The sequence below is a fragment of the Alicyclobacillus fodiniaquatilis genome, assembly GCF_042678105.1.
GTDB lineage: Bacteria > Bacillota > Bacilli > Alicyclobacillales > Alicyclobacillaceae > Alicyclobacillus > Alicyclobacillus fodiniaquatilis.
Map to the genome: position 1 here is coordinate 1 of NZ_JBHUCX010000001.1, position 56564 is coordinate 56564.

Consider the following 56564-nt stretch of genomic DNA (forward strand, 5'->3'; position numbering starts at 1 on the left):
AGTTTGAAATCTGCATCGTATTGTTTTGTCATCGTAGACACCTCGAATCAATTTACTTATTTTCACATTCTTGATTCGTTGTGTCCACACTTTTAACCTAACACGAACTTTCTGAGCTGTTCTTTTGAAACCTTAGTCACTCTTATGTCCTCCCAATCTCATACTCCCTTTTGGGGATTGGGAGTTTACACAAAATATTTTACACACTCATTGATTTCCCGATGTTTACCCACATTTGATTGCCCCCTCACCTTATTATACCAGTAGACAGGTTATAGGGATTTTTCTGAGCCTCAACAACAACACGTTTTTCAATTACCGCCACCGATAGTTTAAGGAGCGGATTGCTTACGAAAGATATATCCGTCTAAAAATCCTCGTTCGTCCGAATAGGAAACATACTCTACCAGGTCAAGTAAGGAACTTCGGTTCAAAAATTCAGCTTCACCGTAGCAAAGTTGTGAAGGGAATTGCGGTGATTTAAGTAGATGTCGATAGTTGAACGAGGTCATCAATATAATCCCATTAGAACGAACAAGGTTAGACACTGCCAGAAAGGTTTTTATTGAAGGCTTAAAGTGAACAAATATGGCGTTATCAAATTGACCCAATGTAGTGATACGCTCGGTATCATCTGCATTAATTTCATGTGTATTCAGTCTTAATCCCTGAGTTGATGCAAAGTCCCGCAAGCGTCGTAGCCCTTCGTTCGCAAAATCAATACCCGTGACATCATACCCGTGTTTGCTTAGAAAGATGGCATTCCTACCGTCACCACAAGCAACATCAAGCACAGAACCTGGACGGAAACATTCGATATTTTTGACCAGATATTCTTCTGGACTGAATAGTTTATTTTGCCTGCTCCGAAACTGCTCGTTCCAATAATCTTTGTCCATAGTCTGACCCCTCGGTGTTTAACCTGCCCTTAGCCCCGTAAGCCTCACTGCATATAAGCCCCCGTACTGAGAAGAGACCCCCCTCAATTGTTGCCAATGATAAAGAGTGCGTCAACCGTTGTGTCCAAGTGTTTAGCTAACTTGAAGGCAAGCGACAATGATGGGTCGTATTTATTGTTTTCGATTGCATGGATGGTTTGTCTTGTTACACCACATAATTTGGAAAGTTCGTCTTGTGATAGTCTTTTCGCTTTTCTCAACTCACGGATTCTGTTCTCCATCCCATCAATCACCGTATTTCTTCTTGTTAATGATGAGGGAAATAAGGAAAACGAGTGACACTACAAATAAATAGACAAACGGGTAAGGACTTCCCGCCTGACCTATGACCATGCGATATATCGTCCAAATCACATTAAGCAATAAGATTCCAAACAAGACGATAAAAGCGTTTGCCATCGCCTTGATTTTAATATGAGTTTTCCTCTCATCTCCTTTGCTCGCCAAAGAAACCAATAGAAAAACCACTAAAGCAATAAGTGATATTACGAGTAATACATACACAACGGAGATGATTAAGAAAATCGGACTTGCATGATTCGTTTGCACTTTCATCACACTCCCAAATGTAAAAAACTCTTTACATTAGAATATGACTTCACATCCAGTTTTGTAAAGAACATTTTACGTTTTGGGGATATGTGTTTCTAAGCGATACCCCATACTCCTGCCCATCAGTGACTAAAGAAAGCAACATCCGCGTTACATCTCTGGATTCCATATCCACCGCATGAACCCCCTTCCTTCCCTTTCCCCTTAACCCACGTTAATTCAACTCCGACAACATCAAATAAAGTTTTCGCGTCCCTACTATGTCATCGCAAAATTAAGTTCTATCCACCATTTTCTCCCACATCCTGCCCCGCCTAGCTTCTCACCCATTCCTAATTTTTGGGGGTAAATTGAGTTGGAAACTGAATCACACATTTTTTCAACTATTTTATTCCAAAATTACGGATTTTCAGCAAAATTAAGTTGGAAACGGGAAAGGAAAGGGATGGAAGGGGGAAGAGCAGGGGAAAGGCAGGGATAAGGGCTTAGGGACAATCTTTTTCACGCATTTCATTCACGCTTTTCTCCTCCTCAATTTATCCTTCACTCTCTAATAATCCCTTTCATTTCAAGCCTTTTTAGCCCTTTTACTCCGTCCTTTCCTCACGCAATCACCCCCGTTTTTTCTTCACTCTTTTTCCTCAACCCTTTCCCCCCGCATCAAAAAAACATGGGCGAATTCAGGCGTTTAACCCGTTTTCACCCATGCTCTAGTTACCAACTTAATTTGGCTAGTTTCCAACTCTTTTTTGCTAGTGTAAAACTTAATTTTGCTGTGACAGCAAGAACTTAATTGTCACAGGTAACAACTTGATTGTAAGTCTACACCCCACACGCTACCCGCGCAATCCCTACTCCACCGTCACACTCTTCGCCAAGTTGCGTGGTTTATCCACGTCATTCCCCCGCGCAACCGCCGCATAGTAGGAGAGCAACTGCATCGGAATCACCGCGACAAGCGGTGCCAAAGCAGGCAGTGTCTTGGGCAGATAAATCACTTCATCTACCGACTTCTCCAAATCTTCATTGCCGACCCAAGTCATGCCCAGCACGAATGCGCCTCGCGCCTTCACCTCGACGATGTTGCTGACCGTCTTCTCGTACAACTGTGGCTGCGTCGCCAAAGCAATCACAGGCACGCCCTCTGTGATGAGCGCCAAAGTGCCATGCTTCAATTCCCCCGCAGCGTACGCTTCCGCATGGATATACGAGATTTCCTTCAGCTTTAGCGCGCCTTCGAGTGACAACGAGTAATCGAGGCCGCGACCGATAAAGAACGCATCTGTCGCCTCCACATAGCGGGCCGCGAAGTTTTCCAACTGCGGCGCTGTATCCAGCACCTGCTCGGCAATGGCCGGCAATCCGTCCAGCGCCTCAATCAGTTCGCGCACTTCCGCGTCTGCCAAGTGGCCGCGCACATGGGCAAAGTGGATGGCCAAAAGGTACAACGCAGCCAATTGGGTCGTATACGCCTTCGTCGATGCAACGGCAATCTCCGGCCCAGCCCAGGTGACGATGACATCGTCCGCCTCGCGCGCTGCAGAACTGCCGACCACGTTCGTGATCGCCAATACCCGAAGTCCTTGCTGCTTCACTTCACGCAATGCAGCCAGAGTATCTGCCGTCTCCCCGGATTGGCTGATGACAATGACCAACGTGTTTTCGCTGAAAATCGGGCTGCGATACCTGTATTCCGACGCGATTTCCACATCCACTGGAATGCGCGCATATTGCTCGATCACGGCTTTCCCGACCAATCCTGCATGCCATGACGTGCCACAGGCGACAATGTGGATTCGATCCACTTTCTTCGTGTAAGCTTCATCCATATGAATGTCGTCGAGCGTCACACGACTCAAATCATCTGCCACACGGCCGCGCAGGGTATCACGGACGGCCTTTGGCTGCTCGTGAATCTCTTTGAGCATGAAGTGCGGGTAACCGCCACGCTCTGCCGAAACTGCATCCCAAGTGACCTTGTAAACCTCTTTGTGAATCGGTTCGCCGTCAAATGTGAAGCACTCGACACCCGAATTCGTCAGAACGGCCATTTCGCCGTCTTCCATGATGTAGATGTCCCGCGTATATTCAAGAATGGCTGGAATGTCCGATGCGACAAAATTTTCGTTCTCCCCAAGACCGATGATCATCGGACTGGATTTGCGCATGGCCACGATTTGCTCGGGATGATCCTTCGCCAAGACGACCAGCGCGTAGGCGCCTCGGATCCGTTTGCCGACCGCAATCATCGTCTGAAACAAATCGCCATTGTACAGTTCCTCAATCAGATGTGCGACCACTTCTGTATCTGTTTCCGAGCGAAACTGGTGGCCTGCCGCCATCAATTCCTCGCGCAGCGATAAATAATTCTCCACGATGCCATTGTGCACAATGGCGAACCTACCGCTGCAGTCTTGGTGCGGATGCGCATTTTCGTCTGATGGTTTTCCATGCGTTGCCCAACGGGTATGGCCAATTGCCGCTTCGCCACCCAATTCGGTGGTTTCCAGCTTGGTCTCCAAGTTGGCCAAACGTCCAACCGACTTGACGACTTTGATGTTACCGCCGTCTATCGCCGCGATCCCCGCGGAATCATAGCCGCGATATTCAAGCTTCGCAAGACCGCCGACCACGACATCTTTCACATTCCGAGCACCGATATAACCGACAATCCCACACATAGATGAAAAAGTCCTCCTCGTCATCTGCTAACCCCTGTTCCACCAGTTGCCTCAGTGGGTTTCGGGCTTCGCTTGCGGCGCGATGGCACACCGGGAGGCACCCGCCGAATGGTTCGCCAACCTCCTCCGCGTCAACTGCCAAGTCACATTGACAGCCCAGGCGCTTTACGCTTGCGCATGTGTCAAGATTCACACGGCATGCGATATTCTATTGCGCTTCGAGCAATTTGCCACTCCTCGAAGCGGACATCCCCCCTCTCAAAACCGGCGACTTATCGGTCTATCGTTACACACCAAGCTCCGCTTCGACGACTTTGACAATATCTCCAACCACTTTATGCAAGACCGTTTCCTCTGGCCCTTCAACCATCACGCGCACCAGCGACTCTGTGCCAGATTCACGAACCAGTACCCGTCCGCTATCCCCCAAGACATCTTCGCCTTGTTTTAGCGCTGCTTGAATGGCTGTGTTCTCCCGCCAAGCATGTTTGTCACGCACACGCACGTTCTCCAAAATCTGCGGATAACGGACCATTACGTTGCGCAACAAGGTGAGCGGCTCGCCAGATTTAACGATGACATCGACCAATTGCAATGCGGTCAAAATGCCGTCCCCCGTCGTGGTATGGTTCAAAAAGATGATATGGCCGGATTGTTCACCGCCAAGAATTGCCTTGTCTGCCCGCATGCGCTCCATGACATATCTGTCGCCGACAGCGGTGCGCAGCAAATCGATGCCTTCTTGTTCCATGGCTTTGACAAAACCAAGATTGCTCATCACCGTGGCCACCAACTTGTTATCCGTCAGCTTGTTGTCCTGCTTCAATGCCTTCGCGCAAATGGCCATGATGAAATCCCCATCGATAACCTGTCCCGTGGCATCCACCGCGATCAACCGGTCCGCGTCACCGTCAAACGCCAATCCGAGATCCGCGTCGTGCTGCAACACCGTGCGCTGCACCACATGCGGATGTGTGGATCCACAGCCCACATTGATATTGACCCCGTCGGGATCGGCATGAATGACCGTCACCTTCGCGCCCAGACGCTCGAATACCGCGGGCGCAATATCCGAAGCTGCCCCGTTGGCACAATCCAGCACCACGTGCAGTCCTTCCATCCGATGCTCAACGGTCGATAACAGAAAGCGAATGTAGGTTTCTACAGCAGGTTCGTCATAAATACGTCCCACCTTGTCCCCCGTTGGCCTTGGCAAACTCTCTTCCCCTTTTGCCAGGATATGTTCGATCCGCTCTTCCACGTCATCCATCAACTTGAACCCGTCGCCGCCGAAAAATTTGATGCCGTTATCTTCTACAGGGTTGTGCGACGCCGAAATCATGACGCCCGCATCCGCACGCAAATGCTTCGTCAAATAGGCCACGCCAGGCGTGCTGATAACCCCTAGGCGCAACACATCTACGCCCATGGACAGGATGCCGCTGATGAGCGCCGCCTCCAGCATATCGCCGGAAATGCGCGTGTCCTTGCCAACAGCAATCCGCGCGCCTGGTGATCGACTGGTGAGCACATAGGCGCCTACGCGTCCAAGACGAAAAGCCAACTCTGGTGTCAAATCTGCGTTTGCCACGCCGCGCACACCATCTGTGCCAAACAAACTACCCACAAAATATGCCCCTCTCTCAAGACCCGACTATTCTGCCATAGAATCCGCAAATCAACAACCATGTCACAAAGTTGCGCGCCTGCAGATTCTTGTATTTTCTTTATCATCTAACAATCGTTGCAGCTTTAAGCGATGCGCCCCATATCCTATGCGCCTTGGACTTGCACCGCAACGGTCTGCGGGGAAATGTTGGCCGCTTCAACCCATTTTGGCGCCTGTACAGTCACTCTTGCCTTGGTCATGCCCGATTTTAGCGTGCTCGCATCCACATAAGCCTGTACATCCTTGGCTGTCAAATCTTGCATGATGGTGGCCGGCCCCGACAGGGTGACATTGACCTTCGGACTGTTTTTGAGCGTCACATTCAATCCTTTAGGCACATTCTGCACCGACACAGACACCTGCTTAAACGTTTTGGTGACCATCGGCTCCACGGTGACCGTCGCTTGGACGGTGTCCGGTACCACTTTCGTGATGCCCTCCAACAGCGGTACAGTCACATTAAACGTTTTGCTCGCCGTCAATCCTGTAACGTCCACTGGCACATTCAAACCGTTCGGCGGCAGTTGATCCTTCGCAAGTCCTGTTTCACTGACCTGCGTTTCACTCAAGGTCACATTCGATACAGCATACCCAGGCGCTGGCGACCCCGTCACTTCCGGTTGCAGTTTCAGCGTATCCTCTGTTGCTTCCACTGGCACTTCGACACTGATGCTCGAAGGAGACAATTCGACATTGTCCACCGCTCTGCCATCCGCATCCACCGGCGTCAACTTGACGATTTTCGTGTCTGCGCTTTTCAGCCCTCCGACATCGACGGTCGCTGCTACCTGCGCCACCTTTTTCACTGCCGAACGCGCACCGCTGACAATCGCCGACTGCGTGTTCATTTTCAGCGACCCAAGCGCGTAGCCGTCAGCCGGTTTACCCTTGATTTGAATGTTGATGGGCTTTTCGACATCCACTTCTTTCTCAAGCACGACATTGACCGTTTCAGGGTCAATTTTGATATCCTGAATATCATCCGGCATGTTCAACGCGAAGATGCGCAAGGTGTGTTGCCCCGGGCTTAAGCCTTGTGCGTTGACGACCAGTTGAACTTTTGACATCGCGGAAAACAGCATAGGTACATTGTTCAAACTGGTGGTTACATTGACCGTCGCCGTCGACTGGTTCATCGTCGAAACCACCATATTCGAACCGACCTCGACGTGGATGGGCATAGAAGGATAGTGCTCTGTGATTCCCTTTTGCTCCTGCGTTGTATCCGGCGTGTGCACGACCAACCACAAAATGCACGCCAAAACCAGTGCAAGAATACGCAGAACGTTGTTATTGCGCAAAAATCGATCCATCATTTACGGCTCCGCCTTTCTGTTCCGAAACGCCAAGGCATTGGGGCGTTTCGGAACAAGCAGCGTAGTCAACAACTCCTTGAGTCCCCGTTCATCCAAGCTGCGGTGCAGCACACCATCAACCCCAACCGAAATGTGGCCCGTCTCTTCGGACACGACCACCGCCACGCCGTCGGATTGTTCGCTGATGCCCAACGCCGCGCGATGCCGCGTGCCCAATTGCTTGTCCAAAGTGCGATTCTCCGTCAGTGGCAGGAAACAGCCAGCCGCCACCAGCTGTTTGTTCCGCACTATGATTGCGCCATCGTGTAACGGTGTATTCGGAATAAACAAGTTGATAAACAGCTCGGAACTGACGATCCCCTCTATCATTGTGCCTGTCTCAATGTATTCTGAAAGTCCTGTTTTGCGTTCGATGACAATCAGCGCACCTATCTTCGTCTTCGCCAACACCTGCGTTGCCTTAACGATCTCATTCACTGTCTGCTGGATCTCTTCTTGGTCTTGCTGCCCTAAAGAAAACGTCCAAAAGCCGCCCCGGCCGAGTTGCTCAAGCGCGCGGCGCAACTCGGGCTGGAACACCACTGGAATGGCAAACAGACCAATTTGAATGATCCTGCTCAAGAGCCAACTAGATGCGGACAGGTGCAATAAGCTGCTGATCATCGTCACGATAACGACAATAATGACACCTTTAAGAAGTTGCACGGCACGCGTTCCACGCACCAGCAACAACAAGAAATACAAAACTACAGCAACAAACAAGATGTCAATGACATCTCGAAAACTAAAACTGCGGAAAACAGCCAACCATGCGTCCATGTATATTCACCCAACCGGCGTATGCTAATCAGAAGTCACCTTTCATTGTTTCGCACAACCATGGCCACGTCAAGTGCCCTAACATCAAGCACGGCGCTTTTGCCTGCTGATTTTGCGACGCTGACGGCTGAGCATCGGTTTTTGTAGCACTTTTGCAAAGCCGAGGTACAGCGCTCGATGCCCATCGTCTGTTGGATGAATCGGATTTCGCACAATGCGAATGTCGCGGAATTGGCCGTTTCTATAATGTTCCACAAAGGTCGCTTCATTGCCTCGGAACAGGGTTTCCACCTCGACGATACGCAATTTGTTGCGTATCGCCACGCGGCGAATCATATCGTTGAATTGGAGTGTGATCTGCTCGGCGAGATCGAAATTGGGAAATGGGTTGTAGAGGGTTGCGATGGCAAACGTGTTATATGGCCGATTGGCTCGGCCGACAATTTCCTCGACCTCTGACTGCACCCGCTCGCACACCTGCGCGATCCGCTCCGGCTTTCCTTGGATCAAGAACGGCGCACTCTTCAGTAAATCGTTGCCGCCAATCATCAAGGTCACCAACTCTGCTTCATCAAAGATGCACGCAGGCACATCGGCGAGCGATTTATTCAGTTGGCGTGATGTCCAGCCAGGCTTGGCTTGCACATGGAGGCTCACGCGCTGATTGCGGGCGAAATGCTGGCGCAACATTTGCGGGTAACTTCGCTGGGGATCAGTCGCCCCGTAACCGAATGTAATGGAGTCTCCAAGCGCTAGCATGAGCATCCATAAATCCCTCCCAGGCGTATATATCGTCTCTGGTTAGGCTATGGGCTTATCATCAAATCTGACACTACTGACGTCTAAGAAATGGATTCCCTAGCTAAGCACCTTGGCGTCCAGCACCGCATGGGCAAACACTTTCTCTGGGATGTCGTCGAACAGCGAGCTAACCGAATCGCTGTGGTGAATGCGATTGAGCGCTTCCGCGAAAAGCGGCGCAACCGAGGTGGTCACAAATTTTGCTGAAGCTTGCGCATGCTCGTTGATGACCGTATCTGTGCCAATCACCAACTCGATGGGACTGTCCTCAATGCGCGCCACGCCCTTTGCATCCAAAAGCACGTGTGACAACGCGGCAAATATGCGGTTTGCCCCTTTCTCCCGCACCATTCTCGCGATATCTGCGAGCGTGCCGCCCGACGTGCTGAAGTCATCGACAATCAAAGCGTTTTTGCCCGCCACATCGCCGATTAACTCCAACACACTCGCCCGTTCGTCGTGGCCTGTTCGAATCTTGTCGCCAATGGCCACAGACACACCGAGCTGCGAAGCATATTTGCGGGCTTGTTTGGCAAAGCCGGGATCAGGAGAAACCACGACGAAGTTCTCGATGGCAAATCGTTTAAATGCGGCGCACAAAATGGGGGAGGCAATCAGGTGGTCTACAGGGCGTTTAAAAAATCCTTGTATCTGCGGGCTATGTAAATCCATCGTCACGACTCTGTCCGCGCCAGCCAATTCGATGGCCTCCGCACAGACGCGCGCTCGGATGGAAACGCGCGGTTCGTCCTTCTTATCGCCTTTCGCATAGCCGAAGTAAGGAATCACCGCAGTGACTGAATTCGCGCTCGCTCTTTTGAACGCGTCGAGCCAAAAGAGGATTTCGACAAATTCATCATTCGGTTTCAGCCCTATCGGTTGGACGAGAAACACTTCTTTATCCCGCACCGTTTCCTGGATGCGCACAAACAGATTTCCGTCAGAAAACTGAATCACTTCCGATTGGCCCAGTTGGACGCCCAGATAATCACATATCCGCGTCGCGAACGTCTTCCCTGACTGCCCGGCAAAGATCTTGATATCCCCGGCCATAATCCACCTCCGATGAATTTGTTCCCGTTTTCAAAATGTTTCGCATGATGAGGGCATGTCCAAGTGTCGCAGAAGCGCATCCGCCCACACAAGCGCAAATGACCCGGACATGCTCATCATAACACAACCGCCTGCGCAAAAATCCACGTCGGGATGAACGAAACAAACATTGTGATCCATTCATCCCGACCGCAGACGCCATTCGCTGTCAGCGCGTCACATGACCGTTTTGCCGAACAAGGACTGCAGCAATTCAACAGCCATAACGGCTGTTTGGTTCTGCTTGTCGAGAATCGGATTCACTTCGACAACATCCACGGAAACAACGGCGCCAGATGCTGCGAGCATCTCCATGGCCAGATGGCCCTCGCGATACGTGACGCCGCCATTGACCGGTGTGCCGACACCTGGCGCAAAAGTGGGGTCTAGTGCATCCAAGTCCAGGCTCAAATGCACGCCATCCGTCCCATCGGTGGCAATTTGAATGGCCTCGGCCATCACGGCGGCCATGCCCCGTTTGTCGATCTCGGCCATCGTGTACGCCTTCACGCCCGCTTGCTTCATCAACTTGGCCTCATCCTCGTCAATCGAACGAATGCCGACAAGCACGACGTTACCCGACTTGATTTTCGGTTGGAACCCGCCGATGTTCACAAGGTCTGGATGTCCATAGCCAAGGCTGACCGCAAGCGGCATGCCATGAATGTTCCCCGTAGGCGTCGTTTCCTCTGTATTCATGTCACCATGCGCGTCAAACCAGATGACACCATAGGTTTGATCCTGGTTGGCCATGGCTGCGACACTGCCGATGGCAATGCTGTGATCTCCGCCGAGAATGATGGGCAAGTGGCCATCTTTCACCACTTTGTTGACCATCCCGAATAAATCTGTACAAACTTTTGTCACTTCTGGCAAATAGCGAAGGGATTTGTGATCAGCCGCTTTCGTCATCTCCGGAGTTGGCACATTGATATTCCCCAAATCGCGCACGTGATAACCAAGTCCCTCTAACCGCCCACTCAAGCCTGCGTAACGAATCGCGCTGGGTCCCATATCGACACCGCGACGACCCTGACCCAAGTCGGAAGGAACACCGATGATATGCAGTTCTTTCACAGATATTCGCCTCCCTTTTCAGTTGCAGCGCGGGCGGGTGCCACCTATGCCTAGTGATGAATCCCCGGCACCCCCCATGCCATGATATGTGGTGTGACTGTTGCTTCAACCAATGCCGCAATGAATAAGATGCCCCAGATGATCGGCAAACTACGCGCCGTGCGCAACAATGAAAAACGAAGGGGATGTTGCTCGCGGAAATGAAGCGGATCATCGCGCTTCTGTTCACCTCTTATGGTGTTCTTTCTCCCGTACGCCAACCGGACGGCCCGCAGTGTCGCCATCCCATTGGCGATGCCCAGCGCGGCGGCCCAAAAAATGGCCGTCAACTCAAAAATCCCATGTGGCAATATGCCGTATACAATAGTCTTCCACGCTGGAATCCCGTCTTGTTGTTGCGCCAGCGAAATGACAAACCCGCTTAGCAGGCCGTTCAACCACATACTGAACACGGGGAAAATACCGACGACAATGCCGAATAAAGCCATTTCCAGCGTAGTGGTCGCGTTGTTGAGGAAAATGACCCAGAACGTGTGCAACCAACTTGTATCACCTTGCGTGGATTGAATGCTTTCGACCAGTTGCTTCAATGAAGGTGTCAACTGTGCGCGAAAGCGCGACGGATTCTGCCACCCGAACAAAAACCCAATGACCAATAAAAATATGGACAGACCGAAATAAATCGGCATCTCAGGACGCGGCTTTGTGATTGATTTTGTCAAATGGATCCACCTCGACTGATATCAGCGTGTTTTTGTCAAATTCCGTATACATTTTGCCTGTACGCAAACACTTTCTACAGAAAAAAGGAGGTCTTCAACGCATGTACCGAGTGAAACGCACGCTATTCTTTTCCGTATTGACCACAATGTTGACAGCCGTCATGTTTTTTGTAACCCCTGTGTTTGCACAGACAAAAACGTCATCCACGCCACAGGCGATTTACAAGGTCGACACAGACAAAAAGTTAATTGCACTGACTTTTGATATTTCCTGGGGGAACAAAGTGCCGGAACCAGCGCTGGCCGTGCTGAAAAAGGAAAACGTAAAAAAGGCGACATTCTTTTTAAGCGGCCCATGGACACTCCGTCACCCGCAAATTGCCAAGCAAATCAAGAATATGGGTTATGAGATAGGCAACCATGGCAACTTGCACAAGGATTTCTCCGACTACTCAGACAGCTGGATTCGCGAACAGGTGTCCCTGTCAGAGAAAGCAATCCAACAAGTGACTGGCGTCAAAACCACCTTGATTCGCACACCGAATGGGGACTTTAACACACGCGTCATCCATTGCTTGAACAACATGGGCTACAAGGTGATTCAATGGAATACCGATTCCCTGGACTGGAAAAACCCGGGTACACAAAACATTGTGAACCGCGTGGTCAAACGCGCTGTCCCCGGTGACATCGTATTGATGCATGCCAGCGACTCTTCTAAGCAAATTGTTGAAGCATTGCCGCAAATCATCAGCCAATTGCGCGCGCAAGGCTATAAGTTCGTCACTGTATCCGAACTGATTTCCGGCGCCGAAGTTTCCTCGACGGTGCGCTAAGACAACAGTGCCGCGGCCAAAACCGCGGCATTGGGGTTTCCGATTTTATGATACCGTACCGAAACCAACCAGACAAACCAGCATTCTGGTTGGCATATAAAATCACAGGCGTCACATACTGACCATAGTCATTGAAGAGAACGGAGGGACGACCGTGATCATCAAACGCGCCATCATTCCAATATTGGCTGTTTCCGTGTTGATCGTCACTGGATGCGGGATGACCAACGCCAGCGCTGATGTGAGTGGATCAAGTGGCAGCGGCGATTATGGCCAAACGAAACAAATGGTGTTGGATATTTTGAATTCAAAAGAGGGCAAACAAGCGTTGTCCGATATTTTAAAAGACCCGTCTTTTAAAAACGAACTGCTGGTTTCACAGCAAGAAGTGCAACAAGCGCTGACGAAATCCATTGAATCGAAAAAAACGCAGCAATTTTTGACAGACAGCGCCAAGGATCCAAAATTCGCCGCAGCTTTGGCAAAGGCCGCGCAACCAGAACTGAAAACGACTGTCCAACAATTGATGAAAGAACCAGAGTTCCAAAAGGATATGCTCGTTTTACTCAAATCAGACGATTTCAACAAGAACCTTCAGACGTTGATGCAAGGTCCTGAATTTCGCACAGATCTCCAAAAGGTGATTATGCAGTCCTTGAGTTCACCGACATTCCAAGTCAAATTCCAAAGCGAATTGGAAAAAGCGGCGCAAAAAGCCATGGAATCAGGCTCTAGCGGCGGTGGCGGTAGCAGCGAAAAGGGCAGCAGCAGTTCAAGTTCCCAACAAGAAGGCAAGGGATGAATCGGGGCGCCCCGTATGTCGTGTTACCAACTACGGGGCTTATTCCTGTTTAGAGAACCACTTCCAACAGGTTCAACCGCGCACTGGAAACCGCCTCATCCAAAGCCACAGAGAATTGTTCCGCACTATTCACCACGCGGTGATCCACACCAAAGCTTTTGGCGAACAGCGCAAAATCCGGATTCGTAAAGGTGACGTCTGTCACAGCCAGATTGGCGTCTTGTTGATGTTTTTCAATCAAACTCAGACAGCGGTCATTAAAGATGACGACGGTGAAAACAAGCCCCAAGCGCTTGGCCGTTTCGAGTTCCTGAGCATTCATTAGAAACCCTGCATCACCTGTGACCACAACGACCGGATCGTGCGGCTTGGCCAATCGGCTGGCCAGTGCGCCAGGCAGCGAACCACCCATGGAGGCGAATCCGTTAAATATGATGGTTCGGCCAGGTGCCTTTGGCTGATACCAGCGAGAGACCCATACTTTGTGCAAGCCGACGTCCGAAATCACAACTGCATTTTGCGGCAGTTGTTTGCTTAAGGCCCACATCACCTGCCGCGGCAGCGCTTCGTGTGGCGTTGGAATCGATGTCAGCGCCTGCAGTCTGCGCGCGCGAATCGCATCATGGTTCGTTGGATCCGGCCGCCTTTCGACCAACTGTTCGAGCGCGGTCAACGTCTCCTTGATATCTCCCACTAAATCTAACACCACTGGAAAATGCGCATCCGTTTCGGCGGGGACAGAGTGAATATTGAGCACGCGACGCGTTTGATCCCGATTCCAATTGACGGGATCGTACTCCACCAAATCAAAGCCGATGGCAATGATGAGGTCTGCCTCATGTAGCGGGCGCAATCCGACAGGATAAGGTGTGCCGCCGACCGTAAATAAGTTCCGTGGATGGTCGAAAGGAAGCAGACCTTTCGCCATAAACGTATTGACAAGCGGCAGATTGGCCGTCGTCACCAGTTTTTCGACTTCATCCCATGCCTCTGTGCGGATGATGCCATTGCCAGCGAGGATGATGGGCCGTTTTGCTTCCGTGATCAACCGCGCGGCCTCACCTAGTGCATCTTCCAGCGGCCGTGCTTTTGCCTCCTGGCGAAAGACAGACAGCGGTTGAACGTCAGCAGGCACCTCGTCTCGCGCGACATCTTCCGGCAATTGCAGATGCACTGCGCCGGGACTGCCAGAGACGGCTTGTTCAAACGCCTTGCGCACGATTTCTGGAATGGTGCGCGCAGATAAGATCTGTTGATCGTACTTGGTAATGCTTTTAAACAACTGAACGGTGTCCACATTCTGATGTGATTCCTTGTGCAATCGCGTGCGGGCTGCCTGTCCGGTGATGGCGATGACAGGCGAGCGGTCCAAATGGGCATTGGCCACACCGGTGATGAGATTCGTTGCGCCAGGTCCGAGCGTCGCCAAACAAACGCCCGGTTTTCCCGTCACGCGCGCGTATACGTCCGCCATAAAAGCTGCACCTTGCTCATGTCTGGTCAACACAAATTGAATGGGCGAGCGCGACAGAGAATCCATCAAATCTATGTTTTCCTCGCCTGGAATGCCGAATATATATTCGACGCCCTCTGATTCAAGACAACGCACAAGCAGATCACTAGCTTTCATATTTGCATTCCTCCTTTTAAACTTAAACCGACATGCCGATATGATCTACACCGACAATATTGCGAAAATAAGCGTCAAGTGAGGCGGCGGCGAATGGCGCGCAAAGGCACTACTGGGATGGGACCTGTCGCCAAACGGGCATCTGTGTCGCAAAGGAAAGAGGGGAGGCCGAGCATGCCCGACTTCCCCTCTTTTTATCACGACTGCTGCAATTGTTTTTTGCGCAACTCCAGTTTGCGGGCGACTTTGGCTGCCAATTCTGCGTACACCTTGCCGTGAAGCGTATCTGCCTCAAACAGCGACTTTGGGTGCTTATCCAGATTGGCAATCGGAATTTCTGCCAAGACGTCCGTATTCAACTGGTCAGCGACCTTCTGGCCGCCGCCACGCCCAAATAAATAGGCGCGTTCATCACAGCCCTCACACTGATAGTAGGCCATATTTTCAATGACGCCGACAACTTCGTGGTTGGTGCGCTGTCCCATGATGCCTGCACGCACCGCTACCGCCGACGCCGCTGATTGCGGCGTGGTGACAATCAACTGCTTGCTCCCAGGCAACAAGCCATGCACGTCCAGCGCGACATCGCCTGTGCCAGGCGGCAAGTCGAGCAGCACTACATCCACGTCGCCCCAATGCACTTGATTGAAAAAATTGCGCAGCATCTTGCCGAGCATGGGTCCCCGCCACACGACAGGGGTGTCCTTCGGCACGAAGAATTGCATCGATATCAGGCGCACGCCCTGAACTTCGAGCGGAATAATCAGTTCATCAATCACTGTCGGCTTCTGCTCTTCCACACCAAAGATGGTCGGGATGCTAAAGCCGTAGATATCCGCGTCGATGATGGCAACGCGAACACCTTGCCGGGCGAGTGCGACCGCGAGATTGGATGTCACTGTCGACTTGCCGACGCCGCCCTTCCCAGAGGCGACCGCCAAGAACTCGATATCCCTGTCTCCGCGCAGTATCGCCGGAACCTCCTGTTGCTGCTTTGTGCCGTCCGTCGGCGCATGCCCACGCACTTTGGCGGCAAACGCGGCGCGCTGCGCATCATCCATGTGCCCAATCCTGACTTGTGCATCTGTGATGCCCGGCAACGACAGCAGACGTTCTGTCACGTCTTTCTCGATCACTGTGCGAAGCGGGCACCCTCGTATCGTCAAGAGCACTTCGACCGAAATAGAATTCTCCTCTATCTCAATCTCTTGAACCATGTCCAATTCAACGATGCTTCTATGAACCTCGGGATCTTCAACGTCCCGTAACACTTCAAGAACTTGTTCCTTGGTGACCAGGCTAATCGCCTCCTGCATGACCCATTCTCATCTCTAGTGTACATCATGCAGCCATCGAATCCAAATCCGAAAAAATCGATTTGATTAGTTGATTTTGGTCTCTTCACCTGCTTCGACCACTTCGTACTTCGGCGATTGGCCTTCAAGCCAATGGAGTTCAAACTTCACAGGCGGGTTGCGCGGGCCGACAAACCATAACGATTCCTCTGGCGCCAACAGATAAGGTGGATGGTTTAACGCTTCAGCATCAGACGGCCAGGTGGCTGGCTGTTGCTGACCAATATATAAAATAGGCAACGACTCGTCACTCCACGATTCGAGGGATACGTGCGCCAAGATCGTTGACGATTGGTTCGTGAGGCGATAGATTGGCTTGCCATACCATGTATTGTGCGTAAAGACCAGATGCAAGCGCCGGCTTTGTCCCACATTTTCGTGACGAACCTGCATCTTCAAAGGCTCCGCGCGAACAGACCAAGACCACGCCATCATGCTCCCTAAGAGAAAGAGCCCAATGGGTATGCCGACCAACAACCTGCACGCTGTTCGCTTCACCATGTTTCGCCCCTAACTCGTCGTTGCGTTGCAATCTATGTCAACACCGTCTTTGGCTTCTGCGTGTCGGACTGCCCTTCAAAATAGCGATTCAACGCCACATACATCGTCAAGGCGACCTTGTCCTGGTAACTTTCCTTTTGTAGCCAGTGTGCCTCCTCTGGGTTGGTGATAAACCCGATTTCCGCCAAGACAGCGGGGCCTTCTATCCGTTTGAGCAAATAGAGCGTCTGATTCGACTGAATGGAGCGCTTGGTCGATAATAGTGTCTGTTGAAAAGCCTGTTGCATCAAAGTCGCAAGCTGTTTGCCGTCATCATTGGTTCGCAGATACAACACTTGTGCGCCATGCCACGCTGGCGAAGGGGCAGCATTGCAATGAACAGATACAAACGCATCAATGGGTTGCTTTGTCACGACATCAAGTCTGCCCTTTAAATCCCCCATATGTCGCCGTTTGCGCATGCGGTCGTCCTCTGTGGCGAGATCCTTGTCTGTCGATCTCGTCATCACCACGGTCGCACCTGCTTCATGCAGATAATTGGTCAGTTTATGGGCGACGGCGAGCGTAATTTTCTTCTCTTGGACACTGCTCACACCGCGTGCGCCAGAGTCGCTTCCGCCATGTCCAGCGTCAACCACGATGGTTTTCCCTGCCAGACCGGGTGTTTGCAACACTGAACCAGCCTGCGAAGATGATGTCTGCACACAAGCAGCCATCACATTGGATTGCGGACCAACGAAGAAGCCCAACATCAGCAATGCAGAGAACATGCCAGTCATCTTCGGTAACACTTTCAACCATGTCGTCATTCCAAACTTCCCCCATTAACGATGCTCGCGCTGTTCACCGAAATCCGCGTCCATGTCCGGCACACCTTGCCTGGCACCAAAATTGACTCGTTCTCTATTCTGTGAACTACAACTTCATGCACGGAAATGTCTTATGTCCAGTATCTCCGATCCATAAAAGTTTATGTCATCTTCCTCTCCCACATGAAGTGTCGCCACACTACTTGTACTGTCAAAAATAGCACCTAAAATAGCAACATCATTGTCGTAAACCACCACATAAATAAAAACGAGCATCCCAGACGTGCCGGGATGCTCGTTTCTTCTCGTATGTTGTAATTTAACGCTTAGAGAACTGCGGCGCACGGCGAGCAGCTTTGAGACCGTATTTCTTACGTTCCTTCATGCGCGCGTCACGTGTCAACAAGCCAGCCTTTTTCAGCGTCTTGCGAAGCTCAGGGTCCACCTTGAGCAACGCGCGCGCAATCCCGTGACGAATTGCACCAGCTTGACCAGAAATGCCACCGCCGTATACATTCGCGTGCACATCGTACTGACCCAGCGTTTCAGTCAACAGCATCGGCTGTTTCACAATCAATTTCAGTGTTTCAAGGCCAAAATAATCATCCATTTGACGCTTGTTCACAGAGATGCTGCCATCCCCAGGAACCAAGCGCACACGAGCGACAGACGTTTTGCGCCGCCCAGTTGCCATGTACTGTAAACGAGCCAAGTTCTGTCCCTCCTATTATCCCTTGTTTGCCGGATCTAACGGCACTGGTTGTTGAGCTGCATGCGGATGTTCCGGACCAGCGTAGACCTTAAACTTTTTCAGTTGTTGACGGCCTAGCGTGTTATGCGGCAACATACCCCGTACAGCGTAGTACAAAACACGCTCTGGGTGCTTGTTCAGCATATCAGCAGCGCTCACTTCTTTAAGACCACCAGGATAACCGGAGTGACGGCGATACATCTTCGTCGATAACTTGTTACCTGTAAATTCCACTTTATCCGCATTGACAACAACGACAAAGTCGCCAGTGTCAACGTGCGGCGTAAATTCTGGTTTATGCTTGCCTCGCAGAATGGACGCAATATGTGTAGCCAAACGACCTACGCGCCAGCCCGTAGCATCGATGACATACCATTTACGTTCAACGCTGCCCGGCTTAGCCATATACGTCGTACGCATTAGTAGGTTCCCTCCGAATCAGTGATTTGACCTTTGACAGTAACGGGGAGTCAGCGGGTCAAATATACCTGCATAAGTCTATAACAAATGAAGTCACAGATCAAGTACTTTTCCACCATATTCAGGCGGATATTCGACATTCCACAAACACAATCCCTGCGGTGGCGCTGTTCTGCCAGCACTGGCACGTGAACGCACGCTCAACATGTCGGGTACCGCCGTGTCTAAAAATTTGCCAAGCCCTACATCCACCACGGTTCCGACCATGATTCTCACCATATACTGCAAGAAACCGTTGCCCTCACAATAAAACAATATCTCATCGTCCGTCTCTTCGATGTCAAAGCGATAAAGTGTGCGAATCTTGTTCTCTTGGGGAGCGGCTGCAGCGCAGAAACTGGTAAAATCATGCTCACCGACTAAATGATTTGCCGCTCGGCGCATCGCAGTGAGATCTAAGGCAGTGGGGACATTCCAAGTAAAACGATAGCGAAAGACATCTGGAATTTTCGACTTGTGCACCGAATAGCGATAGGATTTGCGCACCACGGAGAAACGGGCGTGAAAGCCACTGTCCACTTCTGTTGCCTGCACAGGGATGATATCCGCTGGCAAGCGTCTGGACAGCACATGCACATATCTGTCTGCCGTCGGCCCAAATGCCTGATCAAAATGAATAACTTGCGCCCGCGCATGGACACCTGCGTCTGTGCGGCCCGAGCCATGCACTTCCACAGGCACACCCAGCATGCCGCTGATGGTGTCTTCCAGCACGCCTTGCACCGTGCGCAAACCACTTTGACGCGCAAAGCCGTGGAAGCCGCTCCCGTCGTACGCGACGACGAGACGAATCCGCCCTCCACGGCCTGTATCACGCTCTACGCTCATTGCACCAGTTCAATCATTACCATCGGCGCTGCGTCACCACGACGCGCACCCAGTTTCACAATGCGTGTATAACCACCATTGCGTTCTTGGAAGCGCGGTGCGATGTCAGAAAACAACTTTTGGATTGCATCCTGGCTGTCTTCGCCTTCCAATTGCTCACGGCGAACATATTGTGCAACTTTGCGACGTGCATGCAAATCGCCACGTTTCGCCAATGTGATCATCTTGTCGGCAATAGACCGCAATTCCTTCGCCTTTGCTTCCGTCGTTTGAATGCGCTCGTACAATACGAGATCTGTGACCAAACTCCGAAAGAGCGCCTTCCGGTTTGAAGACGTACGATTCAGTTTCCGATAAGCCACTTTGTTCCCTCCTTCGCAGATGACATGAGGGGGACTTTAGTCCTCTTCACGAAGTCCCAGGCCCATTCCCTCTAACTTCTCAATAACTTCCTCTAAGGACTTGCGTCCGAGATTCCGTACTTTCATCATATCTTCTTCAGAACGCGAGCACAGTTCGGCAACCGTATTGATGCCTGCGCGCTTCAAACAATTGTAAGAACGAACCGAGAGATCCAATTCTTCAATTGGCATATCCATCACGCGGTCATTCTGTGCGCTTTCCTTCTCGACCATCATATCGGTATCTTTACCGCGATCAGTCAGCCCTACGAAGAGCATCAGATGATCCGTGAGTATCTTCGCCCCGACGCTGACTGCTTCGTCCGGTGCAACACTGCCGTCCGTCCAAATCTCCAGGGTCAGCTTGTCGTAGTCAGTCACTTGCCCCACACGCGTGTTTTCAACTGCAAAGTTGACGCGGGTGATCGGCGAGTAGAGTGAGTCGATTGGAATTAACCCAATTTCCTGTTCGTCCGGTTTATTGCGGTGCGCTGGCACATAACCGCGCCCTTGACCGGCGCGCAGTTCAATGTAAACACGCGCGCCTTCCGTCAATGTCGCGATGTGCAGGTCCGGATTCATGATGTCTACATCCGAATCGGCTCGAATGTCGGCGGCTGTAATGTCTCCCGGATGATCCGCGTCGATAATCAAGATTTTCTCTTCGTCGGAGTGAATTTTGAGCGAGAGCCGTTTGAGATTGAGAATGATTTCCGTAACGTCTTCGACCACGCCTGGAATTGTCGCAAATTCATGCAAAACGCCCTCAATCTTTACAGAACGAACTGCTGCGCCCGGAATGGAGGACAGCAAAATCCGCCGTAAAGAATTACCGAACGTCGTACCGTATCCACGTTCCAGAGGTTCGCAGACAAACTTCCCATAGTCCTCTGCCTGTTCCACAATCTCAATCCGCGGCTTCTCTATTTCAATCATTCATAATCCTCCTTCTCGACGCTCGGAACCGGTCGGTACATCCGTGCCCGTCACGCGCCCGGATTACCGCGAGTAGTGCTCAATAATCATCTGTTCTGCGATTGGTGTATCGATCTCTTCGCGCGCTGGTTTCCGCAAAACCTTGCCGTTCAACGCTTCGACATCCAGTTGCAGCCAAGCTGGTACCGTACGCCCTGTCAGCGCCTCTACCAATTCCTTCACGCGAGCAATTTCCCGGCTCTTCTCACGAACAGCCACAACATCGCCCTCGCTCACCAGGTAGGACGGAATGTTCACGCGACCACCATTCACATTGAAGTGCCCGTGGCGAATCAGTTGACGTGCCTCTGCACGTGAACCGGCGAGACCCAAACGAAACACCACATTGTCCAGACGACTCTCAAGCAACTCAAGCAGATTTTCGCCTGTTACACCGCGTCGACGCGCCGCTTCCTCGTAATATCGACCAAATTGATTTTCTAAGACGCCATAGTACCGACGCGCCTTTTGCTTCTCCCGCAACTGCTGACCGTACTCAGACGCGCGTTTGCGACCTTGTCCATGCTGACCAGGCGCATACGGGCGCTTGTCAACTGAACATTTCTCCGTCAGGCAACGTTCGCCTTTCAAGTACAGCTTAAGGCCTTCACGGCGGCACAAACGGCACACTGGCCCTGTATATCTTGCCATTCTAGTCTTGACACCTCCGATTTCATGTATACCTACGATGCATAAAACGAGTAAATTTTGCGCAATCTACCCTGTTTGTCGCAAAATGTATCCTTAGACACGACGACGCTTCGGAGGACGACAGCCATTGTGCGGAATTGGGGTTACATCACGAATGCCGCTGACCTCCAAGCCAGCAGCTTGCAATGCGCGAATTGCTGCTTCACGTCCGGCCCCAGGGCCTTTCACAGCAACTTCCACTGATTTCATGCCATGTTCCATCGCGGTGCGCGCAGCCGTTTCAGCAGCCATTTGAGCCGCATACGGCGTACTTTTACGAGAACCTTTAAACCCGACGTTACCAGCGCTCGACCAAGAGATGACTGCGCCAGTTGGGTCTGTGATGCTGACAATCGTATTGTTAAAGGTTGAGCGAATGTGCGCCACACCTGTTTCGACGTTTTTTCGATCGCGACGGCGTGGACGAGCAGTCGCCCCACGGCGTTGCTTCACTTTTGCCAAACGTTACACCTCCCGATTATTTCTTTTTACCAGCGACTGTACGACGTGGTCCTTTACGCGTACGAGCATTGGTTTTCGTGCGTTGACCGCGAACTGGCAAACCGCGACGATGACGAACGCCACGATAACATCCGATTTCTACCAGTCGTTTGATGTTCAGAGCGATTTCTCGACGCAAATCGCCTTCTACTTTGAGATTCTTGTCAATGGCATCACGCAAACGAATGACTTCTTCCTCTGTCAATTCGTTCACTCGACGATTCGGGTCAATCCCAGTCAAAGCAAGAATTTTGTTTGACGTCGTGCGACCGATGCCATAGATATAAGTCAAGCCGACTTCCACACGCTTATCACGCGGCAAATCGACGCCGGCAATACGAGCCATGTTGTCTGTCCACCTCCACATGTTTGTCAAAAATCTATAGAAACACGATTACAGTCCCATTGAAGGGATCAGCCGCGCTGTAGTCGTGGACGTAACATAACGAATCGTCAGGCCACGCCTTAACCCTGGCGTTGCTTGTGTTTCGGGTTTTCACAGATGACCATCACATTACCTTTGCGACGAATCACTTTGCACTTTTCGCACATTGGCTTGACAGAAGGCCGTACTTTCATCTAGAACCCTCCTCACTTGCGGTATCATACCGCATATTGCAGTCGAATACCAGTCTACCTTGCAAATCACCAATTTCCTTGATCCGCCATTTCGACTGGTTCATTGAAATCCCATGGCTCACAATTGAACCTATCGTAAAGTCGGGATCAATCGTCATTTGTAACGGTAGGTAATGCGGCCACGCGTCAAATCGTATGGAGACAACTCCACCGTAACGCGATCCCCCGGCAAAATTTTGATATAATGCATCCGGATTTTACCTGATACATGCGCCAAAATTTTATGACCGTTTTCCAGCTCCACGCGAAACATCGCGTTTGGCAACGGCTCAATTACCTTACCTTCAACCTCAATCACATCATCCTTCGCCACGAAACGCGCCTCCTTCTGCGCTCTCTTGTGCTATCGCCAAGCGCTCTTCCACAAACTTCCGGACCGCATATCGCAACTGTGCATTGTTGAACCGACCATCGCTCACCAACTTGCGAGCAAATTCCTCTGCGACATAAGATAAGTCGCGAACATGCATCACGTTCTTTTTCTTCGGTCGATCCGCTCGTCGAACCGACCCATCCGCAATCAAAAGGAACCGTTCATCTACATGTCCAACAACCACCGCGATGAGACCTGCATCACGACCTTGGACGACCTCTATGAGACTACCTATAGGTGGTAATTCTCTAGATCCGCTCATTGTCGCTGCACTCACCTCGCATACGCGGCCAGCACAGCCTGAACATCTTCGAATACCTGTTCAATCGGCTGAAGACCGTCGATTTGTCGCAATACGCCACGCTCCCGATAATATTCAATGAGGGGGGCGGTGTGCTTGTATTGTTCCAGACGCGTCTTCACCGCTTCTTCCGAATCATCTGAGCGTTGATACAGTTCCCCACCACATTTGTCACAGACACCTTCTTCTTTAGGAGGCTGGAAAATGACGTGGTACGTTGTACCGCATTGACGGCAGATCCTACGCCCCGTCAACCGCGCCAACAGTACATCCTCGGAAACATGAATGTAAAGAACGGCATCAATTGGCTTGCCTATCTCAGTCAGCATACCGTCGAGCGCGTCCGCCTGCTCAAGGGTACGTGGGAATCCATCCAGCAAGAATCCGCGCTGTGCATCCTCGTCCACGAGGCGCTCTTGCACCACCTTGATGGTGATCTCGTCTGGCACCAGTCGTCCACTGTTCAAGTAGGACTGAACCTGCTGCCCAAGCTCACCTCCAGACGCCACGGCGCGCCGGAACATGTCTCCAGTCGAAATGTGCGGGATGCCGAAATACGATTGAATTCGTTCGGCCTGCGTGCCTTTCCCAGCCCCAGGAAGACCAACGAGTATGACCTGCACGATATATCCCCCTTATTTCGCGACTCGCTAGCGAATAAACCCACGATACTTCCGTTGCAGCAATTGTCCTTCCATCTGCTGCATCGTCTGTAGAGCGACACCCACCAAAATAATCAGCGAGGTTCCACCCAGATAGAACGAAGACAGATTGATGGCTGACAACAACACGAACGGCAGCACCGAAATGAACCCCAGAAACAGCGAACCAAACACAGTCACACGGTTGATGACCTTTACAATGTACAGTTCCGTGTCGTATCCCGGGCGCACACCAGGAATGAAACCGGCGTGCTTTTGCAGTTGTTCCGCTAACTGCTGCGGATTGATTTGTACTTGCGTGTAGAAGAACGAGAAAGCGATGATCAGCACAACTTCGAGCGCCATATACCAGCCCGTATTCGGACTTAAATACCGGAGCACGAACGCAGCCCACGCGTGTGATTCAAAATAAGACGCAATGGTGTAAGGCAACACCAAGAGCGATACTGCGAAAATGACCGGAATCACGCCCGCTGCAATCACCTTGATGGGAATGTGTGTCTGTTGCCCGCTGTAAACGGTTCTGCCAACGACCCGTTTCGCGTATTGCACGGGAATTTTGCGCACCGCCTGCTGAACCAGGACAATCAGAACAAAAATAATCACAATCCCCAAGAGCAAAAGCAATACCTTTAACACCGACAGGAACAAGTGGCCGGATTGCCCCATAAACCAGTTTGTATAGACCGTCTGTCCCAAACCGCTAAAACGAGACAAGATGCCGACAAAGATAATGATGGATATCCCGTTGCCGACCCCTCGTTCAGTGATCATTTCACCGAACCACATCAACAGCGTGTCACCCGTTGCGAGTGTGACGATGATGATGATGTACGACCAAATGCCATGTACCAGCAAAAGGTTGCTCCGGTCGAACATATACGTAAATCCGATGGCTTGCACCAAGCCCAAGCCCACTGTCAGGTAACGCGTGATTTGCGTCAGCCGCTGCCGCCCCGACTCGCCTTCCTTCTGCCACTCTTCAAAGCGAGGTACAACCCCTGCCTGCAAGAGTTGGACAATGATGGAAGCGGTGATGTACGGCGTCACACTCATAGCAAATATCGAAAATCGATAAAACGCGCCACCAGAAAACATATCGAGCAAGTTGAACAACGCATTGTTGTCCTGACCGGAATTTAAAGCATTTACGTTCATGCCAGGTACCGGAATATATGTGCCTATCCGGTACACGGCAATCACCATCAATGTAAACAAAATCCGATTGCGAAGGTGTTTTAGACGCCACAAGTTCGCAATGGCGCTACCCACGTCAAATCACCTCAGCGGTTCCGCCAGCGGCCTCAATCTTTTCCTTTGCGGTCGCCGAGAACGCTTGTGCCTTCACAGTCAACTTCACGCTCAAATCCCCAGTACCGAGGATCTTCAAACCATCCAATGGCTCACGGATGATCCGCTTTGCGAGTAGAACCTCCGACGTGACCACAGTGTCTGCTTCGAGCGCGTTGAGTGCTTCTACGTTGACCGTAGCGTACTGTTTCGCAAAACGATCGTTGTTAAAGCCACGCTTCGGCAGGCGTTTGAAAAATGGCGTCTGGCCACCTTCAAAGCCAGGGCGCACACCACCGCCGGAACGAGCCCATTGACCCTTGTGACCACGCGTCGATGTTTTACCCATCCCCGAACTCGTACCACGTCCAACACGCTTGCGCGCGTGACGAGAGCCCGCTTTGGGCTTCAGTTCATGCAACTGCATCCTAGGACACCTCCTTCGTTTCGATTACGCGTCTTGTTCGACGACTTCAACGAGATGCGAAATTCGATTGACCATGCCGCGAATCACCGGTGTATCTTCGCGAACAACCGTTTGCTGGAGCTTCTTCAGTCCGAGCGCCACCGCAGTTTTACGTTGATTCTCGGGGCGGCCAACCGGGCTCTTCTTTAGCGTGATCGCCAATTTTTTCGCCATGTTGCCTCCTCCTTAACCGAGAATTTCTTCAACGCTCTTGCCGCGCAAACGCGCAACTTCATCAGCGCGCTTCAACTGCTTTAAAGCGTCGAGGGTCGCATGGACCATATTGATTGGATTCGTGGAACCCAGTGATTTTGTCACGATGTCCTTGATGCCAGCGAGCTCCAGCACTGCACGTGCAGGACCGCCGGCGATGACACCACTACCTTGTGGAGCTGGCTTGATCAAAACGCGGCCAGCGCCAAAGCGGCCAAGTGCCTCGTGCGGAATGGATGTCCGCTTCATTGGGACGTGAATCAGGTTCTTCTTCGCATCGTCGACTGCTTTGCGAATGGCGTCAGGCACTTCCTGTGCCTTGCCCATGCCAGCACCGACGTACCCGTTTTGGTCACCGACAACGACCAAAGCGGAGAAGGAGAAGCGACGTCCGCCCTTGACGACTTTAGCAACGCGATTTACTGAAACAAGGCGTTCCGACAACTCGAGTTGGTTTGGATCTACGCGCACGTTAACACCTTCCTCTCTATTTTAGAATTCGAGACCCGCTTCACGCGCTGCCTCTGCGAGTGCTTGAATACGACCATGATATAAGTAGCCACCGCGGTCAAAAACCACAGATTTGATACCCTTTTCCAGTGCACGCTTCGCAACGGCTTCCCCAATCTTGCGAGCTGCTTCAATGTTTCCACCCAAGCCGAAGTCCTTCTCGGACGACGATGCACTGGTCAATGTCACGCCTTTTACATCATCGATCACTTGCGCGTAAATGTGCTTGTTAGAACGAAACACATTTAAGCGTGGTCGCGCTGCTGTACCGGATACACGTGCCCGTACACGTACATGCCGACGCTTGCGCGCTACATTGCGATTTTGCTTCGTAATCAACCAGATTCACTCCTCTCACCGAACGCGGATTATTTCTTACCAGTCTTACCCACTTTACGGCGAACATTTTCGCCTTCATAACGAATCCCTTTTCCCTTGTAGGGTTCCGGTGGACGAAGTTCGCGAACTTTCGCTGCATACGAACCAACTAATTCTTTGTCAATGCCTTTGACGCTCAACTTGGTTTGCGCTGGGACATCAACTTCGATTCCCTCGACATTCGGCAATTCAACCGGGTGAGAGAAGCCAAGTGACAAAGTGATTTTTGCGCCGGATTTTGCCGCGCGATAACCGACGCCGACAAGATCCAGGTTCTTCGTGAAGCCGTTTGTGACGCCTTCAACCATATTCGCAATGACGCTGCGCGTCGTACCGTGCAACGCCCTGTGCTTCTTTTCATCGCTTGGACGTTCTACACGAATTTCATTTGTGTCAACAATGACGCTTATCTCGGGATGAACCAAGCGTTCCAGATTCCCCTTTGGGCCTTTCACACGAAGCGTGTTTCCATCAAGAACCACTTCCACGCCTGATGGAACCGCAATGGGTTTACGTCCTATACGGGACATACCTACACCTCCAATCCTGCTAAATTACCAAACGTAGCAAAGCACTTCGCCGCCGATGCCCGCTTGACGCGCTTCACGGTCAGTCAGAATGCCTTTTGACGTAGACAGAATTGCAACACCAAGGCCGCCAAGCACACGCGGAATACTGTCATGATTGACGTAAACGCGAAGGCCTGGCTTGCTGATGCGCTTCAATCCGGTGATGACGCGCTCTTGACCTTTACCGTACTTCAAGAACACACGAATCACACCTTGATGCGTATCTTCAACGAACTCCGCATCTCGAACGTAGCCCTCACGTTTGAGAATTTCAGCGATTGAACGCTTTATGTTCGAGCCTGGGATTTCAACTTTTTCATGACGCACTTGATTCGCATTGCGAATCCGGGTCAACATATCCGCAATCGGATCGGATATCACCATGATTCAATGCCCTCCTTCCGCGAGAAATTTACCAACTTGCTTTTTTAACACCCGGCAGCTGTCCTTTGTATGCCAGCTCGCGGAAGCAGATACGGCAGACACCGAATTTGCGCAATACCGAATGCGGACGCCCGCAAACGCGGCACCGTGTATAGGCACGTGTGCTGAACTTCGGGCTGCGCTGTGCTTTCGCGATCATCGACTTTTTAGCCACGGTCTCTACCTCCTCGTTCGTTTATTTATGACTTCCGGAATGGCATGCCCATCTCTGTCAAGAGCGAACGTGCCTCCTCGTCGGTCTTTGCAGAGGTGACGACGACCACTTCCATGCCGCGCACCTTGTCGATCTGGTCATAATCGATTTCCGGGAAGATCAGTTGCTCCCGCAAACCCAGTGTGTAGTTGCCACGACCGTCAAACGCACGCGGTGAAACCCCACGGAAGTCGCGCACACGAGGCAGTGCAACATTCATCAATTTATCGAGAAAATGGTACATGCGTTCTCCACGCAAAGTGACCTTTGTGCCAATTGGCATCCCTTCACGCAGACGGAAGCCGGCAATCGACTTTTTCGCCCTTGTAATGACAGGCTTTTGACCTGTAATGATGCTCAATTCCTCGACTGCACTGTCAATCACTTTCGGGTTTTGCGTCGCTTCACCCAAACCCATGTTAATCACAACTTTTTCAACGCGTGGTGCCTGTAAAGCATTCTTGTACGAGAATTGATTTACGAGGTTCGGCACGACCTCATTGCGGTACATATCATACAAACGAGCCACTATTGTACCTCCCTTCACCTGGCTACTTTAGTCCAATGTTTCGCCAGACTTTTTTGCGTAACGAACTTTCTTTCCATCTTCCAAGAACTTAAACCCGACGCGCGTTGCGCCGCCTGTCTTGGGATCTGCAATTGCCACGTTGGATACGTGAATGGAAGCTTCCTTCTCAAGAATGCCGCCGTCCGGATTTGCAGCGCTCGGTTTCGAGTGGCGCTTCACAATGTTCACGCCTTCGACCAATACGCGTTGTTCCTTCGGGAACACCTTCAGAACACGGCCGCTCTTCGCCTTGTCCTTGCCAGCGATGACGACGACCTTATCTCCAGTTTTCACACGCATTTTTGCCACGGTTGACACCTCCCACATCAGCACTATCGTCGTACACTTTAAAGAACTTCCGGTGCCAGCGAGATAATCTTCATGAAATCCCGTTCACGCAACTCACGTGCGACCGGACCAAAAATACGCGTCCCACGCGGACTCTTATCCTCACGGATAATCACCGCTGCATTTTCCTCAAAGCGAATGTGCGATCCGTCATTGCGACGATAACCGCGTTTACTCCGGACAACAACCGCCTTTACAACATCACCCTTCTTGACAACGCCACCGGGTGTTGCACTCTTAACGGACGCAATGATGATGTCACCAATGTTCGCCGTCTTGCGGTTCGATCCACCCAGCACGCGGAAACACATAATTTCCTTCGCACCAGAGTTATCAGCGACCACCAGACGCGTCTGTGGTTGAATCATGCGGCATCCTCCCTTCTCTCAAGCAGGCTTCAGATGATAACTGCCTTTTCTATCACTTCAACCAAGCGCCAGCGCTTGTCTTTGCTCAACGGACGCGTCTCAGCAATGCGTACTGTATCGCCAATCTTCGCCTCATTATTCTCATCGTGCGCCTTGAACTTCTTTGTGCGACGAATGGTCTTGTTGTACAAACGGTGTTTCACGTTATCTTCAACAGCAACCACAATGGTCTTATCCATTTTGTCACTTACCACTTTGCCAACGCGTACCTTGCGTTCATTCCGTTCCACGAAACGACCTCCTTTCGTGTTAGCTAATTCCCAATTCGCGCTGACGCAAAATTGTTTTTACCCGCGCGATATCCTTCCGCACTTGGCGAATCCGCATTGGATTCTCCAACTGACCTGTGGCGAGTTGAAAGCGGAGGTTGAACAGTTCGCCCTTCAACTCATCCACACGGCTCTCCAACTCTTCACTGCTCAAACCGACCAGTTCAGTTGCTTTCATTTGCGTCACCACCCACTTGACTGCTGCGTGTAATGAACTTGGTCTTAATCGGCAACTTGTTTGCTGCAAGACGCATCGCTTCACGCGCAATTTCTTCAGGCACACCTGCCAGTTCAAACATCACACGACCTGGCTTAACCACGGCAACCCACTTCTCCGGAGAACCTTTACCGCTACCCATCCGCGTTTCAGCAGGTTTCTGGGTCACTGGCTTGCTCGGGAAAATTTTAATCCACACTTTACCACCACGACGGATATAACGCGTCATCGCGATACGAGCTGCTTCGATTTGACGGTTTGTAATCCAAGCTGCTTCGAGCGCCTGCAAACCGAATTCACCGAACGCGATCTCGTTGCCGCCCTTTGACTGACCTGTCATCCGACCGCGGTGCTCTTTTCTATGCTTGACGCGCTTGGGCATCAACATCGCTTACCTACCTCCTTCTGGGGCAGTTTGCGGTGCTTCCGCTGCAGACTTGTTGCGCTGCGGGAGGATTTCACCGCGATAGACCCACACCTTCACACCAATTCGACCGTACGTCGTATGTGCTTCAGCCAACGCATAATCGATATCAGCACGCAATGTATGAAGAGGAACTGTGCCTTCAGAGTAACCTTCAGTACGCGCAATTTCCGCACCGCCAAGACGGCCAGAAACCTGTACGCGAACACCTTTTGCGCCTGCGCGCATCGAGCGTTGAATCGCCTGCTTCAACGCACGGCGGAATGACACCCGGCGTTCCAATTGCAGCGCAATGTTTTCAGCTACGAGCTTTGCAGCCAAATCTGGCACTTTAATTTCCGAGATGGAAATGTGCACTCGTTTCCCCGTCAGGTGATTCAAATTGTTGCGAAGTGCATCTACTTCTGAACCGCCTTTGCCGATAACCATACCGGGTTTGCCAGTATGAATCGTGACGTTGATGCGATTTGCCGCACGCTCAATGTCCACAGAAGACACAGCAGCGTCCTTCAAGCGACCAGCAACGTAGTTGCGGATTTTCAGGTCTTCATGAAGAAGATCTTGATAGTCCTTTTTGTTCGCAAACCACTTTGCTTCCCAATCGCGAATAATACCGATTCGCAGACCAACTGGGTTGACCTTTTGACCCATGCCGGATTATCCCTCCTTCTTCTCAGCAACCACGACCGTAACATGGCTGGTACGTTTTAAAATGCTGTACGCACGACCTTGTGCACGCGGATGGAACCGTTTCAGGGTTGGCCCCTCATCCACGTAAACTTCCTTGACGAACAAGCGGCTCGCATCCAAATTGTGGTTGTTTTCAGCGTTTGCAATTGCAGACTTCAACACTTTTTCCACAACCGGCGAACCAGCCCGCGGTGTAAATTTCAGAATCCCAAGCGCCTCGTCCGTGTCTTTCCCACGAATCAAATCCACTACCAAACGCACTTTGCGCGGCGCAATACGAATGTACTTTGCAACAGCGCGGGTTTGCGTGGCCTCCATACGTCCAACCTCCTTACCTATCAAGTTCTCTTAACGGGAACGAGATGACTTTTCATCGCCAGCGTGTCCCTTGAATGTGCGAGTAGGAACAAATTCACCAAGCTTGTGTCCTACCATGTCCTCACTCACGTAGACCGGCACGTGCTTGCGTCCATCATGCACAGCAAATGTGTGGCCAACAAATTGCGGGAAAATGGTCGAACGACGCGACCATGTTTTAATCACCTTTTTGTCGCCAGCCGTGTTTTGGGCTTCCACCTTCTTCATGAGGTGGTCATCGCAAAACGGTCCTTTTTTAAGCGAACGAGTCAATGTGGTGTGCCTCCCTTCCTAAAACCTAGCCAAGCAAATTACTTCGTACGACGACGCACAATATACTTGTCCGAAGGATGATTCTTTTTGCGAGTCTTTTTGCCAAGCGTCGGCTTGCCCCATGGAGACATCGGAGATTTCCGACCGATTGGCGCACGACCTTCGCCACCACCGTGCGGGTGATCCACAGGGTTCATGACAGAACCGCGAACGGTTGGGCGATGGCGCAACCAACGACTGCGACCCGCTTTACCAATGTTGATGTTCTCGTGATCCAAGTTACCAACCTGGCCAAGTGTCGCACGGCATTCAATGCGAACACGGCGCACTTCGCCTGATGTCAGACGAATGGTCGCATAGACCCCTTCTTTGGCCATCAACTGTGCAGAGGTACCCGCTGCACGCACCAACTGACCGCCTTTACCAGGCTTCAGCTCGATGTTGTGAATCACTGAACCAACCGGGATATTTGCAATTGGCAACGCATTGCCTACACGAATGTCCGCATCTGGACCGGACTGAATTTTGTCGCCGACCTTCAACCCATTCGCAGCCAAAATGTAGCGCTTTTCGCCATCCACATAGTGGAGAAGCGCGATACGAGCAGACCGATTTGGATCATACTCAATTGTCGCAACCTTCGCCGGGATCCCATCTTTATTCCGTTTGAAGTCAATGATACGATAGCGACGTTTGTGTCCACCGCCTTGGTGGCGAACAGTGATCTTACCCTGGTGATTGCGTCCAGCACGATTCTTGAGTGGAGCAAGCAGGGATTTCTCCGGCGTATCTGTGGTGATCTCTTCAAATGAAGACACAGACATGAAGCGCCGACCCGGTGACGTCGGGCGATACTTCTTTACAGCCACACTGACAACCTCCTTTGTTGAATCAAGTTGCAATATTTATCAGACGTTTTTACGCTTCGCCAAAAAAGTCAATCGGGTTCGACTCAGGCGTCAGCTTGACAATTGCTTTTTTTCGATCAGAAGTCCGACCCACGTGACGGCCAACGCGTTTTTGCTTGCCTGTTTGATTCAGCGTGTTGACCTGTGCAACCTTCACATCGAACAATTTTTCGATCGCTTTGCGAATTTCAACCTTATTCGCACGGCGGTCAACTTCAAAAACATACTTGTTTTCTTCCATCAACTCTGTTGCACGTTCCGTGATAATCGGACGTTTAATGAGGTCGCGCGCATCCATTATGCGAACACCTCCTCAACCTTGGCAACTGCATCCTTCGTCAACACGAGATGTTCGTAACGAAGAATCTCGTAGACATTAATCCCACTTGCGTCCATGTACTTGACACCTTGAATGTTGCGAGTGGACAGAAATGCCGCTTGCAACTTCTCGCCGTCGACAATCAACGCTTTGTTGAGATTAAACTGATTCAGTACAGCCACCATATTTTTTGTCTTTGGCTCAACAATGCCCAAGTCATCCAACACGAGCACCTTGCCCTCAGCGAACTTGGAAGACAATGCACTGTACAGCGCTTGGCGACGAACCTTTTTCGGCACAGAGAACGCGTATGAACGCGGTGTTGGCCCAAAGACAACGCCACCGCCCTTCCACTGCGGTGAGCGAATGCTTCCTTGACGAGCGCGCCCTGTTCCCTTTTGGCGCCATGGCTTGCGGCCACCGCCAGCCACTTCAGAGCGATTTTTCACTTTGTGTGTACCACTGCGGCGGGCTGCAAGATACTGCAAAACCACCTGGTGCATCAAATCAGAACGAACAGGCGCACTAAACAACCGCTCATTCAGTTCAACTTCAGAAACTTGTTCGCCTGCAACGTTATAGACTGCTACCGTCGGCATCAATTTGCCTCCTTTCAAACCGTCTTATTGTGTGACCTTCACAGCTGAACGCACGGTCACGTACGAATTTCTCGGCCCAGGAACGGAACCTTTGACCAACAAAACGTTCTTTTCCGTATCTACACGGACAATTTCAAGGTTTTGAACAGTGATCCGCTCTCCACCCATCCGACCAGCCATGGTCTGTCCTTTGAATGTACGGTTCGGCGCCACAGCACCAAGTGAACCTACGCCACGGTGATACTTTGAACCGTGAGACATCGGACCACGATGTTGATTGTGCCGTTTAATCGGACCAGCGTAGCCCTTCCCTTTCGACACGCCAATCACGTCTACAGCGTCACCCACCGCAAACACATCAGCTTTCAGCTGTTGTCCAACTTCATAGTCAGACAAGTTCACGCCGCGAAATTCACGCACAAAGCGTTTCGGTGCAGTCCCCGCCTTTTCAGCGTGACCTTTTTCAGCTTTTGTAGCACGGTTCGCTTTTTGATCCGCAAACCCAACTTGAATGGCCTCATAGCCGTCTACAGCTTCTTCCCTCTTCTGCAGGACAACGCATGGACCAGCCTCAATCACAGTCACTGGAATAACCTGTCCTTCTTCCGTAAAGACCTGCGTCATTCCAAGTTTACGACCGAGAATCCCTTTCATCATGTGCACCTCCCAAGGCAGACATCCAAATGCAACGGTACCACGTGTATCACTTCATCATTTAGAGCTTAATTTCAATATCGACGCCTGACGGCAGATCTAACCGCATCAGCGAATCAACGGTCTGTGGCGTCGGATTGTTTATATCGATCAGACGCTTGTGCGTGCGCATTTCAAACTGTTCGCGTGAATCTTTGTACTTGTGTGGTGCGCGCAAGATGGTGTACACTTCGCGCTCAGTCGGCAGCGGTATCGGTCCTGAAACCTTTGCGCCGGAACGTTTTGCCGTATCGACAATACGTTCAGCAGACTGGTCAAGAATTTGGTGATCATAAGCTTTCAGTCGAATGCGGATCTTTTGCTTAGCCATATGTTTTCCCTCCTTTATCGCCCAATTCGTTGGACATACTCCACAGAAATTCCCCCATCGGTATCCCATATGGCTATGGACACTTAGGCAACCTTCTGCTTCATCGCAATAAAAGACCAACATGCGGTATTATACTAAAACAATTGCCTAATGACAAGAAAAAGGTTGAAAAAAATCCGAGGCAAGTTTGCTCGCCTCGGATTTTCTTAAATATATGAACTCACACTTACTTCGTAATCGTAGCTACGACGCCAGATCCGACCGTACGGCCACCTTCGCGAATGGAGAAGCGTGTACCTTCTTCAACAGCGATTGGCGCGATAAGTTCTACCTTCATGCCGATGTTGTCGCCAGGCATTACCATTTCGGTACCTTCTGGAAGCGTAACAACACCCGTCACGTCCGTCGTACGGAAGTAGAACTGCGGGCGGTAACCGTTAAAGAACGGTGTATGACGTCCACCTTCTTCTTTCGTCAGGACGTAAACTTCTGCGGAGAACTGTGTGTGTGGGTTGATGCTACCAGGCTTACAAACAACCTGTCCACGCTCAATGTCCTTACGCTCTACGCCACGGAGCAGAGCGCCAATGTTGTCACCAGCTTGTGCAGAGTCGAGCAGTTTGCGGAACATCTCAATACCGGTAGCAACCGTTTTGCGGCGCTCTTCGTGCAAACCGACAATCTCAACTTCGTCGCCAACCTTCAAGCCGCCACGTTCGACACGGCCTGTAGCAACCGTACCGCGACCAGTGATGGTGAAGACGTCCTCGACCGGCATCAAGAAAGGCTTGTCAGTATCGCGTTCTGGCGTTGGGATATAGCTGTCAACTGCATCCATTAATTCTTCAATCTTGGTAACATAAGCCGGGTCACCTTCGAGGGCGCGCAGTGCGGACCCGCGGATAACCGGAATGTCGTCGCCTGGGAATTCGTATTCGTTCAACAACTCGCGAACTTCCATTTCGACGAGTTCGAGCAATTCTTCGTCGTCTACCATGTCACACTTGTTCAAGAAGACAACCAAGTAAGGCACGCCGACATTGCGTGAAAGCAAGATGTGCTCGCGTGTTTGCGGCATCGGGCCATCAGCAGCGGACACAACGAGGATTCCGCCGTCCATTTGCGCAGCGCCGGTAATCATGTTCTTGACGTAGTCGGCGTGGCCTGGGCAGTCAACGTGCGCATAGTGACGCGCATCTGTCTCGTATTCCACGTGTGCGGTGTTGATGGTAATACCGCGTTCACGCTCTTCAGGAGCCTTGTCGATTTCATCATATTTTTGTGCATCTGCTTTACCTTTGGAAGCTTGCACAGCGGTAATCGCTGCCGTCAACGTGGTTTTACCATGGTCGACGTGGCCGATGGTACCAATATTTACGTGTGGTTTGCTACGATCAAATTTTGCTTTTGCCACCGAAATTCACTCCTTATTCGCCTTTGCTCTTCTTAATAATTTCTTCTGCAATGCTCTTCGGCACTTCTTCATACGCAGCCAACTCCATCGCAAAGACACCGCGCCCTTGGGTGCGAGAACGAAGCGATGTAGAGTAACCGAACATCTCTGAAAGCGGCACAAAGCCACGTACGATGCTCGTGTTGCCGCGCGTGTCCATGCCTTCTACGCGACCACGCCGGGAATTGATGTCACCCAAAATATCGCCCATATATTCCTCTGGGACAGTGACTTCAACCTTCATGACAGGTTCTAAGAGCGCAGGACCAGCTTTGAGCGCCCCAGCTTTCAATGCCATGGAACCGGCAATTTTAAACGCCATTTCTGACGAGTCGACGTCGTGATAAGAACCGTCGTACAATGACGCTTTCACATCGACAAGCGGGTAACCGGCGATGACACCGTTACGCATTGCCTCGTGAATGCCATCTTCGACAGCTGGGATGTATTCCCTCGGAATCGCACCACCGACAACCTTGTTTTCAAAGACAAATCCTTCGCCGCGTTCCAACGGTTCGAAAATGACTTTGACGTGACCATATTGACCACGGCCACCAGACTGACGGACAAACTTGCCTTCCTGGTCAACGCGCTTCGTGATGGTCTCTTTGTAGGCAACCTGCGGGCGACCTACGTTACATTCAACACGGAACTCGCGCTGCAGGCGGTCAACAATAACTTCCAAGTGCAATTCGCCCATGCCTTGAATGATGGTCTGACCTGTTTCCTGATCAGTGTAGGTTTTAAAGGTCGGATCTTCTTCAGCCAACTTGGCCAAAGCGATGCCCATCTTGTCTTGGTCTGCCTTTGTTTTCGGCTCAATGGAAATCGAGATAACTGGATCTGGGAATTCCATTGACTCCAACAGAACGACACTCTTTTCATCGCAAAGCGTATCACCTGTTGTCGTGTCTTTCAAACCAACCGCCGCAGCGATGTCACCAGAGTAAACCTGTGTGATTTCCTCACGGTGATTCGCGTGCATCTGCAGAATGCGACCGATGCGCTCGCGTTTGCCCTTTGTGGAATTCAACACGTACGATCCGCTCTCCAAAATACCGGAGTATACGCGGAAGAACGCAAGTTTACCCACAAACGGGTCTGTCATGATTTTGAAGGCAAGTGCTGAAAACGGCTCTTCATCTGAAGAGTGGCGTTCAATCTCTTCACCTTCAGGTGTTACACCTTTAATCGCCGGTACGTCAGTCGGCGCCGGCAGATAAGCAACAACCGCATCAAGCATCATTTGGACGCCCTTGTTGCGGTATGAAGAACCACAAAGTACAGGGAAGATTTCCACATTACAGGTTCCCTTGCGAAGCGCCGCTTTAATTTCAGGAATCGTAATTTCTTCGCCTTCCAGGTACTTCATCATCAGTTCTTCATCCAGCTCAGCGACTGCTTCCAGCAATTCATTGCGTTTTTCCTCCGCCAATTCTTTCAAATCAGCTGGAATTTCAGTATCCTCCGAGTGCGTGCCCAAGTCATCTGTATAAATGATGGCTTTGTTCTCGACCAAGTCCACAATTCCTGTGAAATGATCTTCAGCGCCAATCGGAAGTTGAATCGGAACTGCGTTTGCGCCCAAGCGGCCTTTCATTTGAGCAACACATTCCAAGAAGTCCGCTCCAATGATGTCCATCTTGTTCACATATGCGATACGAGGAACATGATACTTGTCCGCTTGTCGCCAAACCGTCTCTGATTGTGGCTCAACGCCGCCCTTTGCATCAAAAACCGCGCACGCGCCATCGAGCACGCGCAAGGAACGCTCAACTTCTACCGTGAAGTCCACGTGTCCAGGCGTGTCGATGATGTTAATGCGGTGGTCTTTCCACTGAGCAGTCGTAGCAGCAGACGTGATGGTGATACCGCGCTCTTGTTCCTGAACCATCCAGTCCATTGTAGCAGCACCATCGTGTACTTCCCCGATTTTGTGCACCCGACCAGTATAGAACAGAATACGCTCAGTGGTGGTGGTTTTACCAGCATCGATATGCGCAATGATACCGATATTTCGCGTTCTCTCAAGCGGGAATTCGCGCGCCATCTCGCCGCCTCCTTCCAGGTTATGAATCTATTCTACCAACGGTAGTGAGCAAACGCTTTGTTCGCTTCAGCCATCCGGTGTGTATCTTCGCGTTTGCGAACAGCACCGCCGGTGTTGTTGGCTGCGTCCAATAGTTCGTTCGCCAATTTTTCTTCCATCGTCTTCTCCCCGCGAAGGCGAGAATAGTTGACCAACCAACGCAAGCCAAGCGTGATGCGGCGGTCATTGCGCACTTCAATTGGAACTTGGTAGTTGGAGCCGCCAACGCGGCGAGCTTTCACTTCCAGCACAGGCATGATGTTGCGCATAGCTGTTTCAAATACTTCTAGTGGGTCCTTGCCAGAACGCTCGCGAATGGTTTCAAACGCATTGTAAACGATGCGTTGTGATACACCTTTCTTCCCGTCAAGCATCACCTTGTTGATGAGGCGTGATACGAGTTTGTTCCCATATAGCGGATCCGGCAGAACGTCCCGCTTCGGTACAGGTCCTTTACGTGGCACGGAGCACCCTCCTTTCTTTATCACAAATTCATGTCATCTTAAATTACTTTTGCTTCGGGCGCTTTGCACCATATTTCGAACGACCTTGCATGCGATCCTTCACGCCAGCGGTGTCAAGCGCACCACGAACGATATGATAACGCACACCTGGCAAGTCCTTTACACGACCGCCGCGCACAAGCACGACCGAGTGTTCTTGCAAGTTGTGGCCAATCCCCGGAATATACGCGGTGACCTCAATCGTATTGGTCAACCGAACACGCGCATACTTACGAAGCGCCGAGTTCGGCTTTTTCGGGGTCATTGTGCCTACACGCGTGCAGACACCGCGTTTTTGCGGCGACGGCAAGTCTGTCAAAGACTTCTGTTGGCTGTTGTACCCCTTTTGCAGTGCCGGTGCTGTCGATTTCTTAAGGACATCCTTGCGACCCTTACGAACGAGCTGATTAATCGTCGGCATTACTGCACCTCCTCTCAAGTCCAACAAAGTGATTTTGCACAAATCCACTCAAGCCCACAGAGCCTGGTGGTTCATGTTTGAGCAAACAAAAACCCACGCCACATACCAAACCCAGCCAGCATCAATTCAGGATGATGCTCGCCGTCGCTGCTCCAACTTCAATACCGCAAGCCTTGCCAAGTTGACGCATGGTATCCACCCAAACAATTGGCACGGTGTTTTTCTCCGCCAATTGCTCTACAGGCGACACCACGTGCTGCTCAGCATCTCTTGCAATATAAACACAGGTAACCTGCGCCCCAAACTGCTTGAGCAACTTTAAAGTCTGATTCGTGCCTATGGTTTTCTTCCTCGCTTGGCGTATGTCGTCAAGTGACACCGCACGAGCCTCCCCCAGTGGAAACACACCGTGCCCAACGCACACTACGGAATTCTATCACCGAGGTTTCCAGGCTGTCAATATCATTCTCATATTGACAGCCTGATTTCCAAGGTTTATCACTCCACAGTCGGCGCCGGCTCAGCTTCAAACTCGGCTGAGCTATCAGCGTTTGCTGACTGTTCTTCCTCTTCTCCAGGCAAACTGACATTGCGATAACGAGACATTCCCGTCCCAGCCGGTATCAATTTACCAATGATCACATTTTCCTTCAGACCGAGCAGTCGGTCAACTTTACCTTTAATTGCAGCCTCTGTCAAGACGCGCGTCGTCTCTTGGAACGATGCAGCCGACAAGAAAGAATCGGTCTCCAGCGAGGCTTTCGTGATGCCCAAGAGCGCCGGACGGGCTACAGCGGGCACTTTACCCGTCAAGAGCGCATGCCGGTTGGCATTTTCATAGCTGAACAAATCCACATAGGTACCCGGCAGCAGTTCGGTGTCGCCAGCATCGAGAATGCGCACTTTGCGCAACATCTGACGAATCATCACTTCGACGTGTTTGTCGTTGATGTCCACACCTTGCAGACGGTAGACGCGTTGCACTTCGCGCAACAGGTAATTCTGCACCCCTTGCAACCCTTTGACGCGCAGCATTTCCTTCGGGTCTACAGACCCTTCCGTCAACTCTTCGCCAGCCTCTAACTGTTGATCCACAGAGACGCGAATACGAGAACCATACGGAATCTGGTAGATCTTCGTCTCGCTTTCGCCGGTCAATTCCACCTCGCGTTTGTCCTTGGCCTCACGGATGTCCGTGATGGTCCCTTCAAACTCTGAAATGACCGCTTGACCTTTCGGGTTCCGCGCTTCAAACAACTCCTGAATACGCGGAAGACCTTGCGTGATATCGTCACCTGCGACGCCGCCCGTGTGGAACGTGCGCATCGTCAGCTGTGTCCCTGGCTCACCAATGGACTGCGCAGCGATAATACCGACCGCTTCGCCGATTTCAACCATCTTGCCAGTGGCTAAGTTCCGACCATAGCATTGGATGCAGACGCCATGGCGGGATCGACACGTGAGGACAGAGCGGATATAAACTTCTTTGATGCCTGATTCGACAATTCGATCTGTTGCTTCTTCGTCGATCAGCTCGTTTTTACCCACAATTTTCTCACCGGTCTCTGGGTGGAAAATATCCTGGAATGCAATTCGTCCTTCCAGTCGATCCCCCAGTTCCTCGATAATTTCACGTCCATCGCGAATTTCAACCACGCGCAGCCCTTTGTCTGTTCCACAATCGAATTCGCGCACGATGGTGTCTTGCGCCACGTCAACCAACCGCCGCGTCAAATACCCTGAGTCAGCCGTCCGCAAAGCCGTATCGGCCAACCCTTTACGAGCACCGTGCGTCGAGATAAAGTACTCCAAGACGCTTAATCCTTCGCGGAAGTTCGATTTGATGGCCAACTGAATGATTTCACCCGATGGGTTTGCCATCAAGCCGCGCATGCCCGCCAACTGTGTAATCTGCGAGTTACTACCACGCGCACCAGAGGTGGCCATCATGTAAATTGGGTTGAACTGATCCATACTGTCCATCAAAGTCGTCGAGATGGATTCCTTTGCCTCGGACCAGATTTGGCTGAAGCTGACGTACTGTTCTTCTTCAGTGATCAACCCACGACGATATTGCTGCTTGAGCTTGTGTTCCTTCGCCTCTGCACTTTCGATAATCTGCCGTTTTTCATCTGGAACGATGATATCACTCACCGCAATGGTGATACCAGCGCGCGTCGAGTAGTTAAAGCCCAAACGCTTGACGCGATCCAAAATTTCAGCAGTCACTGTCGTGCCATAGCGGCGGAAACACTCGCCGAGAATGTTCCCAAGGTCTTTTTTAATGACCGCCTTCGGTATCGGCCGCGCTTTAATCGCCTCTTGCAGATTGACACCCTTGTCAAAAATAAACGTCTCATCCGGCGCGCCGCCCAGCAGATTTTGCTTGGCCGCCGAATTCAAGTACGGGAAATCAGCAGGGAAAATGCTGTTGAAAATCAGCTTGCCTGGCGTTGTGATGAGCAACGCTTTTGCTTGCGCTTCAGTCAAGCTTGTTTTCGCCAGAATATTCGCCGGCACAATAATGCGACTCTGCAACGTGATCAAACCTTGATGCCGCGCATATTCAACCTCGGACATCGAAGAGAAGATATTGCCTTCCCCAGGCTCGCCTTCTTTTTCAATCGTCAGGTAGTACGGGCCAAGCACCATATCCTGCGTAGGCGTGACAACAGGTTTGCCATCCTTCGGGTTCAAGATATTGTGCGCCGCAAGCATCAGCAGACGCGCTTCAGCCTGTGCCTCAGCAGACAAAGGCACGTGCACAGCCATTTGGTCACCGTCAAAGTCGGCATTGTACGCCGTACAGACAAGCGGATGCAGCTTTATAGCGCGACCTTCAACCAACGTCGGCTCAAACGCCTGAATACCCAAGCGGTGCAAAGTCGGTGCGCGATTCAGCAACACAGGGTGCTGTTTGATGACATCTTCAACGACGTCCCACACCTCTGGCGACACACGCTCCACTTTGCGCTTTGCGCTCTTGATGTTGTGCGCCAAGCCACGCGCAACCAATTCTTTCATGACAAACGGCTTAAACAGCTCAAGCGCCATTTCCTTTGGCAATCCGCATTGGTACATCCGCAGTTCAGGACCAACGACGATAACTGAACGACCAGAATAGTCAACGCGTTTCCCCAACAGATTTTGACGGAAACGACCTTGCTTACCTTTGAGCATATGCGAAAGGCTCTTCAATGGACGATTGCCCGGTCCCGTGACAGGACGGCCGCGTCGGCCATTGTCGATGAGCGCGTCAACCGCCTCTTGCAACATCCGTTTTTCGTTCTGAACGATAATGTCCGGCGCGCCCAAATCAAGCAGGCGCTTCAGACGATTGTTCCGATTGATGACGCGGCGATACAGGTCATTCAAATCGGAGGTTGCAAAACGCCCGCCATCCAATTGCACCATCGGACGCAAATCCGGTGGAATCACCGGCAACGCCTCAAGAATCATCCAGCTTGGGCGATTCCCAGACAGACGGAACGCCTCCACGACTTCGAGTCGCTTGATCGCGCGATTGCGGCGTTGCCCTTGCGCAGTGCGCAGTTCCTCGCGAAGCGTGTCAACCTCTTTATCCAAATCTATCTCGTGCAACAAAGAGCGAATGGCTTCCGCACCCATGCCAGCCTGAAAAGCATAGCCATATTTTTCACGATAGGAACGGTACTCTTTTTCACTCAGCAACTGCTTCTTTTCAAGCGGGGTATCCCCGGGATCTGTCACGACGTAAGAAGCGAAGTAAATGACTTCCTCCAAAGCGCGCGGTGACATATCCAGGACCAGACCCATCCGGCTGGGAATTCCCTTGAAGTACCAAATGTGTGAGACAGGCGCCGCCAACTCGATGTGTCCCATCCGTTCGCGACGAACCTTCGCACGAGTCACTTCAACGCCGCATCGATCACAAACGACCCCTTTATAGCGGATTCGTTTGTATTTTCCACAATGACATTCCCAGTCGCGTGTCGGACCAAAGATTTTTTCGCAGAAAAGACCTTCCTTTTCCGGACGCAGCGTTCGGTAGTTAATGGTCTCTGGCTTTTTCACTTCGCCATGTGACCATGACCGAATCTTTTCTGGTGATGCCAAGCCGATTTTCATGAACTCAAAGTTGTTCACGTCTAGCAAATCGTGCACCCTCCAATCGTAACGCGTGAATCGTTAACGGCGTGCAGCATCGCGCGCGAGCGACAAAGCGCAAAGCGCGCTTTATTCGCCGACTTCGTGGTATTCGAGATTCAAATTGAGCTTCTCGGAACCTTCGTCTTCGTCATCGATTTCTTTCATCTCAATCTCTTGCTCGTCACCGCTTAAAATCTTGACGTCCATGCCAAGACTCTGCAGTTCCTTAATCAAGACCTTGAACGACTCTGGAACCCCTGGTTCAGGCACGTTCTCGCCTTTGACGATGGCTTCATACGTCTTGACACGACCAACCACGTCATCCGACTTCACGGTCAGGATCTCCTGGAGTGTATAGGCGGCACCATATGCTTCGAGCGCCCAAACTTCCATCTCGCCAAAGCGTTGCCCGCCGAATTGCGCTTTACCGCCCAGCGGTTGCTGCGTAACGAGCGAGTACGGCCCTGTTGAACGAGCGTGGATCTTGTCATCTACCAAGTGGTGCAACTTGAGCATGTACACGTAGCCAACTGTGACCCGGTTCTCAAACGGCTCTCCAGACCGGCCATCGAGCAAGACCTGCTTGCCATCCGCCGGCAACCCCGCCTCGGTCAACGTGTTGAACACATCGTCAGAATGCGCGCCGTCAAAGACTGGCGTCGCCATCTTCAGGCCAAGCACTTTGGCCGCCATGCCAAGGTGGGTTTCCAACACTTGCCCAATATTCATACGAGAAGGCACGCCCAACGGGTTCAAGACGACTTGCACCGGTGTTCCATCTTCCAGGAACGGCATGTCTTCCTCCGGCAAAATGCGCGCGACGACACCTTTGTTCCCGTGACGACCAGCCATTTTGTCACCTTCGGAGATCTTCCGTTTCTGCGCAATATAGACCCGCACCAGTTGGTTGACACCCGCTGGCAACTCGTCGCCATTTTCCCGCGTAAAGACTTTCACATCGACGACAATCCCCGCACCGCCGTGTGGCACGTGCAGAGACGTATCGCGGACCTCGCGCGCCTTTTCACCAAAGATTGCGTGCAGCAACCGCTCTTCTGCGGTCAGCTCCGTAACGCCCTTCGGTGTGACTTTCCCAACCAGAATGTCGCCAGTGCGAATTTCCGCGCCGATGCGAATGATCCCGCGGTCATCGAGATTCTTGAGCGCATCCTCACCGACATTCGGGATGTCGCGCGTGATCTCTTCAGGACCGAGCTTCGTATCCCGCGATTCCTGCTCGTACTCCTCAATGTGAATAGACGTATACACGTCTTCCTTCACCATTTTCTCCGAAAGCAGGATGGCGTCCTCGTAGTTGTAGCCCTCCCATGTCATGAAGGCCACAAGGACATTGCGTCCCAGCGCAAGTTCACCTTTTTGCGTCGCCGGTCCATCCGCGAGGATATCCCCCGGCTTCACTCGTTGACCCTCACGCACAATCGGGCGTTGATTGACGCACGTGTTTTGGTTCGAACGCGAGAACTTAATCAAGCGATACTTCGCAAGATCCCCACGCACGGTTTGACCGTCCACTTCACTCTCTTGACGGATCCAAATTTCTTTGGCCGTCGAACGTTCCACCACACCAGCATGGCGAGATACGACGCAAACGCCTGAATCCTTTGCGGCTTGATGCTCCATCCCCGTCCCAACATAAGGAGAGTCAGTGACAAGCAGCGGCACCGCCTGACGTTGCATGTTCGATCCCATCAAAGCGCGGTTCGCATCGTCGTTTTCCAAAAACGGAATCAGCGCTGTCGCAACGGAGACAACCTGTTTCGGCGACACGTCCATATAGTCAATACGTTCCCGGGAGACCGTGATGACATCCTCTCGGTACCGCACGGTAATTTCATCAGAAGCAAGTTTATTGTCTTCGGTCAACGGCTCGTTCGCCTGAGCGATAACGTAGTTCTCTTCCTCGTCTGCCGTCAAATAATCAATGCGCTCCGTAACCACGCCCGTTTCCGGATCCACCCGGCGATAGGGCGTTTCAATGAAGCCATACTCATTGATGCGCGCATAAGATGACAACGAGTTGATAAGCCCGATGTTCGGACCTTCAGGTGTCTCAATCGGACACATGCGCCCATAGTGTGAATAGTGGACGTCACGCACTTCAAACCCGGCGCGCTCACGCGTCAATCCGCCCGGTCCAAGCGCAGACAAACGACGCTTGTGCGTCAATTCAGCGAGCGGGTTTGTCTGATCCATAAATTGAGACAACTGGCTGGAGCCAAAAAATTCTTTAATTGCTGCAATGACAGGCCGAATGTTGATCAGCGCCTGTGGCGTGATGGCACTCGCGTCTTGAATAGACATCCGTTCACGCACGACCCGCTCCATTCTGGAGAGACCAATGCGGAACTGATTCTGCAGCAATTCACCAACGGAGCGCAGACGGCGGTTACCGAGATGGTCAATGTCATCTGTGGTGCCCAAGCCCCGCAGCAGATTAAAGAAATAAGAAACCGCTGCAAGGATGTCTGACGGTGTGATGTATTTCACATCCGTCGAAACCAGACCATTGCCCAGAACATGAAGGATATTCCCATCCTCAAGCGGACTGAAAATCTTCACCATCTGCAATGGCACGTTCTCATCCTCGACCAAGTCCTGTGTAGCTCTGACCGAAAGACGACCAACATTGCCCTCGAGCGCCGGAATGATCTTATCAAGCAAGCGACGATCAATAATCGCGCCAGCTTCAGCGATGATCTCCCCGGTGTCCGAATCGACGAGCGTTTCTGCCAGGCGTTGATTCAACAGGCGGTTCTTGATATGCAGTTTCTTGTTGATTTTGTAGCGACCGACATTGGCAAGGTCGTACCGTTTCGGATCAAAAAACCGAGAGGCCAACAGTGCGCGCGCGTTTTCCAACGTGGGCGGCTCACCAGGGCGCAAACGCTCGTAAATTTCAACCAGCGCTCGCTCAGTTGAATCCGTGGTATCCTTGTCCAGCGTGTTTTGGAGATACTCATCCTCACCGAACAGCTGTGTGATCTCAGCGTCGGAAGACAGCCCTAAAGCACGCAGCAAGACCGTGATCGGCAATTTCCGTGTTCTGTCGATCCGGACGTAGACGACATCCTTGGCATCTGTCTCAAACTCAAGCCATGCACCCCGGTTTGGAATGACGGTCGCCGCAAATGTTCGCTTGCCATTTTTGTCGATTTTACTGCTATAATACACACTAGGTGACCGAACCAATTGGCTGACAATCACCCGTTCAGCCCCATTGATGACGAATGTGCCTGTGTCTGTCATCAACGGAAAGTCTCCCAAGAAGACTTCTTGCTCTTTCACTTCCCCGGTCTCCTTGTTCAACAACCGGACCTTCACACGCAACGGCGCTGCATATGTCACGTCGCGCTCTTTTGATTCTTCAACATCATACTTAGGCTCACCAAGACTGTAATCGATGAACTCAAGCACCAAGTTTCCAGTGAAGTCTTGAATCGGTGAAATATCGGCAAACATTTCACGCAATCCTTCACGCAGAAACCACTCGTAAGATTTTTGCTGGATTTCAATTAGATTGGGTAAATCGAGGACTTCTCGGATGCGCGAATAGCTACGGCGTTCAGCCCATCCATACTTGACCATGTGTCCCTGCAAAACCGTCACCCCTCAAGCGGATTTGATGGACGATGCAATTTAAAAGAGGCTCTAAAGACAAAAAGAAAATGAGGCCAGAGCAAACCACATTTCAGCACGTCGAATCGGCTATTATTCACCTATGTCCAATGTTTACGGGTTTTATACATTCAAAAGAGGTGAGCATCCGTCCAATCGCTACAGTTTGCATTGGATAAGAATATCACACCACAGATACTACGTCAACTTTTTTGCTAAAAACACAAAATAGCCCGATTTCCGGTAGACCGTTTCTACCTCGGAAAATCGATTCTCCAGTTCCGCGTACGCACTCGGCGCGCCATGCTTTTTTTGTATGACAACCCAAAGGCGGCCACCCATCTGCAAAGCTCGATGCGCGTCTTCGAACAAGCGATAGACAACGGCCTTCCCAGCGCGAATTGGCGGATTGAGGATCACATCCGTGAACACTTCTACTAAATCAGGCGGAATCCCGTCTGAGCAAATGGTTTGACAGCGTTCTCCGAACATCGCCGTATTCAACGCGGCCAGTTCAAGCGCTCGCTCGTTCACATCCACCAACACCCAGCGACTGTCCGGGTAGACTTTACCGAGCACCGCCGTGACCGGACCGTATCCACAGCCAAGATCCAACACAAAAGCGTCCGACGGCAACCACACCTGCTCCAACAACCGTCGCGTAGCCTCATCAAGTCCCGCCTTCGAAAAGACACCGTTATCCGTCTGCAGTTGCAGTTCAATATCGCGAACAGCAACTTGTATCACACGCGGATCACGCTTCGCTTGCGGGGAATGTGTGTAGTAGTGATCCGTCATTGCAATCACACCCCTTGAAACAGCCCCTCGTCCATTCGCAAAAGAAGGGCGCTCGCCTGGAGCACCCTTCCCGTTCAAAACAGTCTCTTACTTCACTTCGACGCTAGCGCCTGCTTCTTCAAGCTTAGCCTTGATACCGTCAGCGTCTTCTTTTGCAATCTTTTCTTTAATCGGTTTCGGTGCGTTGTCGACCAATTCCTTAGCTTCTTTCAAGCCAAGACCTGTGATTTCGCGAACCACTTTGATGACGCCGATCTTGGAGGCACCAGCACTCGTCAAGATCACATCAAATTCGGTTTGCTCAGCTGCGCCGCCGTCACCAGCACCTGCACCTGCGCCACCAAAAGCAACCGGAGCTGCTGCAGTTACGCCAAATTCCTCTTCAATTGCCTTTACCAATTCGTTCAGTTCGAGAACCGTCATATTTTTTACGGATTCGAGAATCTCTTGTGTCGTCAAACGAATGACCTCCTTAAAGTCCAGGGCACCCGCCCTGATAAAAATATGGGTTTATTCTGCAGCCGGCGCTTCTGCACCGCCATCTTTTTGTTCTGAAACCTGTTGCACCACGTATGCAAAATTGCGCATAGGCGCTTGCAAAACGCTGAGCAACATCGAAAGCAAGCCTTCGCGAGTTGGCAACTTCGCAATGTCTGCCACTTCTTCACTATTCACAACGCGACCTTCAACCACGCCGCCTTTTAATTCGAGCGCTTTGTGCTCTTTTGCGAAATCATGAAGAATCTTCGCAGCAGTCACCGCATCGTCATAACCGAAAGCAACCGCCGTCGGACCAGCCAAATACGCGTCAATCCCCGACAGGTTTACTTTTGCTGCTGCACGGCTCGTCATGGTGTTTTTCAACACTTCATATTCGACACCCGCTTCACGCAACTTGGAGCGAAGTTCGGTCACTTCCGCCACATTCAAGCCACGGTAGTCTGCCAATACGACGCTTTTGCTGCGTTCAAGACGGTCTGCAATTTCTTGTACGAGTTGTTCCTTTTCAGCACGTACTGCCAATCCATACACCTCCTTAGAGCAATGAACCAAATATAAAAGCGCCTCGACAGACCGAGGCGCCACGCATGCAAAGCAAGCGAATTACACCACCTCGGCAGGCGAACACATTAACCCCGAAGGGACCTGCTGTCTACGGCGAAACTTTTCTATTCAGAAACCAGCAATCAGATTATTCGCCCGCCCCAATGCGCAGCGCATTGACACGAACACCGGGACCCATGGTCGAAGCGACCGTGACCGTACGGATATATTGTCCTTTCGCACCTGATGGCTTCGCTTTTTGCAAAGCATCAATCAACGTGCGGAAGTTCCCAGCAAGCTGGTCCACTTCAAAGGACGATTTACCAATCGGACAGTGGATGATCCCCGCTTTGTCCAGGCGATACTCAATCTTACCGGCTTTGATCTCTTGCACAGCACGACTGACATCAAATGTCACTGTGCCAGTTTTCGGGTTTGGCATGAGTCCTTTCGGCCCCAAAACACGACCCAGACGGCCGACAGCACCCATCATATCCGGGGTTGCAACGACGACGTCAAAATCAAACCAACCCTGTGAAATCTTTTGAATCAAATCGTCGTCGCCGACAAAATCAGCACCAGCTTCTTGCGCTTCCTTCGCTTTTTCGCCTTTGGCGAAAACAAGGACGCGCGCAGTCTTACCCGTGCCATGCGGCAACACGACAGCACCACGAACCTGTTGATCCTGCTTCTTCGGGTCGACACCCAGACGAACAGCGATCTCCACAGTTTCATCAAACTTTGCGTTTGCAGTCTGTTTGACCAGACCGAGCGCTTCTTGTGCATCATACAGCTTATCGCGATCAATCAGCTTTGCCAGCTCTTGAGCGCGTTTCGATTTGCGTGCCATTGTTTCACCTCCATGTGGTCAGCGGTTTGACAACCTCCCACGATTGTTCCGCCATATTAGTCCTCGACAAGGATTCCCATGCTACGCGCAGTACCTTCAACCATGCGCATCGCTGCTTCAACACTCGCTGCGTTCAGGTCTGCCATCTTCTCTTCGGCAATTGCGCGCACCTTGTCGCGCTTTACCGTTGCAACTTTGTTGCGATTCGGCTCTGCCGAACCAGATTCGATACCTGCAGCCTTCTTCAGCAAGACAGCAGCCGGCGGAGTTTTGAGGTCAAACGTATACGAACGGTCTTCGTAAACGTACAACACAACCGGAATGACCAAACCCACTTGGTCTGCCGTGCGTGCGTTAAACTCTTTACAGAAGCCCATGATGTTGCCAACTTGTGCTTGACCTAATGCTGGACCTACCGGCGGCGCAGGCGTTGCTTTGCCGGCCGCAATTTGCAACTTCACGACTTTAACAATTTTCTTCGGCAACACGCCCACCTCCTTCGCTCATAATGTGGTAATCGGGAATTTCCCCTCCCACGGGACGCATCGTGAAGAAACTTCACTCATCTATAAGGTTCGCCATGGCAAACCACAGAAAGTGAGCAGCCATATGAGCCACTCAATCTAACTGCCATTATCAAGACAGGCGCTCCACCTGCGTATACTCGACTTCTAACGGAGTTTCTCGCCCAAACATCGAAACCAACACTTTCAATTTCTGATGTTCGGCCTGCACCTCTTCAACCGTGCCAACCATATCAGCAAAAGGCCCGTCGACAAGTCGCACAACTTCACCGACGTCATAGCTGACAGTCGGTTTCGGTTCACTGACACCCATTGACCGCAAAATGGCATCCACTTCATGCGGTAACAGCGGAACCGGCTTGGAACCTGCGCCAGTTGAACCTACGAACCCTGTGACACCCGGCGTATTCCGCACGACATACCAAGAATCGTCCGTCATCGCCATCTCCACAAGCACGTAACCAGGAAACACTTTACGCTGAACAACACGTTTTTTCCCGTTTTTCACTTCCAGTTCATCTTCCGTAGGGACCATCACATTAAAAATGCGATCTTCCATCCCCATGGTCTGAACGCGGCTTTCCAAGTTGCTTTTGACTTTGTTCTCATAGCCTGAGTACGTATGGATGACATACCAGTGTTTTACGAGGTTTTCCATAACGCGGGCAACAGCGGCCCGGACACCCCCAAGACAGTCGTTAAACTACACCAACAAGCGACATCAGCTTCGACACACCGAGATCAAAGCCCCAAACCAACAATCCCAGAACAACAGACATCACCAGGGCAGCGGCTGTGTACAGGACGACCTCGCCGCGTTTCGGCCAACGCACACGACGCATTTCTCGAACAGACTCAGCAAGGAAGCTGAAAAAGCCACTGCGGCGTTGCTGATTGGTCTTCACCATTGATTCGTCTGGCTTTGCCATACCGGATGACTCCTTTGCTGCCGCTCCGACTTAGCGAGTTTCACGGTGTGCGGTATGCGAATTGCACGTGCGGCAAAACTTCTTGATTTCGATCCGCTCGGGATCATTCTTCTTGTTCTTCATCGACGTGTAGTTCCGTTGCTTGCATTCCGTGCAAGCTAAGGTGATGATTTCACGCATTCAGGGCACCTCCCCTTGCAAAAAACAAGGCAGACAATAATTCATGACATAAAACAGAAGAACCCCCGAAACGGGGACTCGTATACCTGCAACACATTAGCACACTACATTACGAAAAGTCAAGTATTTTTCCAGCTTTCGTTTCACGCGCTGGAGCGCGTTGTCAATCGACTTTACGTGCCGGGCGAGATCTACCGCGATTTCCTGATACGAACGTCCATCGAGGTATAGCATGAGCACCTTTCGCTCCAAGTCGCTCAGGAGTTCTGACATCTTACCTTCAATATCGTCAAATTCCTCTTGATGTATAACAAGCTCCTCCGGATCTGAAACGCGAGCGGTACAAATCACATCTAGCAGGGTCCTGTCTGAATCCTCGTCATAGATTGGCTTGTCCAACGAGACATAGGAATTCAGGGGAATGTGCTTCTGGCGTGTCGCGGTTTTAATCGCGGTGATGATTTGTCTGGTGATACACAGCTCGGCAAAAGCCTTGAAAGAGGAAAGTTTGTCACCGCGAAAGTCACGGATCGACTTGTAAAGTCCAATCATGCCCTCTTGAACAATGTCCTCGCGGTCTGCACCAATGAGAAAGTACGCTCTCGCTTTGGCGCGCACGAAATTTCGATACTTGTGAATGAGATACTCCAATGCTGCCGTGTCGCCATTGCGCACAGCCTCAACTAGGTCCTCGTCTGTTTGTTCCTCGTAATTCGTGTAATCAGCGTCCAACTGTGTGGGCTGCATCGACAAACTGAATCACCCCGGGCCTCAAGAGGATGTGGCCATTATACATTATGTAATCTATCATAATCAATCCTAGATTGAGGACATTCTACTTTCTACGCCATTTTTCCAAGGCTTTCGCGATATCGCCGCGAATGCTGTCGCCCAAAGTATGACGTGGCTCCGTCTGATGGGCCGCCGTTTGGCGGCTGATGAAATTGCGCATATTCTCCAGGCGGCGCAGCAATTCATTGGCCGAGATGCGCAAGGCGCCACCGCCGAAGGAGACTTGCTGCTCCGCTGCATCAGAAGTCGCCACGGTGATATCCCGATAATCATCGCGAATCTCGTAGACCAGCCGTTCAATGCGGGCGTCCGCAGTCTCACCAGAACTCGTGAAGATGATTTCGATCCCGCCGCGCCGCTCTGTCCCGCCCACCCCTGGACGGTGATGGGCGTCATAGACGACCACCACGTCTTCGTCGTAAACGGACCTGTACTGGGCCAATTGGTCTTCCATATCGAGTCTGGCGCGCTCCAAATCGGGAATCTTGCTCAGTGAAGTCCCCGCCGACCGAGCCAGCACGTTATAGCCATCCACAATAAGGCAACGCTGCCCTTTGCGTTTACGTTCTCTGGCGGACGACTTCATAGAGCATGACCCCCGCAGCGACAGATGCGTTCAAGCTTTGAACTCGTCCCAGGATTGGAATGGTGACAAGAAAGTCGCAGCGCTCCTTCACCAAACGGTGCATGCCGGCGCCCTCGGAGCCAATGACGACCACGGTTTTTTGCGTATAGTCCACTTCAACCAGCCGCTGTGGCGCATCCACGGATGTACCGACAACCCAATACCCCATCTCTTTGAGTTGCTCCAGCGTCTGCGCGATGTTGGCGACACGTGCCACAGGCAAATACTCCAGCGCGCCTGCAGCGGCTTTGGCGACCGTCTCTGTCACTGGCGCGGCGCGGTGTTTGCCAATGATGACGCCCTGCGCGCCAACTGCCTCTGCGGTGCGAATGATGGCACCCAGATTGTGCGGATCTGTCACGCCATCCAGCAGGACAATAAGCGGCGCCTGCCCCGTTTCCCGCGCAGCAATCTCCTCGACATCGACGTAATCATAAGGCGCCACATAGGCCAAGACGCCCTGATGCGTGTTCCCTGCCAGCATATCGAGCCTTGTTCGTGGCACAAACTGAACGACGACGCCCTGTTCCTTCGCTCGTGCGATGATGGGTGAAAGCCCTGCCTCTGACGCCCCTTCAGCCACAAGCAATTTATTGATGGGACGTTCCTCAGCAAGTGCGGTCAGCACCGGATGGCGGCCTTTGAGCAGTTGCGTCTCGGTCGTTTCTTCCTCTGGTTGTCTCTGCTCCATCTGCGTTTTGGCCTTCGATCTCGCATGTTCTTTACGGCCTTGTCGAGCTTTTTGTTGGCGCGCTGGTGGTCGATTCATTTGGATAGCTCCTTTTCTGGTTCATCTAAGAATGCGAGTGCCTCACGAACAATCTCCTCGAGCCGCTCAACCTGTCCGCTGCCGTAGAGATGGCCAATCAATGCCTCAAACCCCGTACTGTGGCGATAGACGATGACATCGACGTTGCGCCTTACATGCGCTGATTTTGAGTTGCGCCCCCGCCGCACCACATTCGCCTCCGCCTCCGCCAGCATTGGCATGAGATGCGCCAGCGCATTGGCCTGCGCGCGCGCGCTGACATAGCGCGTGCAGAGCCGATGCAAATCGTTTGGTTTGCGCACGCCTTGATTGAGACAGTGCTGGCGCGCATACACCTCCCAAATCGCATCGCCCACAAACGCCAGTCCCAGCGGAGAGAGCGCCTCTACACGCCACTCCTGCTTCATTGGCCGTAGCTCCAACGTGTCCCTTGTGCCGTGTCCTCGAGAATGACGCCGCGCGCCTTCAACCCATCCCGAATCTCGTCTGCCCGACCAAAGTCCCGCCGTTTGCGCGCCTCATTGCGCGCCGTGATCAATTCAGCGATTTCCGCTTCCAGCGGTCGTGTTTCCTTCTCCGGCAAGCCAATGACACCGAGCAATTCGACAAACACATCCCGATACGCCAGCAGGTCTGTGATGTTGACTTGCCCTTCGCTCAAATGGCTGTTCACCCGCCGCACGCCTTCAAATATGGCAGAAATGCCGTCTGCTGTATTGAAATCATCATCCATCGCCGCGACAAACTCCGCTCGAATCAGCGCGACATCCCGCTGAACTTGCTCAGTAGGCGCATCCCGCTTCACCTCCACCACGTCTTCAACTTGCCGAAGCGCTTCGATGCGGTGATCCAAACTCTGAATCGCTCTGTCGATCCGCTGCAGCCCTTGCTCCGCATGGGACAATGCTTCCTCCGTGAAATTCAGCGGATGCCTGTAATGCGCACTGAGCAAGAAAAAGCGAATCGTGCGCGCGTCCTTTTGTTTCAGCAAGTCGCGCGTCATAATGAAATTGCCCGTGGACTTCGACATCTTCTCCCCATTGATATTGAGCGTGCCGTTGTGCAGCCAATACCTCGCAAATGTTTCGCCGGAGTGCGCCTCGCTCTGGGCGATCTCATTCTCATGGTGCGGGAAAATCAAATCCCGTCCGCCTGCATGGATGTCGATCTGCTCCCCTAAATACAAGGCGTTCATCACAGAGCACTCAATGTGCCAGCCCGGACGGCCATTCCCCCACGGACTTGGCCAAAACTCCTCGCCCGGTTTCGCCGCTTTCCAAAGTGCGAAATCGCTGGGATCGTCTTTTTCTTCCTGCACGTCAATCCGGAAGCCCGAGCGCATATCTTCTGGCGACTGATGTGACAGCTTGCCGTAATCTGCAAAGGAAGAAGTGTCAAAGTAGACATTGCCTCCTCGCTCATACGCATGGTTTTTACCAATTAGATCCTGAATGTAAGTGATGATTTCCGGAATGCATTCCGTTACCCGGGGATGGACAGTGGCCGGTTCGATAAACAGCGCACCCGCATCCCGAAAATATTCATCGATGTTTTCCTGCGCCAATTGGCGAGGTGGAATACCCTGCTCATTTGCCCGTTGGATGATGCGATCATCCACATCCGTAAAGTTTTGCACATAGCGGACTTCGTATCCGCGGTAGGTCAAATAACGGCGGATCATGTCAAACGAGATAAACATCCGCGCGTTGCCCAAATGAAACAGATTGTAGACGGTCGGGCCACACGCGTAAAAGCGCACTTTCCCCGGTTCAATCGTCTCCAGTTTTTCTTTTTGTCCCGTCATACTGTTGTAGAGAACGACAGCCATTCATATCAAACCTTTCCTCAAAACTGAATACAAAAAAACCGCCTCCGACAGAGACGGTCATTGCCGCGGTTCCACTCTGAATTGATCCGCCGGCAAAAGCGGATCCGCTCGATGCATGTAACGGTGCCAACCGTCGGATTTTACTGAGCCATTTGGCCGTTCCTTCCGAACTTCGCGCAGGCGCACACACTCTGGGCAATCCACGTGTTCACTCACACCCTGATCATCAGGTGAACACTCTCTGGAGCGGACAAACCCGAGCCCTCCTGCCATGTTTGTTTTGCAGTTGTGGAGAACCATATTGGAACACACATCAAATCTTGATTATATTATGACGGCTGCGTCAAGGCGGTTTCAAGTCGCGAAATCACCCATTGCCGCGGCAACAGCGCGATGGTCATCTGTAAATCGCGCCCGTGCAGTTGGCCTGTGACAGCCGCGCGGACCGGCATGAACAACCCTTTGCCTTTTACGCCTTGCGCTTTGCCAATCTCTTTAAAGCGCGCCTTGCTGGCATCCGCCGTCCATGCTTCATCCTTTTTGGCCGCTGCGAGATATGCCTCAACCACGACACGCGCCTCTGCAGTCGCCAGCAATTCTTTCGCATCCGCCTCGTAGCTGATTTCCGCTTTGAAGAAATCCGGCGCCAGTCGCAAGAAGTCCGACGCGCACACCATCTGCTCTTGATACAATGACACGACTTCGCCAAGCCAACGGTCTGGCACGCCGGCAGGCTGCTGCCAATTGGCGTTGTCCACTTGTTGTTGCACCAGCGAGGTCGCTGTTTCGAGCGGCAGGGATTTAAAGTATTGATTCGCCATCCAAGATAACTTGTCGACATCAAAAACAGCGCCGCTTTTGCTGACACGAGCGAGATCGAACTGAGCAATCAACTCGTCCATGGCAAACAGTTCTTCTTCTCCCGCAGGCGACCATCCTAGTAAGGCCAGGAAGTTGATCATCGCCTGTGGCACAAAACCGAGCGCGCGGTATTGCTGGATCGGCAGCACATTCGGATCCCGCTTGCTCAATTTTTTGCGGCTCTGATCTAACACCTGCGGCAGATGGGCGAATGCGGGCAAATCAAAGCCGAGCGCCTGATACAACAAGACCTGCCGCGGCGTGTTGGAGAGATGCTCCTCGCCGCGTATGACATGGGTGATGTCCATCGCTGCATCATCCACTACAACCTGAAAGTTGTACGTGGGAATGCCATTCGATTTGACAATGACAAAATCGCCAATATCGTCCGTTTGAAACGAGACCTGTCCCCGAATCACATCTTC

The 56564-nt window shown here is 51.7% G+C and carries 72 protein-coding genes and 1 other annotated feature (1 of these 73 running past the window's edge); of the genes, 2 read left to right on the forward strand and 70 right to left on the reverse strand.

The window, feature by feature from the left end; translation table 11 throughout:
- Positions 1 to 332: 332 nt before the first annotated feature.
- The 11 genes from ACFSB2_RS00005 to ACFSB2_RS00055 all read right to left on the reverse strand — a co-directional run bounded on the left by ACFSB2_RS00005 (position 333) and on the right by ACFSB2_RS00055 (position 11688).
- Complete coding sequence (locus ACFSB2_RS00005) at positions 333 to 899, reverse strand: class I SAM-dependent methyltransferase (protein ID WP_377940438.1); 567 nt, start codon at positions 897 to 899, stop codon at positions 333 to 335.
- Between the two features lie 83 nt (positions 900 to 982).
- Positions 983 to 1180 carry a helix-turn-helix transcriptional regulator gene (locus ACFSB2_RS00010; protein WP_377940520.1) on the reverse strand — a complete coding sequence of 66 codons (198 nt, stop codon included), beginning with the start codon at positions 1178 to 1180 and terminating at the stop codon, positions 983 to 985.
- A gap of 4 nt (positions 1181 to 1184) precedes the next feature.
- Complete coding sequence (locus tag ACFSB2_RS00015) at positions 1185 to 1508, reverse strand: hypothetical protein (protein ID WP_377940439.1); 324 nt, start codon at positions 1506 to 1508, stop codon at positions 1185 to 1187.
- An 854-nt stretch (positions 1509 to 2362) separates the two neighbouring features.
- A complete protein-coding gene (gene glmS, locus ACFSB2_RS00020; RefSeq protein WP_377940441.1) occupies positions 2363 to 4192 on the reverse strand; it encodes a glutamine--fructose-6-phosphate transaminase (isomerizing) in 1830 nt (609 codons plus the stop codon).
- Positions 4193 to 4478: 286 nt separating this feature from the next.
- Positions 4479 to 5819 (reverse strand): phosphoglucosamine mutase, encoded by a 1341-nt coding sequence (gene glmM / locus ACFSB2_RS00025; RefSeq protein WP_377940442.1) that lies wholly within the window; start codon positions 5817 to 5819, stop codon positions 4479 to 4481.
- Between the two features lie 146 nt (positions 5820 to 5965).
- Complete coding sequence (locus tag ACFSB2_RS00030; protein ID WP_377940443.1) at positions 5966 to 7177, reverse strand: CdaR family protein; 1212 nt, start codon at positions 7175 to 7177, stop codon at positions 5966 to 5968.
- Positions 7178 to 7996, reverse strand: a complete 819-nt coding sequence (gene cdaA, locus ACFSB2_RS00035; RefSeq protein ID WP_377940444.1) for a diadenylate cyclase CdaA — start codon at positions 7994 to 7996, stop codon at positions 7178 to 7180.
- A gap of 84 nt (positions 7997 to 8080) precedes the next feature.
- Complete coding sequence (locus tag ACFSB2_RS00040) at positions 8081 to 8761, reverse strand: SGNH/GDSL hydrolase family protein (protein ID WP_377940445.1); 681 nt, start codon at positions 8759 to 8761, stop codon at positions 8081 to 8083.
- A gap of 93 nt (positions 8762 to 8854) precedes the next feature.
- Positions 8855 to 9850, reverse strand: coding sequence for a ribose-phosphate diphosphokinase (locus tag ACFSB2_RS00045; protein WP_377940446.1), 996 nt, complete (start codon positions 9848 to 9850; stop codon positions 8855 to 8857).
- A gap of 216 nt (positions 9851 to 10066) precedes the next feature.
- The gene (rocF, locus tag ACFSB2_RS00050; protein ID WP_377940447.1) at positions 10067 to 10966 is read right to left on the reverse strand and encodes an arginase; all 900 of its coding nucleotides are present in this window, start codon (positions 10964 to 10966) and stop codon (positions 10067 to 10069) included.
- Between the two features lie 50 nt (positions 10967 to 11016).
- A complete protein-coding gene (locus ACFSB2_RS00055; RefSeq protein WP_377940449.1) occupies positions 11017 to 11688 on the reverse strand; it encodes a stage II sporulation protein M in 672 nt (223 codons plus the stop codon).
- A 161-nt stretch (positions 11689 to 11849) separates the two neighbouring features.
- On the opposite strand from ACFSB2_RS00055, the gene pdaB reads away from it, so the two are divergent.
- Together pdaB and gerD are read left to right on the forward strand one after the other, a co-directional pair.
- A complete protein-coding gene (pdaB, locus tag ACFSB2_RS00060) occupies positions 11850 to 12524 on the forward strand; it encodes a polysaccharide deacetylase family sporulation protein PdaB (protein ID WP_377940522.1) in 675 nt (224 codons plus the stop codon).
- A 154-nt stretch (positions 12525 to 12678) separates the two neighbouring features.
- Entirely contained in the window at positions 12679 to 13326 is a 648-nt protein-coding gene (gene gerD / locus ACFSB2_RS00065; RefSeq protein WP_377940450.1) for a spore germination lipoprotein GerD, read from the forward strand.
- Between the two features lie 49 nt (positions 13327 to 13375).
- On the opposite strand, the gene ACFSB2_RS00070 is transcribed toward gerD, so the two are convergent.
- The 59 genes from ACFSB2_RS00070 to gltX form a co-directional block, all read right to left on the reverse strand.
- Positions 13376 to 14956, reverse strand: coding sequence for an acetolactate synthase large subunit (locus ACFSB2_RS00070; protein WP_377940451.1), 1581 nt, complete (start codon positions 14954 to 14956; stop codon positions 13376 to 13378).
- Between the two features lie 197 nt (positions 14957 to 15153).
- Positions 15154 to 16254 carry an Mrp/NBP35 family ATP-binding protein gene (locus tag ACFSB2_RS00075; protein ID WP_377940523.1) on the reverse strand — a complete coding sequence of 367 codons (1101 nt, stop codon included), beginning with the start codon at positions 16252 to 16254 and terminating at the stop codon, positions 15154 to 15156.
- A gap of 84 nt (positions 16255 to 16338) precedes the next feature.
- A complete protein-coding gene (locus tag ACFSB2_RS00080) occupies positions 16339 to 16809 on the reverse strand; it encodes a hypothetical protein (RefSeq protein ID WP_377940452.1) in 471 nt (156 codons plus the stop codon).
- A 35-nt stretch (positions 16810 to 16844) separates the two neighbouring features.
- Positions 16845 to 17621, reverse strand: a complete 777-nt coding sequence (locus ACFSB2_RS00085) for an N-acetylmuramoyl-L-alanine amidase family protein (protein WP_377940453.1) — start codon at positions 17619 to 17621, stop codon at positions 16845 to 16847.
- Positions 17622 to 17940: 319 nt separating this feature from the next.
- On the reverse strand, positions 17941 to 18333 hold the full coding sequence (gene rpsI / locus ACFSB2_RS00090; protein ID WP_377940454.1) for a 30S ribosomal protein S9: 393 nt from the start codon (positions 18331 to 18333) through the stop codon (positions 17941 to 17943).
- A gap of 15 nt (positions 18334 to 18348) precedes the next feature.
- Positions 18349 to 18792, reverse strand: coding sequence for a 50S ribosomal protein L13 (rplM, locus tag ACFSB2_RS00095; RefSeq protein WP_377940455.1), 444 nt, complete (start codon positions 18790 to 18792; stop codon positions 18349 to 18351).
- Positions 18793 to 18885: 93 nt separating this feature from the next.
- A complete protein-coding gene (gene truA / locus ACFSB2_RS00100; RefSeq protein ID WP_377940456.1) occupies positions 18886 to 19680 on the reverse strand; it encodes a tRNA pseudouridine(38-40) synthase TruA in 795 nt (264 codons plus the stop codon).
- The gene (gene rplQ, locus ACFSB2_RS00105; RefSeq protein ID WP_377940457.1) at positions 19677 to 20042 is read right to left on the reverse strand and encodes a 50S ribosomal protein L17; all 366 of its coding nucleotides are present in this window, start codon (positions 20040 to 20042) and stop codon (positions 19677 to 19679) included. The genes truA and rplQ overlap by 4 nt, the downstream gene beginning before the upstream one ends.
- A 36-nt stretch (positions 20043 to 20078) precedes the next feature.
- The gene (locus tag ACFSB2_RS00110; RefSeq protein ID WP_377940458.1) at positions 20079 to 21017 is read right to left on the reverse strand and encodes a DNA-directed RNA polymerase subunit alpha; all 939 of its coding nucleotides are present in this window, start codon (positions 21015 to 21017) and stop codon (positions 20079 to 20081) included.
- 63 nt (positions 21018 to 21080) lie between these two features.
- Positions 21081 to 21707 (reverse strand): 30S ribosomal protein S4, encoded by a 627-nt coding sequence (gene rpsD / locus ACFSB2_RS00115; protein WP_377940459.1) that lies wholly within the window; start codon positions 21705 to 21707, stop codon positions 21081 to 21083.
- A 93-nt stretch (positions 21708 to 21800) separates the two neighbouring features.
- Positions 21801 to 22208, reverse strand: coding sequence for a 30S ribosomal protein S11 (rpsK, locus tag ACFSB2_RS00120; protein WP_377940460.1), 408 nt, complete (start codon positions 22206 to 22208; stop codon positions 21801 to 21803).
- A 16-nt stretch (positions 22209 to 22224) separates the two neighbouring features.
- Complete coding sequence (rpsM, locus tag ACFSB2_RS00125; protein ID WP_377940461.1) at positions 22225 to 22593, reverse strand: 30S ribosomal protein S13; 369 nt, start codon at positions 22591 to 22593, stop codon at positions 22225 to 22227.
- A 119-nt stretch (positions 22594 to 22712) separates the two neighbouring features.
- Positions 22713 to 22826, reverse strand: coding sequence for a 50S ribosomal protein L36 (rpmJ, locus tag ACFSB2_RS00130; RefSeq protein WP_008339738.1), 114 nt, complete (start codon positions 22824 to 22826; stop codon positions 22713 to 22715).
- 154 nt (positions 22827 to 22980) lie between these two features.
- Entirely contained in the window at positions 22981 to 23199 is a 219-nt protein-coding gene (infA, locus tag ACFSB2_RS00135) for a translation initiation factor IF-1 (RefSeq protein WP_268044904.1), read from the reverse strand.
- Positions 23186 to 23521 carry a hypothetical protein gene (locus ACFSB2_RS00140; RefSeq protein WP_377940462.1) on the reverse strand — a complete coding sequence of 112 codons (336 nt, stop codon included), beginning with the start codon at positions 23519 to 23521 and terminating at the stop codon, positions 23186 to 23188. Before ACFSB2_RS00140 ends, infA begins: the two co-directional genes overlap by 14 nt.
- An 11-nt stretch (positions 23522 to 23532) precedes the next feature.
- The gene (locus ACFSB2_RS00145; RefSeq protein ID WP_377940464.1) at positions 23533 to 24183 is read right to left on the reverse strand and encodes an adenylate kinase; all 651 of its coding nucleotides are present in this window, start codon (positions 24181 to 24183) and stop codon (positions 23533 to 23535) included.
- 27 nt (positions 24184 to 24210) lie between these two features.
- Positions 24211 to 25494: a preprotein translocase subunit SecY gene (secY, locus tag ACFSB2_RS00150; RefSeq protein WP_377940465.1), complete on the reverse strand. Its 1284-nt coding sequence runs from the start codon at positions 25492 to 25494 to the stop codon at positions 24211 to 24213.
- Between the two features lies 1 nt (position 25495).
- Positions 25496 to 25939 carry a 50S ribosomal protein L15 gene (gene rplO / locus ACFSB2_RS00155; RefSeq protein ID WP_377940466.1) on the reverse strand — a complete coding sequence of 148 codons (444 nt, stop codon included), beginning with the start codon at positions 25937 to 25939 and terminating at the stop codon, positions 25496 to 25498.
- A gap of 24 nt (positions 25940 to 25963) precedes the next feature.
- Complete coding sequence (rpmD, locus tag ACFSB2_RS00160) at positions 25964 to 26152, reverse strand: 50S ribosomal protein L30 (RefSeq protein ID WP_377940467.1); 189 nt, start codon at positions 26150 to 26152, stop codon at positions 25964 to 25966.
- A gap of 12 nt (positions 26153 to 26164) precedes the next feature.
- On the reverse strand, positions 26165 to 26662 hold the full coding sequence (rpsE, locus tag ACFSB2_RS00165; protein WP_377940468.1) for a 30S ribosomal protein S5: 498 nt from the start codon (positions 26660 to 26662) through the stop codon (positions 26165 to 26167).
- A 21-nt stretch (positions 26663 to 26683) separates the two neighbouring features.
- Positions 26684 to 27040 (reverse strand): 50S ribosomal protein L18, encoded by a 357-nt coding sequence (rplR, locus tag ACFSB2_RS00170; protein WP_377940469.1) that lies wholly within the window; start codon positions 27038 to 27040, stop codon positions 26684 to 26686.
- Positions 27041 to 27069: 29 nt separating this feature from the next.
- Entirely contained in the window at positions 27070 to 27609 is a 540-nt protein-coding gene (rplF, locus tag ACFSB2_RS00175) for a 50S ribosomal protein L6 (RefSeq protein ID WP_377940470.1), read from the reverse strand.
- Between the two features lie 24 nt (positions 27610 to 27633).
- Positions 27634 to 28032: a 30S ribosomal protein S8 gene (rpsH, locus tag ACFSB2_RS00180; RefSeq protein ID WP_377940471.1), complete on the reverse strand. Its 399-nt coding sequence runs from the start codon at positions 28030 to 28032 to the stop codon at positions 27634 to 27636.
- A 28-nt stretch (positions 28033 to 28060) separates the two neighbouring features.
- Entirely contained in the window at positions 28061 to 28246 is a 186-nt protein-coding gene (locus tag ACFSB2_RS00185; RefSeq protein WP_377940472.1) for a type Z 30S ribosomal protein S14, read from the reverse strand.
- A gap of 25 nt (positions 28247 to 28271) precedes the next feature.
- The gene (gene rplE, locus ACFSB2_RS00190; protein ID WP_377940524.1) at positions 28272 to 28817 is read right to left on the reverse strand and encodes a 50S ribosomal protein L5; all 546 of its coding nucleotides are present in this window, start codon (positions 28815 to 28817) and stop codon (positions 28272 to 28274) included.
- Positions 28818 to 28841: 24 nt separating this feature from the next.
- Positions 28842 to 29153, reverse strand: a complete 312-nt coding sequence (gene rplX, locus ACFSB2_RS00195; RefSeq protein ID WP_377940525.1) for a 50S ribosomal protein L24 — start codon at positions 29151 to 29153, stop codon at positions 28842 to 28844.
- 47 nt (positions 29154 to 29200) lie between these two features.
- Positions 29201 to 29569 (reverse strand): 50S ribosomal protein L14, encoded by a 369-nt coding sequence (gene rplN / locus ACFSB2_RS00200; protein WP_377940473.1) that lies wholly within the window; start codon positions 29567 to 29569, stop codon positions 29201 to 29203.
- 29 nt (positions 29570 to 29598) lie between these two features.
- A complete protein-coding gene (rpsQ, locus tag ACFSB2_RS00205) occupies positions 29599 to 29859 on the reverse strand; it encodes a 30S ribosomal protein S17 (protein ID WP_377940474.1) in 261 nt (86 codons plus the stop codon).
- A gap of 19 nt (positions 29860 to 29878) precedes the next feature.
- Positions 29879 to 30076, reverse strand: a complete 198-nt coding sequence (gene rpmC / locus ACFSB2_RS00210; protein ID WP_377940475.1) for a 50S ribosomal protein L29 — start codon at positions 30074 to 30076, stop codon at positions 29879 to 29881.
- Entirely contained in the window at positions 30063 to 30503 is a 441-nt protein-coding gene (gene rplP, locus ACFSB2_RS00215) for a 50S ribosomal protein L16 (RefSeq protein ID WP_377940476.1), read from the reverse strand. The genes rpmC and rplP overlap by 14 nt, the downstream gene beginning before the upstream one ends.
- A gap of 3 nt (positions 30504 to 30506) precedes the next feature.
- A complete protein-coding gene (gene rpsC, locus ACFSB2_RS00220) occupies positions 30507 to 31190 on the reverse strand; it encodes a 30S ribosomal protein S3 (RefSeq protein ID WP_377940477.1) in 684 nt (227 codons plus the stop codon).
- A 6-nt stretch (positions 31191 to 31196) separates the two neighbouring features.
- Positions 31197 to 31547 carry a 50S ribosomal protein L22 gene (rplV, locus tag ACFSB2_RS00225; protein ID WP_377940478.1) on the reverse strand — a complete coding sequence of 117 codons (351 nt, stop codon included), beginning with the start codon at positions 31545 to 31547 and terminating at the stop codon, positions 31197 to 31199.
- A 30-nt stretch (positions 31548 to 31577) separates the two neighbouring features.
- Positions 31578 to 31859 carry a 30S ribosomal protein S19 gene (gene rpsS / locus ACFSB2_RS00230; RefSeq protein ID WP_377940482.1) on the reverse strand — a complete coding sequence of 94 codons (282 nt, stop codon included), beginning with the start codon at positions 31857 to 31859 and terminating at the stop codon, positions 31578 to 31580.
- Between the two features lie 38 nt (positions 31860 to 31897).
- Entirely contained in the window at positions 31898 to 32728 is an 831-nt protein-coding gene (gene rplB, locus ACFSB2_RS00235; protein ID WP_377940483.1) for a 50S ribosomal protein L2, read from the reverse strand.
- 49 nt (positions 32729 to 32777) lie between these two features.
- Positions 32778 to 33065 (reverse strand): 50S ribosomal protein L23, encoded by a 288-nt coding sequence (rplW, locus tag ACFSB2_RS00240; RefSeq protein ID WP_377940484.1) that lies wholly within the window; start codon positions 33063 to 33065, stop codon positions 32778 to 32780.
- A complete protein-coding gene (gene rplD / locus ACFSB2_RS00245; RefSeq protein ID WP_377940486.1) occupies positions 33065 to 33685 on the reverse strand; it encodes a 50S ribosomal protein L4 in 621 nt (206 codons plus the stop codon). Before rplD ends, rplW begins: the two co-directional genes overlap by 1 nt.
- Before the next feature lie 24 nt (positions 33686 to 33709).
- Positions 33710 to 34342: a 50S ribosomal protein L3 gene (rplC, locus tag ACFSB2_RS00250; protein ID WP_377940487.1), complete on the reverse strand. Its 633-nt coding sequence runs from the start codon at positions 34340 to 34342 to the stop codon at positions 33710 to 33712.
- A 58-nt stretch (positions 34343 to 34400) separates the two neighbouring features.
- A complete protein-coding gene (rpsJ, locus tag ACFSB2_RS00255) occupies positions 34401 to 34709 on the reverse strand; it encodes a 30S ribosomal protein S10 (protein WP_268006156.1) in 309 nt (102 codons plus the stop codon).
- Positions 34710 to 34935: 226 nt separating this feature from the next.
- Entirely contained in the window at positions 34936 to 36123 is a 1188-nt protein-coding gene (gene tuf, locus ACFSB2_RS00260; RefSeq protein ID WP_377940488.1) for an elongation factor Tu, read from the reverse strand.
- Between the two features lie 13 nt (positions 36124 to 36136).
- Positions 36137 to 38212: an elongation factor G gene (gene fusA, locus ACFSB2_RS00265; protein ID WP_377940490.1), complete on the reverse strand. Its 2076-nt coding sequence runs from the start codon at positions 38210 to 38212 to the stop codon at positions 36137 to 36139.
- Positions 38213 to 38244: 32 nt separating this feature from the next.
- Positions 38245 to 38715, reverse strand: coding sequence for a 30S ribosomal protein S7 (gene rpsG, locus ACFSB2_RS00270; RefSeq protein WP_377940492.1), 471 nt, complete (start codon positions 38713 to 38715; stop codon positions 38245 to 38247).
- Positions 38716 to 38758: 43 nt separating this feature from the next.
- Positions 38759 to 39175, reverse strand: a complete 417-nt coding sequence (gene rpsL, locus ACFSB2_RS00275; protein WP_377940493.1) for a 30S ribosomal protein S12 — start codon at positions 39173 to 39175, stop codon at positions 38759 to 38761.
- A gap of 121 nt (positions 39176 to 39296) precedes the next feature.
- Entirely contained in the window at positions 39297 to 39554 is a 258-nt protein-coding gene (locus ACFSB2_RS00280; RefSeq protein ID WP_377940494.1) for a ribosomal L7Ae/L30e/S12e/Gadd45 family protein, read from the reverse strand.
- A gap of 119 nt (positions 39555 to 39673) precedes the next feature.
- Positions 39674 to 43309, reverse strand: coding sequence for a DNA-directed RNA polymerase subunit beta' (rpoC, locus tag ACFSB2_RS00285; RefSeq protein ID WP_377940495.1), 3636 nt, complete (start codon positions 43307 to 43309; stop codon positions 39674 to 39676).
- An 81-nt stretch (positions 43310 to 43390) separates the two neighbouring features.
- Entirely contained in the window at positions 43391 to 46909 is a 3519-nt protein-coding gene (rpoB, locus tag ACFSB2_RS00290) for a DNA-directed RNA polymerase subunit beta (RefSeq protein ID WP_377940526.1), read from the reverse strand.
- 228 nt (positions 46910 to 47137) lie between these two features.
- Positions 47138 to 47737: a class I SAM-dependent methyltransferase gene (locus tag ACFSB2_RS00295; protein WP_377940496.1), complete on the reverse strand. Its 600-nt coding sequence runs from the start codon at positions 47735 to 47737 to the stop codon at positions 47138 to 47140.
- 87 nt (positions 47738 to 47824) lie between these two features.
- Complete coding sequence (rplL, locus tag ACFSB2_RS00300; RefSeq protein ID WP_377940498.1) at positions 47825 to 48196, reverse strand: 50S ribosomal protein L7/L12; 372 nt, start codon at positions 48194 to 48196, stop codon at positions 47825 to 47827.
- Between the two features lie 51 nt (positions 48197 to 48247).
- Positions 48248 to 48760, reverse strand: coding sequence for a 50S ribosomal protein L10 (rplJ, locus tag ACFSB2_RS00305; RefSeq protein ID WP_377940499.1), 513 nt, complete (start codon positions 48758 to 48760; stop codon positions 48248 to 48250).
- A gap of 23 nt (positions 48761 to 48783) precedes the next feature.
- Positions 48784 to 48914 (reverse strand) — a sequence feature (ribosomal protein L10 leader region).
- Positions 48915 to 48929: 15 nt separating this feature from the next.
- On the reverse strand, positions 48930 to 49631 hold the full coding sequence (gene rplA / locus ACFSB2_RS00310; protein WP_377940500.1) for a 50S ribosomal protein L1: 702 nt from the start codon (positions 49629 to 49631) through the stop codon (positions 48930 to 48932).
- A 56-nt stretch (positions 49632 to 49687) separates the two neighbouring features.
- The gene (gene rplK, locus ACFSB2_RS00315; RefSeq protein WP_377940527.1) at positions 49688 to 50116 is read right to left on the reverse strand and encodes a 50S ribosomal protein L11; all 429 of its coding nucleotides are present in this window, start codon (positions 50114 to 50116) and stop codon (positions 49688 to 49690) included.
- 151 nt (positions 50117 to 50267) lie between these two features.
- Positions 50268 to 50813 (reverse strand): transcription termination/antitermination protein NusG, encoded by a 546-nt coding sequence (nusG, locus tag ACFSB2_RS00320; RefSeq protein WP_377940501.1) that lies wholly within the window; start codon positions 50811 to 50813, stop codon positions 50268 to 50270.
- 40 nt (positions 50814 to 50853) lie between these two features.
- A complete protein-coding gene (secE, locus tag ACFSB2_RS00325; RefSeq protein WP_377940503.1) occupies positions 50854 to 51084 on the reverse strand; it encodes a preprotein translocase subunit SecE in 231 nt (76 codons plus the stop codon).
- Between the two features lie 30 nt (positions 51085 to 51114).
- Complete coding sequence (rpmG, locus tag ACFSB2_RS00330) at positions 51115 to 51264, reverse strand: 50S ribosomal protein L33 (protein ID WP_377940504.1); 150 nt, start codon at positions 51262 to 51264, stop codon at positions 51115 to 51117.
- Between the two features lie 96 nt (positions 51265 to 51360).
- Positions 51361 to 52011 carry an RNA polymerase sporulation sigma factor SigH gene (gene sigH, locus ACFSB2_RS00335; RefSeq protein ID WP_377940528.1) on the reverse strand — a complete coding sequence of 217 codons (651 nt, stop codon included), beginning with the start codon at positions 52009 to 52011 and terminating at the stop codon, positions 51361 to 51363.
- Between the two features lie 88 nt (positions 52012 to 52099).
- Complete coding sequence (locus ACFSB2_RS00340; protein ID WP_377940505.1) at positions 52100 to 52642, reverse strand: NYN domain-containing protein; 543 nt, start codon at positions 52640 to 52642, stop codon at positions 52100 to 52102.
- Positions 52617 to 53450 (reverse strand): 23S rRNA (guanosine(2251)-2'-O)-methyltransferase RlmB, encoded by an 834-nt coding sequence (gene rlmB / locus ACFSB2_RS00345; RefSeq protein WP_377940506.1) that lies wholly within the window; start codon positions 53448 to 53450, stop codon positions 52617 to 52619. The genes ACFSB2_RS00340 and rlmB overlap by 26 nt, the downstream gene beginning before the upstream one ends.
- Positions 53447 to 53857, reverse strand: a complete 411-nt coding sequence (locus ACFSB2_RS00350; protein ID WP_377940507.1) for a Mini-ribonuclease 3 — start codon at positions 53855 to 53857, stop codon at positions 53447 to 53449. The genes rlmB and ACFSB2_RS00350 overlap by 4 nt, the downstream gene beginning before the upstream one ends.
- Entirely contained in the window at positions 53854 to 55278 is a 1425-nt protein-coding gene (gene cysS, locus ACFSB2_RS00355; protein WP_377940508.1) for a cysteine--tRNA ligase, read from the reverse strand. The genes ACFSB2_RS00350 and cysS overlap by 4 nt, the downstream gene beginning before the upstream one ends.
- 329 nt (positions 55279 to 55607) lie before the next feature.
- Positions 55608 to 56564 carry the 3' portion of a glutamate--tRNA ligase gene (gene gltX, locus ACFSB2_RS00360; protein WP_377940509.1) on the reverse strand. 495 nt of this gene lie beyond the right edge of the window, so 957 of the gene's 1452 nt are visible here — the last part of the coding sequence; its start codon lies off the right edge, out of view — the gene reads right to left on this strand; its stop codon occupies positions 55608 to 55610.

What these genes read in the sequence shown, in the direction of transcription:
- rplN (WP_377940473.1), bottom strand. Translation starts at nt 29,569, where the DNA reads ATGATTCAACCACAGACGCGTCTGGTGGTCGCTGATAACTCTGGTGCG.
- pdaB (WP_377940522.1), top strand. Translation starts at nt 11,850, where the DNA reads ATGTTTTTTGTAACCCCTGTGTTTGCACAGACAAAAACGTCATCCACG.
- rplO (WP_377940466.1), bottom strand. Translation starts at nt 25,939, where the DNA reads ATGCAGTTGCATGAACTGAAGCCCAAAGCGGGCTCTCGTCACGCGCGC.
- rpmD (WP_377940467.1), bottom strand. Translation starts at nt 26,152, where the DNA reads ATGGCGAAAAAATTGGCGATCACGCTAAAGAAGAGCCCGGTTGGCCGC.
- rlmB (WP_377940506.1), bottom strand. Translation starts at nt 53,450, where the DNA reads ATGAATCGACCACCAGCGCGCCAACAAAAAGCTCGACAAGGCCGTAAA.
- rplD (WP_377940486.1), bottom strand. Translation starts at nt 33,685, where the DNA reads ATGCCGACGGTAGCAGTCTATAACGTTGCAGGCGAACAAGTTTCTGAA.
- fusA (WP_377940490.1), bottom strand. Translation starts at nt 38,212, where the DNA reads ATGGCGCGCGAATTCCCGCTTGAGAGAACGCGAAATATCGGTATCATT.
- ACFSB2_RS00070 (WP_377940451.1), bottom strand. Translation starts at nt 14,956, where the DNA reads ATGAAAGCTAGTGATCTGCTTGTGCGTTGTCTTGAATCAGAGGGCGTC.
- rplV (WP_377940478.1), bottom strand. Translation starts at nt 31,547, where the DNA reads ATGGAGGCCACGCAAACCCGCGCTGTTGCAAAGTACATTCGTATTGCG.
- cdaA (WP_377940444.1), bottom strand. Translation starts at nt 7,996, where the DNA reads ATGGACGCATGGTTGGCTGTTTTCCGCAGTTTTAGTTTTCGAGATGTC.
- rplC (WP_377940487.1), bottom strand. Translation starts at nt 34,342, where the DNA reads ATGATGAAAGGGATTCTCGGTCGTAAACTTGGAATGACGCAGGTCTTT.
- cysS (WP_377940508.1), bottom strand. Translation starts at nt 55,278, where the DNA reads ATGGCTGTCGTTCTCTACAACAGTATGACGGGACAAAAAGAAAAACTG.
- rpsH (WP_377940471.1), bottom strand. Translation starts at nt 28,032, where the DNA reads ATGGTGATATCCGATCCGATTGCGGATATGTTGACCCGGATTCGCAAT.
- rpoB (WP_377940526.1), bottom strand. Translation starts at nt 46,909, where the DNA reads ATGGTCAAGTATGGATGGGCTGAACGCCGTAGCTATTCGCGCATCCGA.
- rplP (WP_377940476.1), bottom strand. Translation starts at nt 30,503, where the DNA reads ATGTTGATGCCCAAGCGCGTCAAGCATAGAAAAGAGCACCGCGGTCGG.
- secE (WP_377940503.1), bottom strand. Translation starts at nt 51,084, where the DNA reads ATGGCAAAGCCAGACGAATCAATGGTGAAGACCAATCAGCAACGCCGC.
- nusG (WP_377940501.1), bottom strand. Translation starts at nt 50,813, where the DNA reads ATGGAAAACCTCGTAAAACACTGGTATGTCATCCATACGTACTCAGGC.
- rpsC (WP_377940477.1), bottom strand. Translation starts at nt 31,190, where the DNA reads ATGGGTCAAAAGGTCAACCCAGTTGGTCTGCGAATCGGTATTATTCGC.
- truA (WP_377940456.1), bottom strand. Translation starts at nt 19,680, where the DNA reads ATGAGCGTAGAGCGTGATACAGGCCGTGGAGGGCGGATTCGTCTCGTC.
- ACFSB2_RS00010 (WP_377940520.1), bottom strand. Translation starts at nt 1,180, where the DNA reads ATGGAGAACAGAATCCGTGAGTTGAGAAAAGCGAAAAGACTATCACAA.
- ACFSB2_RS00040 (WP_377940445.1), bottom strand. Translation starts at nt 8,761, where the DNA reads ATGCTCATGCTAGCGCTTGGAGACTCCATTACATTCGGTTACGGGGCG.
- rpmJ (WP_008339738.1), bottom strand. Translation starts at nt 22,826, where the DNA reads ATGAAAGTACGGCCTTCTGTCAAGCCAATGTGCGAAAAGTGCAAAGTG.
- ACFSB2_RS00085 (WP_377940453.1), bottom strand. Translation starts at nt 17,621, where the DNA reads ATGACGACATGGTTGAAAGTGTTACCGAAGATGACTGGCATGTTCTCT.
- ACFSB2_RS00350 (WP_377940507.1), bottom strand. Translation starts at nt 53,857, where the DNA reads ATGAAGCAGGAGTGGCGTGTAGAGGCGCTCTCTCCGCTGGGACTGGCG.
- rpmG (WP_377940504.1), bottom strand. Translation starts at nt 51,264, where the DNA reads ATGCGTGAAATCATCACCTTAGCTTGCACGGAATGCAAGCAACGGAAC.
- ACFSB2_RS00030 (WP_377940443.1), bottom strand. Translation starts at nt 7,177, where the DNA reads ATGATGGATCGATTTTTGCGCAATAACAACGTTCTGCGTATTCTTGCA.
- rpmC (WP_377940475.1), bottom strand. Translation starts at nt 30,076, where the DNA reads ATGAAAGCAACTGAACTGGTCGGTTTGAGCAGTGAAGAGTTGGAGAGC.
- rplW (WP_377940484.1), bottom strand. Translation starts at nt 33,065, where the DNA reads ATGGATGCGCGCGACCTCATTAAACGTCCGATTATCACGGAACGTGCA.
- ACFSB2_RS00005 (WP_377940438.1), bottom strand. Translation starts at nt 899, where the DNA reads ATGGACAAAGATTATTGGAACGAGCAGTTTCGGAGCAGGCAAAATAAA.
- rpsL (WP_377940493.1), bottom strand. Translation starts at nt 39,175, where the DNA reads ATGCCGACGATTAATCAGCTCGTTCGTAAGGGTCGCAAGGATGTCCTT.
- rplA (WP_377940500.1), bottom strand. Translation starts at nt 49,631, where the DNA reads ATGGCACGCAAATCGAAACGCGCTCAAGAGCTGGCAAAGCTGATTGAT.
- rpsM (WP_377940461.1), bottom strand. Translation starts at nt 22,593, where the DNA reads ATGGCTCGTATTGCCGGCGTCGATTTGCCGCGTGATAAGCGTGTGGAA.
- rplX (WP_377940525.1), bottom strand. Translation starts at nt 29,153, where the DNA reads ATGCGTGTGAAAACTGGAGATAAGGTCGTCGTCATCGCTGGCAAGGAC.
- rplM (WP_377940455.1), bottom strand. Translation starts at nt 18,792, where the DNA reads ATGCGTACGACGTATATGGCTAAGCCGGGCAGCGTTGAACGTAAATGG.
- rplF (WP_377940470.1), bottom strand. Translation starts at nt 27,609, where the DNA reads ATGTCCCGTATAGGACGTAAACCCATTGCGGTTCCATCAGGCGTGGAA.
- rpsD (WP_377940459.1), bottom strand. Translation starts at nt 21,707, where the DNA reads ATGGCAAGATATACAGGGCCAGTGTGCCGTTTGTGCCGCCGTGAAGGC.
- ACFSB2_RS00045 (WP_377940446.1), bottom strand. Translation starts at nt 9,850, where the DNA reads ATGGCCGGGGATATCAAGATCTTTGCCGGGCAGTCAGGGAAGACGTTC.
- ACFSB2_RS00340 (WP_377940505.1), bottom strand. Translation starts at nt 52,642, where the DNA reads ATGAAGTCGTCCGCCAGAGAACGTAAACGCAAAGGGCAGCGTTGCCTT.
- ACFSB2_RS00295 (WP_377940496.1), bottom strand. Translation starts at nt 47,737, where the DNA reads ATGACGGATCACTACTACACACATTCCCCGCAAGCGAAGCGTGATCCG.
- sigH (WP_377940528.1), bottom strand. Translation starts at nt 52,011, where the DNA reads ATGCAGCCCACACAGTTGGACGCTGATTACACGAATTACGAGGAACAA.
- rpsJ (WP_268006156.1), bottom strand. Translation starts at nt 34,709, where the DNA reads ATGGCTAAGCAAAAGATCCGCATTCGACTGAAAGCTTATGATCACCAA.
- ACFSB2_RS00110 (WP_377940458.1), bottom strand. Translation starts at nt 21,017, where the DNA reads ATGATTGAAATAGAGAAGCCGCGGATTGAGATTGTGGAACAGGCAGAG.
- ACFSB2_RS00140 (WP_377940462.1), bottom strand. Translation starts at nt 23,521, where the DNA reads ATGAGCGGATCTAGAGAATTACCACCTATAGGTAGTCTCATAGAGGTC.
- glmS (WP_377940441.1), bottom strand. Translation starts at nt 4,192, where the DNA reads ATGTGTGGGATTGTCGGTTATATCGGTGCTCGGAATGTGAAAGATGTC.